A 57671-nucleotide genomic window follows, 5' to 3' on the forward strand; every position below is an offset into this window, starting at 1 on the left:
TTGAAGGTAGGTTGCATACGCGTTACGCACCCGTACGACGGTGACATTGCTGCCCCCTCGCCTTGCATGTATTAAGCCTGCCGCTAGCGTTCATCCTGAGCCAGGATCAAACTCTCCATTGTAAATTTTGTTGTGACCTCTATTCCGAAAAATAGGATCGAATCTTCTTAAACAAATATCTTCTTGCTCTCTTCATCATGTCAAAGAACTCTGCTCTGGTCTTCCAGAACTCGTTGCGCTGATCGTTTTCAGCGCCGTACTACCCGATTGGGAGTGCAAAAGTGCAGCATTTATTTTTAACATGCAAACGCCAAGTGAAAGTATTTACAAAGTTTTTTAACATATTTTTCTAACACACTCAAAGTGAGTAAAATATGCCCCAAACTTTTTTTGAAGTTTTTTTGAAGTGATTCCTTGGCTTTATAAAGTGGTGCGAAAAAGCATATTGGATACTGTAAAGAACTTCGAGATCAAGGCAAACTTTCGTTTCAGCGCGCTTGAAAAGCCGACGGATTGTATCCTTTTATTGAAAAAAGGCATATCACAGTTTGTGAATGCCTCTTTTTGCTGAACTGGATTAAGTTTCGAGCCTTCTGTGGAATCCCTGGCACTTTCTGCCTGGGTAATTCTAAAATTTGTTTTAGAGGTACTACATCTTAAAATACTCAATCACATGCATCTTCAACAGCGCTTCCTGCTTTTCAATGCCTCCTTGTGGTAATGCGCGGTTTAGGATGTAGTGCGGCCAGCCGTCTTTGTCGGTGTGTTCATATATATAATAAGAAGAAAGGCTGAGTACTTTGCATATTCCTATGTGCATGAGATCCTGTTTCTGTTCTTTTGTAAATCGCTTGGCTCCCTGGCCGAGTTCCTGCACACCTATCAGGAAGAGAACGCCGTTTAAATCAGCAGGACGTTTTCCGATGGATTCTTCCAAAAATTGTAATAAATATTCCCACTGTATTTCGAGTGGCTGGTCTTCTACATCTGCTAGATTCATAATTGGCTTTCGGCTTTCGGCTTTTGGCCGTCGGCAATTATTTTAGTTTAATCTTCAATTCTTTCAGCACGATCCCCGATGCTGCCATGCTACTTTACAGTAAACCCCGCGTGAGGGATAGTAGCGGAAAGCCCGGAGTGCCGCTTTTCGCGGAACGAGGACTTGCAGCATAACCGAGTAAGCAACCTGCTTCCCGAAGGTTACGCACGTAGTGCTGCCCGGCCCGCAGGGACACGCCCAAAACTGCTTCCTCAAAACACCGTTTTTACTTCTGTTTTAATGTGTTCATATATATAAGGTAAAAATACAAACCAATAACATGGCCCGGGCGTTCTGATAGTGGCTGTTTAAATTTTTGTAAATTAACAAACATCACAGCATCTTATAGGTATAGAGGGAAAAGCATTTGGCGCTTTTTCCTAACTTTGGCTTTTGCCCCGAACGAATGAAGATTGTAGAAGAGAATAAATCAGAGCGATTGAAAAAGAACGATTATTTGTCGACCCTTAATGAGCCGCAGCGTGAAGCGGTGTTGTACGGAAACGGTCCGTTGATGATTATTGCCGGTGCTGGATCGGGGAAAACACGGGTACTTACCTATAGAATAGCCCATTTGATGGAAAACGGGGTTGATCCTTTCCGGATCTTGTCCCTGACTTTTACCAATAAGGCTTCCGGGGAAATGCGTCATCGGATTGAAGGGGCTGTTGGAACGGAAGCCAGAAATATCTGGATGGGTACGTTTCACTCGGTTTTTGCCAAAATCTTACGGATTGAAGCGCGGTTTCTGGGATATACCAGTGATTTTTCAATTTATGATACGGACGATTCCAAGTCGCTGCTGCGGAGTATTATCAAGGAGTTCAATCTTGACGATAAGATTTACAAAGCCAATGTGGTTTACAATCGTATTTCCGGAGCAAAAAATCGTTTGGTTTCGGCAGATGACTACATTAACAATGCGGTGATACAGGCTGACGATGAGGCGGCGAAAATGAAGGAGATCGGCAGGATTTACAAAACCTATGCAACACGCTGTTTTCAGGCGAATGCAATGGATTTTGACGACCTGCTTTTTAACACCAATGTGCTTTTCCGTGATTTTCCTGACGTGCTGTATAAGTATCAGCACAAGTTTCAGCATGTAATGGTGGATGAGTTTCAGGATACGAACGTTTCACAATATCTCATTACCAGAAAATTGTCTGCAGTTCACCGGAATATTGTGGTTGTTGGCGATGATGCCCAAAGTATTTATGCTTTCAGGGGTGCAAATATTGAGAATATTCTGAATTTCTCAAAGGATTTCCCTGATGTACAGACCATTAAGCTCGAACAGAATTACCGCTCGACGGGAACGATTGTCAGTGCGGCTAATTCGGTGATTGCCAGAAATAAAGCGCAGCTGGAAAAACATACTTTTACGGCTAATGACGAAGGTGCGCTGATAGATGTCATCAAAGCCGGATCGGACAATGAAGAAGGGCGGCTTGTTGCATCTGCGATTCTGGAAGAAAAAATGCAGAAGGCCCTGCGGAATGAGAACTTTGCCATTCTTTACCGTACCAACGCGCAATCCAGATCTTTTGAAGAAGCTCTAAGAAAACTGGGAATCAAGTACCGGATCATTGGCGGGCAGTCTTTTTACCAGAGAAAAGAGATTAAGGACCTTTTGGGATACCTTCGCTTTACGGTAAACCAACGCGACGAAGAAGCCTTTAAACGTATCATTAATCTGCCAAAACGCGGGATTGGTGACACTACCGTGGCGAGAATAACGGTAACGGCTTCGGAAAACAATGTGCCGATATGGGAGGTTGTGGCTAATATCGGAAATTATGCAACCGGCCGGACCATAGCGCCCATTGAGCAGTTCGGAACGCTGATCAAAAGCTTCAAGATTATGCTTGAAGACGGTAAGGATGCTTATGAGGTTGCTTCGCACATTGCCAAAGTCTCCGGAATTCTTCGTGAATTATATGAGGATAAAACGGTTGAAGGGCTCTCCCGCTACGAAAACGTGCAGGAATTACTCAATGGGATCAAGGAGTTTGTTGACAATGAAGAAAACGAAGACAAAACGTTAAGTGCCTTTTTGCAATCCGTTTCTCTGTTGACAAATGCTGATGAACCTGACGATAATGAAGACCACGACCGGGTAACGATGATGACGATTCACTCGGCAAAAGGACTGGAGTTCAGAAACGTATTTATCGTTGGCCTTGAAGAAGACCTGTTCCCGAGCCAGATGATGCTGGAAAGCCGGCAGGATCTGGAAGAAGAAAGACGTTTGTTTTATGTGGCAATTACCAGGGCTGAGAAAAAGCTTTCATTCTCATATGCCGAGAGCCGTTATCAGTGGGGAAGACTTAAAATGTGCGAACCAAGCCGGTTTTTGCTGGAAGTTGATCCCAAGTTTTTAAATATCTCCAATGCACTGCGCAGAGACAGCGAGCAGATCAACTCTCCGATGTCGTTTGTCAGAAACCTTGGGCCCCGAAAAGCTACGGAGCCTAAACCGGTAACTGCTGCCACTGCGCATACGCCAACAGGTGATTTTATACCCAGCGATACGCATGACCTTGCGGAAGGCGACAAAGTGGAACACATGAAATTTGGTTTTGGCACGGTTTTGAAAATGGAAGTGAATGGAACAGACCGGAAAGCAACCGTTAAATTTGACAGTGTTGGAGAAAAAACCCTGCTGCTTAGTTTTGCAAAGCTGAGAATCATAAAATAATTCCTTATTAATAGTTATAGTATGTTTCTCTGCCGCTTTACCTTGTAACTAAAATACAGCCCCGGGACTCCTGGCCTTCCCAGCATTCCCGGGGCTGTGTAATTTCTTATTTTTATAAACAAATTTAATTATGTTTCCTGAAGCAGATCTTACGCAGATAACACAACGCGGAAGCGACCCCACAGTAGTTGAACAACAGGTAAAATACTTTGTAGACGGTTTTCCTTTTCTTCAGTTGTCCAAAGCCGCCACAGTTGGTGATGGTATTATCAGGCTTACTGATGAACAGATTAAAGAAGTTGTAGGTGAGTTTGATAAAAGTACCTCTGATGGAGAAGTTTCTCTGTTGAAATTCGTTCCGGCTTCCGGAGCGGCTACCCGAATGTTTAAATCCCTTTTTAGTTTTTTGCAGGAAGGGAAAAAAGACAAGTCAGTAGAAGAGTTTTTCAGCAGCCTGAGTGAATTTGCTTTCTATGAGGATTTGAAGGTTTCCCTGGCAGCTGACGGAATAGATATTACCACCGCTGATGAAAATACAATTGCGTCTTATTACCTGACCAACAAGGGCTTGGGATATGGAGAACTACCGAAAGGTCTTCTTAAATTTCACAATTATGCCGACCGTTCCCGAACGCCTTTGGAAGAACATTTGGTAGAAGGAGCTAAATATGCCAATGCAGGAAGTCATGTAAAAATTCATTTCACGGTTTCTCCTGAACATCGGGATAAGTTCGAAAAACTGGTTGTTGAGGTACTTCCCGGTTATCAAAGTAAGTTTGGGGTAAAATATTTTGTTTCTTTTTCTGAGCAAAAAAGCTCCACAGACACCATTGCTGTGAACCTGGACAACACTCCTTTTCGTGAAAAGGATGGCAGTGTATTATTCCGCCCGGCAGGACATGGTGCATTACTTGAAAATCTTGGCCAGCTGGATGCTGATGTTATTTTTATAAAAAACATTGACAACGTTGTTCCTGATCACATCAAGGAAGAAACGATTACTTATAAAAAAGCACTGGCGGGCATTGTACTGCAATATCAGAAAAGGATTTTCAATTACCTGAATCATCTCATTGGTTCAACAGATGAAGATTTACTAGAAGAGTTGGATGCGTTTTTTAGAAATGAACTTTGTGTGGTGCCTCCGGCATCCTACGAAAGCTGGCATGCCGATGACAAAAAAGATTATTTCCTTAAAAAACTTGACCGTCCGTTACGTGCCTGCGGAATGGTTAAAAATCAGGGCGAACCTGGCGGCGGACCTTTCTGGGCAGAAAATGCAGACGGATCTTCTTCTTTACAAATTGTAGAATCTGCTCAGGTGGATGTTGATGATGCGCAACAAAACGGTATTTTCAAGAACTCAACACATTTCAACCCGGTAGATCTGGTTTGTGCTGTAAAAAACAGAATGGGTGAACTGTATGATCTTAAAAAATTCCGTGATCCGCTGACAGGATTTATAACCGGAAAATCCAAAGATGGCAAGGAATTGAAAGCACAGGAATTACCCGGATTATGGAATGGTGCGATGGCAGACTGGAACACAATTTTCGTTGAAGTACCGCTGATTACATTTAATCCTGTGAAAACCGTAAATGATTTGCTGCGTGAACAACACCAGTAGGTTTTAGCTATTAGCCGTTAGCTTGTAGCCGCTTTTGCTTAAATCGTAATATAAGAAAAGGTCGGAACCGTGATGGGACCGACCTTTTTGTTTTATTCTTTTTCCGAAATATAAGCCTCAGGGAATTGGCAAAACCTTTGTTTCCTTGAATGTAGAGAGGATAACCATCGTCTGCGTGCTCGCAACTTCTTCAATTTCATTAATTTTTTCCAGCATTAGCTTTTGATAGGTGCTAATGTCTTTGGAAATAACCCGTAGAAGAAAATCTCCAGTGCCGGTAATGTGGTGACATTCGATGATTTCCGGAATAGCATGTACTTTTTCTACAAAAGATTCGGTAACTGCTTTTCTATGACCTACAAGGGAAATCTGCACAAAAGTGCTAACTCCTAACCCTACTTTATCCGGCTCCAGCTGAGCATGGTAACTTTTAATGATGCCTGATTGTTCCAGCTTTTTTACCCTTTCAAGAGTCGGAGCTGGTGACAGTCCTATTTCTTTAGATAGTTGTGCGTTGGTTATTTTGGCATTGGTTTGTAAAATCTCCAGTACTTTACGGTCTATCTGGTCTAATTTTATGATCGACGACATTTTTCTGTGACAAGTTTATAGTATACAGCTTTTAAGGGCGCTGCAAAACTAATATGTTTCCCGAAGATTCTGTTAATAATCTATTGAAATTTTGTCAAAAAAAAGAATTATCGTGGGCGAAAATAGAATTTAGTGTTTAAATATTAGGTTTTCCCGGAATTGTAACTCATTAAGAACAAAAACCTTAAACCGCATAGGTTTCAATTTTCTGTAAAAAATCCTGATAAGTTATCCTGATGCCGTCTTCCAGTTCTGTTTTGTGTTTCCACCCCAAAGCATGTAACTTGCTTACATCCATCAATTTACGGGGAGTTCCGTCCGGTTTGTCAGAATTCCAGTGAATTTGTCCTTCGTAACCCACAATCTGCTGAATCATTTCAGCCAAAGCTTTGATCGTAACATCACTGCCAACACCTACATTGAGGAAATCAGGGCTGCTGTAATTCTGCATCAGGAAATAACAGGCGTCCGCCAGGTCGTCGGCATGCAAGAACTCGCGCAACGGCGAACCACTACCCCAAAGCTCTACAAACGGTTTGTTTTCCTCTTTTGCTTCATGAAACTTCCGGATCATCGCAGGCAACACGTGTGATTTATTAAGATCATAATTGTCATTAGGACCATATAAATTGGTTGGCATCACAGAAATGAAATCGCAGCCGTACTGACTTCTGTAAGCCTCGCACATTTTTATACCTGCAATTTTTGCAATGGCATAAGGCTCATTGGTTGACTCTAATGTACCGGTAAGCAATGAGTCTTCATGAAGAGGCTGAGGAGCAAGTTTCGGATAAATGCAGGACGAACCAAGAAACATCAGTTTTTTAACATCATTACGATATGCCGAATCGATAACGTTGTTCTGTATCTGCAGATTTTCGTATAGGAATTCTGCACGATAAATATTATTAGCCATAATACCGCCTACTTTCGCGGCTGCAAGAAAAACGTACTCGGGCTGCTCGGCTTCAAAAAATGCTCTGACACGATCCTGCTCACGTAAATCCAGTTCTGATGAGGTGCGGAATACAAAATTTGTAAAACCTTCTTTAACCAATTTACGGTGAATTGCAGAGCCTACCATTCCTCTGTGCCCGGCAATGTAAATTTTCGCGTTTTTTTCCACTGTGATTATCTAAATTTGTAGGTTCAAAATCAATAACGTTGAGACGAATTCGTTACAAAAGTAACAATCTTGCGCTTAAGAAAATCTATATACATGCAAAGTGTTATTCTGATCCTGTGCTTTTTAACTGTTTTTTTGCCGGAAACAGTCTTCGGGCAAACCGAACAGAAAGAAACGACCCCGTCCTGGCTGCCGAAAGAAACTGTAAAGAAAGATACAACCGGATCTAAAAAGGGACGCGCTAATGATCTGAAATCTTTTGTATCAGGCCTTGATCCTGTTGTAGGAACTTCACTACCCGGCGGAAATAATAAATCGACCTCACTTTCATCTCTACTCGGTGAAACCATCCCTGACCTTGGTCTTAGGGTAAAGGAATATAAAAACCAGAAAGAAGAGAGGAAACACAAAAAAGAAAAAGCAAAACTGGCGAAGGTACAGTATGAAGGCATTCCTATGGAAAGCATGTCGATCAAATTTGGCAGCGGCGAACGTGCAACTGTTGAATATTTTCATGTTTTAAAGGATACGAAACAGCCCCTGAACCCTTACGTACGCGCAACGGAAACCCGTTATTACGACACAAAAACAAAGAGACTCAGCTCTTCCCTCATTAAAGACAAACAGCAGGCTTTGCTTCTTCATGGTTCTTACAAAAAGTATACAGGCGAGAATCTGATTGAAGAAGGATATTATTACATGGGCGTAAAAGATGGCCGCTGGGTAAAATATGACGCAAAATTTAATCTGGTTGATAAGGCCGTATGGTATCGTGGCTTTCCTGCCGAATCACGTATCGCCTACTACGATTCTGCCCATACACAGGTAAAAGAGGTTGTTCCCGTCACATTTGGTAAGGTGGAAGGAGAATTTCTGCAGTATTACAAAGAAGGCCAGCTGATGGCAAGCGGAAAGTATGAAGATGGGAAAAGAGTAGGCCGCTGGGTTGAATATTACCAGTTTCGCAGACAGCGTAAAAAAGAAATCCAATACCCTAAAACGGGCTGGGACGAGGAATTTGAACCTTTTGTATTAAGAGAATGGGATGATAAAGGCAAGTTGCTTTATGATTATACCAAAGATCCCCGTGCATCTGCAGAAGAAGAAACTGAAACCGAAAAGCCATAAGGTTGAAACCAAAATTTCGACCGTTTACCAGCGTGTCTCCGACCGGCACGAATTATTTTGCTTATGATTTTATCTCTCCTGAATTTTTTTAAAAATAAAACCTGGCTTGACCTACTCTTCTGTATCCTTCCTGTAATCATTTATGCCTGGGCGTTTAAGTCCATTGCACTCAATGTAAATTACGTAGCATTTGACGATATCCTTATTCTAGGTATCATTCCGGGTTTTGAAGATGCATCCTGGGCTGTAAAATGGAAACGACTCACGGAGCTGTTCCCCGAACACCGCCTGGTTTTCTCACGCTCCGTAATCCTGCTTCTACAAACATTTTTTGGAAAGATAAACCTCATCTGGGCCATGTCTATAGCAAATCTTTGCTGGGCAGGCTGTTCATTAATCTTTTACAAGGTTTTTAAAAGAACACAGCTTTCACTTTGGTATTTTGTGCCTTTTATGTGGCTGTGGTTTAATTTTCAGTCATTTGAAAATATATTTTGGGGCGTAAGTTCACTCTGTAATTTTGGTGTACTGCTGTTTGTTTTTACTGCTTTATACTTCGCCGTTTATTATCCAGGAAAAATTGCAATTGCACTTTTTTTCGCAGCAATAGCTACTTTCACTTACGGCAATGGGCTGATGGCTTTTCCGATTATAGCGGTAATTTGCCTTTTTTCCGGCAGAAGAATTTCGTTTTTTATAACCTTCGGTGTTGCGACGGTTATTGCAATAATTTATTTTATCGATTTTACACCGATTACACAAAACCTTGACTTTTCGGATCCTGCGGAAGTGAAGGAGGGTTTCCTCGGTATTTTTGGTTTTCTGGGATCGATCGCTACACTTGCTGCATACACCGCCCAGCCGTTGATGCTGTCACTGGCGGTTGCCACGGGTATGTTTATGACAGCCCTTCTTTTGTTTTTATTCAGAAATCAAGTCAAATATTTGTGGGATGCGGTTTGGGGAAATAAGCCTTATCGTAACAAAGAAGCCTTGTTTGCACTGTCACTGGCCATGTTTGTTGGTATTACTGCACTTGCACTTACCTACAAGCGAATCCCTACTGATCATTTTGAAGGAATGTTTAAAGGGCGTTACAGAATGTATTCAACCATCTGCTGCATTTCGCTTTACCTGTCTTTTCTTTCACTAAGCAGAAGTTCCCATAGAAAAAGCCTTTCTCCAATATTATTTATTGCCGCCATTGGGCTCAACCTGGTTATCTTACACAGTAACTTTGCCGATGCAGTAAACAACCGCCGTGCGGCCGTGGCTCAGGAATTTAATGCCCGCTACAATGCCGACTGGCTTGGAACACGGATGTTCTCCATGGACCGGGCCCATCTGGAAAAAATCAGAGCTTATTACGCCTCTGCCGATCCGCTGGCCGAGCAATGGAGTCCAGCAAATTTGTCTTCTGAAATCGTCTGTGACAGCCTTTATGCTCCTGATGTGTTTGAATTGAGAAACGGCAACATCACAGTTGCTTTTGGCGACGTTTTTTTTTCGTCAAAAAAAGACTACACCGATGGAGCTTATGTCTTGCTTAGATCTGATAAACACGTGTATGCGGCCCAGCCCAATCAACAGACAGTTCCTTTAAAAACAACTTTACGCCGGCAAATGTATTTTGCGAAAGGTATCAGTGCCAGTTTCCACATCGCAACCATCGAACCGGGTTTGTATCGGGTCTATTTACTTGTCAGAGAAAACGGGCGGAATAAAATTTACTGTACCGGAAAGACCTGGAAAGAAGAATAATCAGAAACGCTGATGTATTCCGGTTAAAATGCGCTCTACTTCTTTCCTGACTTCGGAGGTAGGTTTGGCGAAATTGTTATTCATAAAGCTAAAAACCAGCGTTTTACCTTTTTTTGTTACTAAAAAGCCGCTGAGATTATAATTGTTACTCAGGCTTCCTGTTTTTGCAAAAATGAATGGTTCCTCACCTTTGTAGAGATTTTTCAAAGTTCCTGACTTCCCGCCGGTTGCGAGAATCCTGAACAATTTTTCGCGAGGTACTTTCGCATATATTTTTTGAAGAAGCGCCACGATAGATCGCGGCGTGAATAAGTTGTAACGGCTAAGGCCGGATCCGTCTTTCCAGATTGGTTTATCAGGCAAATCACTCAGATGGTGCGATATGGCGTGTTCAATTGCTTTTTCTGTATTTAAAGGAAGGCTATTGGCCGAAGCATACAATAATATCAGTTGCTCCGCAAGCATATTGTCGCTTACCTGCATCATGAGTGTGTACAGCGAGTCGGAAGGAATACTGTAAATTTTCTGTAATTCCACATTAAGCGGAATGTGTATCAGTTTTATTTCTTTTCTCAAAGCATCGCTTAACAGTTTTAAAGTCAGCTCATCGGACATGTGTACCGGAACATCCTGGTTAAGTCCTTCAGGCAAAACAAACTTAGAATGGTGAAAAAAATTTTGAAATTCATCTCTTACAATTCCGGATGTGATCGTATCCTGTACCAGAAATTTCTCCCAGTAACGGGGTGTTACACTAAATCTTTTTGAAGTTTCTCCTTTAAAACGGGCGAAATTGCCATAAACCGGCAGGGCAGTAACCTCCGGCTGATAATAATCATTGTAATCATCCCAGGCCCAGCCCGGCCCAAAACGTTTATTTTCGAAGTTTACAGGCGTATAAAAAATCTGCTCCTTTCTTCCTTTTAGAAAGTCAACCACCTTACTGTGGGGCAGATCCGGATGCAGAAGTGACGGATCTCCCGTTCCGCGTATAATTAATAATTCGCCCCATTCCAAATATTCGAGACCCGGAATTGAATCACCCAGTGCGCATAAACCCGCGTAAAAACTAAAAAGCTTGGTGTTGGAAGCCGGGGTAAAATACTTGCTGTCCTGATAAGAGGCAATTGCTTTTTTACCATTTAAATCATGAATTGAAATACCTGTATGCTGCTGACTTAGAACCGGAGAGTTCTTCATTTCACGTTTCAGATAGTGCGAAACAGAACAGCCGGAAAGTGAGAAAATACCGGCAAGCAATAATAGTGTGCGCATAATTTATTCCGACAATAAGGGTTGTTTTATCTCTGCTTCTAAATTTTCAGATACAAACAGTTAAAAAATAAGAAACTGCTTTTAAAAATCGATTACAAAAGAGCAGTAACAAAGTTAGCAGTTTCAGGTCAAAACAAAGAAAGCGAAAATCCGTTTTGCACAAATGCGAAGCAGATCCGTATTTCACCGATTCGAATTCGTTATTTTACAAATTGATAATTAACAAAAGTAAATGAACGACCTGCATTCCGTTCTCAAACAATATTGGGGTTATGACCATTTTCGTCCTTTTCAGGAAGAGGCGATCAGGTCTGTTATGAACGGAATAGATACCCTCGTATTGTTGCCAACCGGCGGAGGAAAATCCATTTGTTTTCAGGTACCGGTGATGGCTATGGATGGCGTTTGTATCGTAGTTACGCCCCTGATCGCACTCATGAAAGATCAGGTTGAACAGCTAAAAAGACGGCATATTCCCGCCGCAGCTATTCATTCGGGTATGAACCGGCATGAGATTGATGTCACATTGGATAATTGCATTCACGGTATTACCAAATTTCTGTACGTTTCGCCAGAGCGGCTGAGAACCGATATCATGATTGCCAGGGCGAAACAAATGAAAATTTGTCTTCTGGCTGTTGATGAAGCACATTGCATTTCGGCCTGGGGATATGATTTCCGTCCCTCATATCTTCTTATTTCAGATTTCCGGGATTTGCTGCCCGGTGTTCCGGTGATGGCGCTTACAGCAACTGCAACCCGGGAAGTGCGTGCAGATATTCTTGACAAACTTAAAATGAAGTCTGTCAGGGTGTTTACGCAGTCCTTTGCAAGAGCCAATCTGTCCTATTCTGCTTTTATGGAGGAGAATAAAGAACGACAGTTAATCCGGATCCTAAAAAATGTACCCGGAACTGCCATTGTATATGTAAGGACCAGAAAGCGCACCAAAGAACTGGCAGATTCGTTGAGCCGACAGGGAATTCCGACCCAGAGTTATCATGCAGGTTTACCATTTAAGGATAGAGGCGACCGGCAGATGGCCTGGATTAAAAATCAGGTACGGGTTGTGGTGGCAACGAATGCTTTTGGAATGGGAATTGACAAACCGGATGTTCGTGCCGTGATCCATTTTGATTTACCCGAAAATCTGGAAGCTTATTATCAGGAAGCGGGCAGGGCGGGACGGGATGAGAAAAAGGCATATGCGGTGGCACTTTTTAATAAAATTGACCTGGAAGAACTTGCAGAAAACGTTGAACGCAAATACCCTCCGGTTGAATTGATTAAAAGAGTATATCAGGCGCTGGCGAATTATTATAAAATCCCAGTGGGCGGGGCTGAATTTGAAGGTTTTGGCTTTGACATTCAGGATTTTGCAGGAATATTTGGTTTGCCCATAAGTGAAACACATTATGCGTTGAAACTGCTGGAAGAAGAAGGGTTTCTCCAGTTAAGTGAAAATTTTAACGATCCGGCCAAACTCCACTTTTTGGTTGATAACCGCCAATTATACGACTTTCAGATACGCTATCGGGAAATGGATTCGTTTATCAAAGTGCTGCTGAGACTGTATGGCGGAGAAATGTTTACAGAATATGTAAGAATATCGGAAAGCGAACTGGCACAAATCTATTTTGCACCGGTCGCAGAAGTGATTAAAAAACTTAAATTTCTTCAGGAACGGGAAATTTTAGTTTATGAACCCAGAAGAGATAAGCCACAACTCACTTTTCTGACGCCCAGATATGATGCGGCGATGCTTCCTCTCAATATATTTGAAATTGAAAAAAAGAAACAGCGCGACAGACATAAGGCGAAGGCAGTAGTAAATTACGCTTCAAATACCCATCGTTGCCGGACCATACTATTACTTGAATATTTCAATGAGTTTGATGGGAAAGATTGTGGTGTTTGTGATGTCTGCCTGGCTAACAAGAAAAAGGAACCTGTTCGGGATGAGGAACTTGTAAAATCGCTTATGGCGTATATCAATTTACAAACGGCGATTACGCCCAGGGAATTAAGTCAGGCTTTTGAAAATATTCCGGAAGAAAGTCTTTTTGAAATACTGAGAAGCTTACTGGAAGACGAAATTTTGCTTTATAATCAATTTGGACAACTGACTTTAAACAGCCAATACCAGTTTTGAAAAAAATACAACAAATTACCGCACTAATTGTCATCAGTTTCTGTCAGGCAGCAAATGCACAGCAAATTCCTGGTCTGGAAAGCAGCAATTACGGAGGATTGTACCGGGCCACTTACAACCCGTCTGTGGTGGGAGGTTCCAAACAAAAGTGGCAGATTAATATCGGAACAATTGGAGCCAGTATCAATCACAGATATTTTGTTTTTTTAGGTAAAAATTCGCTGTTATACCCGTTATTGGCGCCTCATTCAACCAAAGAATTGTATGGCCGGTCGCGCACGATGGGTTCCTTAACGGAAGATCCGATCCATCTGGTGAGTGAAATCCGCTGGCCTTCTGCCATGATTTCTATTGATAAACATCAGGGAATAGCCATACAATTCAGGACACGCGGTTATGTAAAAGGCTTAAATATCCCGGAACCTGTGAAAAATTTATATTTCCGCCGGCTTGACACGGATAATACACCACCCATAGCAAATCAGTCATTGGGAGAATTTAATTTGGTCCAGCAAAGCTTTTCGGAAATGAGTTTTACCTATGGAGCACAGTTATTGGATCTGGATCAGCATAAATTAAGAGTTGGTTTTACAGGGAAAAGGGTATTTGGGGCAAGAATTGGGTATTTAAATGCCTCAGCTGATCGTTTTTCGATACGCCCCGAAACAGGCAATCCCGAATCAAGTGAACTCGTGCTATCCAATTTTCAATATGAAAGCGGATATAGTCAGGCAACGCAAAAAATGAAAATCGGGAATCTCCTTGATTCTGAAAAATATGGTTCCGGCTGGGGTTATGATCTGGGCATAACATACGAACTAGGCGCTTTCTGGAAAAACAGAGAAGAAAAATTTGACGAAAATCCGCAGTACCTTATACGACTTGGCGCTTCCTTAACGGACGTTGGATCAATCCGGTACAAAACTTCCGGCAGTAAAGTTATCTCAGGCCAACAGGACCAATATGTTTTAGGACAGCAGAATCTTGAAGTTATTAGTGACCAGGGACCAGAAGGTTTTATGAGCCTTCTACCTGCGCAATCAGATACTATTTTTTCCAAAACCGTGAGGCTTCCGCAGGCTTTTCACCTTGAGGCTGACATTCAGCTGGTAAAGGGCTTTTTCCTGAATTTATCTAAAACAAGTCGTTTTAATCCCGGAAAAGCGGAAATACCGGATGTTTATCAGCCAAACAGTTTTACAATAACTCCCCGGTTTGAGGATGAGGACTCCGATTTTGCGTTTCCAATTTCGTTTGTTGAGGGAAATAAACGGCCGTCCATTGGCGCAGTAGGTCATTTCGGACCTGTTTTTCTTGGTTTCAGTAATATCAACGGCCTGATTAAAAAGACACAGCCAAAAGGAAGTATGGTTTATGTAGGCGTGACAGCCTGGAAGTTGAGACGGGAAAAGAGTAAGAAGTGAATTACTTAAAGGTCCTTCCGCTTACCGCCAAACATCCCGCCAATCCTATTAAACATTCTTTTTTCAAATTCCCAAAAAAAGCTAAACTTACCCCAAATCCATCCCCAGACAAGAAGTACGATTTGGTATAGGGGTAGGATAATTACAATATTTACTGTCCAGCGAAGCCAGGACGGTGAGCTTTCATCGAGACCGATGATGCTAAAAAAGCCACGTTTGATATAAAGAATGGAAAAACCTGTACAGGCAAAAACAAGTAAAATGATCAGGACATCCCAACCATTTTTCACGTTCCACCGCTGTTTTAGTTTTTCTATCATCAACAACTATTCGTATAAAAAACCCAGGTTCTCTGGTTTGATTTCTTCTTTATCCAACGTCAGAAATTCTTCCCAGAAAGGATCATTGGGAAGGCCGGCTTTGCAGATAATAGGTTCTTTTTTAACAGGATGCTCGAAAAACAAGCGCCTTGCATGTAAATTGATACTTCCGTCAGGGTTGCCTTTCGGATAACCATATTTTACATCACCACGAATCGGGCAGTTCATAGATGCAAGCTGCACACGTATCTGATGCGGACGACCGGTAACAGGTGTAACTTCTAGCAAATGAAACTTATTGATTTCTCCCATCCACCGGTATGAAAGTTCCGCGCGCTGTGACCCCTGCACTTCGTAATCATGCGCTGTTGTCACATTGCGCTTTTCATCTTTAATCAGCCAGTGAACCAGTTTGCCTTTTTTTTCCGCCGGTTTGTGTTTTACAACCGCCCAATATGTTTTTTGAACATCCCTTTTACGGAAGATCTCATTCATCCGTTCCAGAGCTTTGGAGGTACGTGCAAAAACAACCAGTCCGCTAACAGGACGGTCCAGCCGGTGCACTGTGCCTAAAAACACGGCTCCCGGCTTGTCGTATTCTTCCTTGATGTAGTCTTTCAACATATCAAGCAGACATTTATCCCCTGTTGAATCACCCTGTACCAGTATACCTGGCTCTTTATTAACAATGATCAGGTGATTGTCTTCGTATATAATTTGAAATGGTCTCTTGGCCATATTATTAGTTTTATACTTTTTAAAAGGTCAATAAGATTCTTTCTCATTCGGAAATGAGCTGCTCTTAACGTCCTTGATGTAATTCGTAATAGCATCATTCATGATCGTATTCAGATCTGCATAATGTCTTAAAAACCGTGGTTTAAACTCTTTATTAATGCCTAAAACATCATGTATCACCAGAATCTGGCCATCGGCATGCGGCCCGGCGCCAATACCAACTGTTGGAATGCTGATACTTTCTGATACCAGCTTGGTAAGGCTGGAAGGGATTTTTTCCAATACAACTGAAAAACAACCTACCTCTTCCAGCATACGCGCGTCCTCTAATAATTTCGTCGCTTCGGCTTCTTCCTTTGCACGGACGGTATATGTACCAAACTTGTAAATAGACTGCGGAGTGAGCCCCAAATGGCCCATTACAGGCACTCCGGCACTAAGAATACGTGTTATAGAATCTTTAATTTCCAAACCGCCTTCCAGTTTGACCGCATGCGCGCCGGATTCTTTCATAATGCGAATAGCAGAACTAAGCGCTTCTCTCGAGTTTCCCTGATAAGATCCAAACGGAAGATCCACAACAACCAATGCACGTTTTACCGCCCTTACCACCGATGCAGCATGATAAATCATCTGATCGATCGTAATTGGCAAAGTTGTCTCATGTCCGGCCATCACGTTCGAAGCAGAATCTCCTACCAGGATTAGCTCGACGCCGGCAGCATCTACGATACCCGCCATGGAATAATCGTAGGCTGTGAGACAGGATATTTTTTCACCACGCGTCTTCATTTCCTGAATGACGTGGGTCGTAACTCTTTTTATATCAGTTTTATGTACAGACATGGATTTTTTTTAAAATAATTAAAAATTGTGAATGAAGAATTAAGAATAACTTCACAAATTACTTCTACTCTAAACTCATCACCGCAACGGCGGACAATTCTTAACTCTTAACCGCACCGGCGGCCCGGTCTTAATTTCTACCTCCTGATCAGCCAGTTCTCCGGATTTAACCGGGATGTATTTTTCCAGATCTGGAACTGTAATTCGGAAGTTCCGTCGCTATCGGTTGCCACGCGTCCTATGTTTTCGCGGGCCTTGATCTTTTGTCCCGGACGAACCGAAACTCCGCTCATTTTGGCATAAATCGTCATATAATTACCATGCTGAATGGCAACCACACTTCCCATTCCCGGCATTTGCGTTACATCCAACACCACGCCGTCGTAGACCGAACGTACAGGATCTCCGGCCGAAGTCTGGATATCTACACCCAGGTTATCAACCATCACACCTTTTAATACCGGGTGAGGCCTTTGACCAAAATGTCCTGAAATAAAACCTTTTACGGGCCATGGCAAACGTGCCTGAGAGGCCGTAAACGATGATGCAAGCGTGGTTTCCTCTTCGTTCATACCGCCCGAAGAAACAACGGGCTCTTCTTCTTTCGGTTCGGCAACAACAGCAGCTTCGCCTTTTTTCTCTCTTTCTGCGTTTTCACGTGCAAGTCGTTCGCGCTCCACTTTTCTTCTCGCTTCTCTTTCTTCGCGCTCTTTCTTTTCGCGTTCAAGCCTTTCTCTTCTTTCCCGCTCTGCAATTCTACGAATATTTGCTTCCAGGAAATCGGTGGCTCTTTTATTTTCAGCAATCTGTTTTCTCAGTTCAACCTCTTTTTGAGAAAGCTCCTGAATTACTTCATTTTGCTTTGTTTTAAGACCTTCCAGTTTTGTACTTTCTGTTAAACGTGTATCAAGAACTGTTTTTTGCTGCGTTTTTTTAGATGTAATTCGCCTGCGTTCGGATTGGAGCTGAGCTTCTAAAACTTCCATTTCCTTAACCTGTCCCTGTCTTGCTTCGGTATACTGTTTCAAATATTTGTATCGCAATACAAACTGATTAAACGTACCGGAAGAAAAAAGGAAAACAAGCTGATTTAAATACGCATTTCTTTTTGAAGCCTCATAAATCATCCGTCCGTACTCTTCCTTTACCTTCGCCAGACTGGCGGCCAGTTCCTGCTGCTTTTTTTCAAGAACTTTAAGTTCTTTATCCAGCAAATCCAGATCATCGGAGAGAAGATCTATTTGTTTTTTATATGTGTTAATCTGCTGATTTAACGCTCTCAACTGTCCCAGATTGACATTCTTCTGAGAAGAGGTCTGTTTCAGGATATTCTGAATCTCCTTTATTTTGTTTTGGTTTTCAGACTTTTCCCGTTCCAGTTGTTCCCTGGTTTTTTGGGCAAATACGCTCAGAGAAGCACAGAACGTGAAGATCAGTACTAAAATTAAGCAACGGTAATACGGTTTCTGAAGGGGCATATGTGTTTTTCTTGCGACCTAAAATACCTGAACGGCAGGCAAAGTTAAACAGACTTAACCTTTTGCCCTATTATTAAGACGACAATCTGGATTTACCGCTTACGGGTATAACCGGAAGGAACGCTGAAAGGGAAACCCGGATTCTGATTTAGAATTTCTACTTTGCTATGTTTCAGCGTAATTTTTGTTTCTGAAAGCTGCTGATCCTTCGGCGATTTTACGTTCAATGTGACAAGACTTGAAAACGGAAACAAGAAACTGCTCACTTCCTTAAAGTCACCGTAATTGAGTGAAAACGTATTGCTTGTGCCTTCTTCTGTGGCATTTAGCCTGGCCAGTTTCAGGTTATCTGCTGTGATAAAATTGTCTACTGCAACGCGGGCCTGCTGTTGTTTTAGTACAAAAAATTCATTCTCCTTAGTAAATTTTGAATCCGGCTGCTGCGGAAAGGGGAGGTTACCGATGATAATCGACTGAAGTAAAGGAAAATTGAGATCGAAGTTATATTGCTTACTCAACTGGGCATAACTGAAAACAAAATAATCCTTATGAAATTTATCCATAAAAACGATTGAGTCCGGTGTAATCAGCCCACGGGCAACTTCAAAGCCAACTCCCGTAACCGAAATCCAGATCAGACTGTCCTTTTTGATACGGATGTTTACATTGGTATTGTCAAAATTCTGCTTTTTACTTTCAAAGGAAAATTTGGATTTGGCGGTCAGATAATCAAAAGCAACCTCCTGAATTTTTACCGGAGCCGCCGTTTCCGCAACTGCCGGAGAATCATTAATAATCGAATCCTTTTCAACCGAAATCGCTAATGTATCTTGTTTGTCCGTATTTTTTGAAATGCGGTTTTTGTGACAGGCAGTAAATGATATCATACTGATTGCCAGAAACCACATCGAAATTTTATTGTTCATGAAGTGCACCGGTTGCTATTTTTTTATCGAGAAGTTCTGTTGTTTCTCCCATTTTACGGGCTTTTTTCCACTGTGCTACGGCATTATCTCTTTCTCCGAGCTTAAACAGTACATCTCCGTAGTGTTCAATAATCGTGCCGCTTACAGCTGAGCTGTCGGTCATTGCTTTTTCAAGAAACACTTTGGCTTTTTTGTAATCTTTCATGATATACAAAACCCATGCGTGCGTATCCAGGTAAGTTGGGTTATCCGCGTGCATCTGAACCAGCTTTGCTGACATTTTTAGTGCCAGGTCAAGCTTTTCTTTGCGGAGCGACAGGAAGTAGCTGTAATTGTTCAAAACATGATCGTTATCGGGATTTTCTTTCAAAGCCAGATCATAGGATGCATCAGATTTCACATTATCACCGGTACCGTTGTAAGCATCGCCCAGCTGGGCATATATAAACGGAATCATCGGCTTGTCAGTGATCAGTTTCAGGCTTTCTTCAAGAGACGAAATAGCCTGTTTATAATTTTTTTTCATCAAAAGCGCTGTACCGTTAGAATACCAAAGCATTCCCTGGTTTGGAAAAACTTCCAACGCCTTTTCAGAGTGGACCAGCATGCTGTCAACCTGATTGAGCTCACCATCCAATTGTAATACAGCGCCCCAAACCTCATATACAGAACCATCAAGTCTGGCTGCAATGGCATAATTATCACGTGATTCCGGTGTTTTACCACTTATCCTGAGCAAATCTGCGTACATGACATAGGCTTTGGCAACGTTAGGGTGTGTGTCTACCAATTGTTTAGCCAGTAAAACGGCATCACTGATTTCAGCTTCCGTTTTTAACATGGATTTATATCCTGCCAATACCCTGATCTTTGGTTCAGCGTCCAAATTGGGATTAGCAAAAACGAGCTTTAATTCCTGATTACACTTTTCTATATCACCGTTTCTTCTGTAAATATCAGCGAGTAAAACATGTGCCTGCGCCTCATCAGGATTAATTTTTATAGCCTCTTCGAGTGGTTTTATTGCTTCTGCAAGACGGTCATTGGCAATTAAAATTTCAGCCATTTCTACCCTGTAACTCACTTCATTTGGCTCGGCAGCAATCAGCTTTTTAGATTCTGTCAGGGCTTTTTCAAGATTATTCTGACGTAAATAAAGCTGCTGTTTCTGATGCGTGATTTCTTCCGTTATTCCAATAGATTTTTCAAGAACGTTATAGGTTGCTATCGCTTTGTCAAACTGATCATTAAATACATAAATAGCTGCAAGTTCTACTCCATACTGAATATTCTCAGGGCTCTTTGCCAACAGCACTTCATAAATCTGGGCTGCTTCGGCATACTTACGCTTTTTGGCATAAAGTTCAGCTAACTGCTGAGCGTAAAATATGTTGTTTTTATCAAGATCGTAGGCTTTTTTGGACTCAGCCATGGCATCGTCACCCTTGTCTAGTTTAATCAGTGCAGAGGCGAGCATATAGTGGCTGGCGGCATCCTGCGGAAGCATTTCGGCAAGTTTTTGAAAAATTGGAAGTGCCTTGGCCGGCTCGTCCTTCATCATGAACTTCATTCCCTCAACTGCCTGTGATTCTACGGCAAGATGTAAGCTTGCAGATTCCTCCTTTTCCGGCTCGGTTTCTTTAGCTTTACTACGGCGCTGGGCATTGGAATCCTGTGTGATACCGGTGGCCACAAACAGGGAGATCAGCAGGGTCAATTTTAAGAATTCTGTCCTCATAAGTTATCTTATTGCCAATCAGATAGTCAGACAGATCGGCCGTTTCATAGTAAACAGCAAAGTTATCAATTTTCGTTCTGTTTGATCCGGTACTAAACCTTTAAACAAAAATAGTAACGACAAAAACGGGTTAATCTTATTTGTAATCAGTTATTGAACAGAATAAGCCGCCTTGGCTGATCCTGGCAAACCATTCGGACTTAGCACTTCAACCCGAATATCCATGGGCGCAATTGCATCGCTGTTATAATACTGGAAACGAACCTTGCCATCTTTACCCGTTTTCAGCATGGGCGCCCAGAAAACAGTAGAACGGTAATCGGGTCTGGAGTCTTCCTGGCGCGTCACATCGTATTTTGGCATATAAAATTCTTTGGGAACATTATATCCTGCAATAGACGAAACCAACACGCCGGGTACAATATCCTGAGAATAATCGTATTCTGTATTTCCTCTTTTGGTATAAACCGCAATGACACCGCTTCCGCCACGACTGCCATATATCGCTGCCGAGGCACCCTTCAGTACATCAATGGATTCAACATCGTTGACATTAATAGACGTAATCATATCCTTATCAACCGGCATGCCGTCCAGCACAAACAGTGGCTCTCCCTGATTTCCCCTGATAGACACGGTCGCATTCATACCGGAGCCTGTTACCTGCACACCAGCAACCCTGCCGGCCAACATATCGAGTATGCTAAAAGCCGAAGATGCTATTTGCTGGGTAACTTTTATCGTTGCATCTGCATTGCTGTATATCTTTCTTGTATCACGAACCACCTCTTTTTTCCCCTTAATCGTTACTTCATTTAAAAGGCGCTCCCGGTTAGCCCGAATTTTCCTGACAAAATCCTGGTATTCCTCCGCTCTTTTCAGATAAGCTGCCAGTTGTACCGCGTCGACTGTCAGCGGATAAAATGGCACTTTTAATATTGTTGCTTTGGGTGGCTGAAAAAGATCAAGGACAAAAGATAGATTTTGATTTCCCTTTTTGTTCATTCCCTGTAAACGCACTTTTATTGAATCTGAAAAAACAAGGTTATTGACTGCAAAAATACCGGTTTCACTCGTTTCCGGTGCTAGCATAGCGCTGAGGCTATCACTATACAAAAACAGGGAAAGCATTACTTTTTCTGAAACTTTCCGGTTGTTTCGTTTCACCTGTCCCTCCAGTGTAATTCCCTGTTCTGTAAATCTTTTAGGCGGAACCAGTGAGTCCTTTTGAACATCTTCCCATCTAAACCGGCTCCATCCCTGTGTCATCATCAGACAATCCATATGGATTTTTCGCTCTGACCGTTCCATGTCAAAGTAATAACCCGGCTGTTCCACATATCCTTTCAGATCCGAAGTGAGCATCAAATTCGAAACCAGGTTCTCATCATAAGGCTGCTGAGCAATTTGTCCTGCATCCGTAACCGCAACAGAAAGATTTGTTTCAATCGGTTTTCCCGCAGTATCTGTTACTACAACTTCGATTTCTGTTTTTTCACGGGGTTTGTATGCAGTTTTAGTCGGATTTATCTTCACATTTAAATGTTGTCCCTGGTCGATAAAAACAAGCCGTTCGCAAACCGGTTTATTCTGGTCATCAAAAAGCGTGAGATGGGTAATGCCGTCGGGCAAATCTTTTTTACTAAGGCTGATTCTTAAACTTTTAGAAGAAACTTTTCCTTTGGCAACAAAAGCAACAATTCCTTTTGAGTGTGCAACTACATTCACATTTCTTTCTTTTCCATCCGCGAAATTCTGGTATATCAGAATGCGCATTATTTCAGGATTAGATAAATTGTCGACGATGAGCGCATACCCGTTTTCTGAAATAGCCGGGAAGTTAAAACTTTTATACGGGCCACCTTTTCTCTGTACGGAGGCGGTATATTTTTGTCCTTTTTCAGGTGTAAACTGAATCCTGCCTATTCCCAGATGTTCACTTTTAAAGGCAATAATGGTGTCCCTATTTTGATTAAAAACGAAACCGCTTACATCTTCACCTAAACCTTTTTCATTAATCCCCTTAAAAGCAACCCGGCTGCTGACGCCGGAAATGAGCTGTCCGCCTTCGGGAAAAAACTGTACATCAAAGTTTGCTGCCGGTGCCGGTGATGGGAGTACTTCCTGTCCGAAAACATAAATATCTTTTTCAAAAAAGAAGTCTTCTGAAAAATTGCGCATCCAGTTGGTGTAGGCCCGAATGGTATATGCGCCGTAGGGTAGCGTTTCAGGAAGTACAATATCACCATGTCCAACACCTCCATCCATTCTTACACGCCGCAGTGCGGTATTTTTCCCGGTTCGCTGTTCGATTAAATCTACATATAAAACCTGGCTGGCGCTATCTGCCTGGTGCAGCGAACCTTCTACCAAATAACCTTTAAACCAAAGTGTATCACCAACAGTGTAATAGGGTTTGTCAAGATGCAGATACGCCTTTTCCTGCGGAAAGAGCATCCGGTAATTTTGCAGTTGCCTGGCGATCTGCTGACTAAAATCCTCTTCGGCAAATTGAAATGCAATCAGAAGAATTAATGCAAAAGGTGCAAGCGAATATTTGAGGGCTTTTTTGATACATGGCATATTTACAAAATAATATCTGTTGGATGCAATTTATCGATTTTTGGTTAATGAAAAACAAGATGTAACCAACAGTAGTCTAAAACCTACCTGTTTAATTTTTTAACCAAAAGGTAAACCGGATAACTTATAACTAAAAACAGCAAGGCAAATTTACTGCTGGACAAATCCTGAATAACAGCAATTACGAGGAAGGAAAGAGAAAGAATAAGCATAATAATGGGCAGAACCGGATAGGCAGGAACTTTCCAGGGCCTGGGCAGGAGCGGTTCATTTCTGCGCAAAGCCAGCAGCGAAGCAAACCCGGAGGCATAACCAAGCACAAAGAAAAATGTCGCAATGTCTGAGAGTTTTTCGCAGGCCTCTTTTCCGATTAGAATCAGTGCAATGGCTACTGCTGAAGTAATCGGCATAAGATAGGAGGGGGTACCGCCTTTGTTTACACGCGTTCCGCCTTTCAGGAAAAGCCCGTCACGACTCATCGAATATAAAACCCTGGGATTAAACAAAAGCTGGGCATTGACAATCCCAAGAATGGAGATCATCAGAAACAAGGTTACAATTTTCCCGGAACCCTCACCAAAAATAAGGCGAATGGCATCCGCGGCAGCCAGTTTCGATTGGGATAATTCATTCATCGGCAGCACATATAAAATCGCCAGATTACAAAGAAGATAGATGGCTATAATCAGTAAAACGCCCCCAATCATTGATTTTGGAAGATTTTTGGCAGGATCACGATCTTCTTCGGTAAAATAGGCTGCCGTATGCCAGCCGTCATACGTATAAAAGATAGCCATTAAGGAAAATACCACCGGTGCAATCCAGCTACCACCTTCGATAATGCGGCTGGTTGTCAGCTGCATTTCTTCGGGAGAAATTTCTTTACCATAGATGTAACAGATAGCCACAAACGCAAACAGCCCGACACCTTTCACAACGCTCATTACGTTCTGGAACGTACTGGCCAGTGAAAGGCCCATCCAGTGAATTCCTGATAAAATTAGTAAGATCGCGGCTGCGACATAAGGCTCGTATCCAGTAAAAAAAGGCAAAAGCAAAGCCAGATATTCACTCATCGTATACACACCAAATCCGAGCGCAGAACAGGTGCCGAGCCAGCTGTTGATACCCACTACAAATCCCGCGTAATTGCCAAAAGCCCGCTGCGCATATACATACCATGCTCCGGCCTTGGGTACGGAAGTACCAAGTTCAATAGTACACAGCGTTCCCAGAAAAGCATACAAACTCACCGCGCCCCAAAGTGTCATGATCAGCCAGGGCTCACCGAGCTGCGCCGCAATTGGGCCGGGCTTACGAAGAATTCCTGTACCAATTGTTCCGCCAACGGTGACTGCAATGCCAAAACCAACGCCTAAAATCTTAAATAACTCGTTTTTGGTAGAGGCTTGTGCCATGATAGAAGTGAAAGTTATGCTTTCCGAAAATAGCAAAACTTTTTCTTTAACCAACCGCTATATTCGTAAAGAATTCAGTAACAAAAATGAAGCCACGATCAGCTATGCCGCAAATAAAGAATTTATGGATCATTCACGTTTTGGGGTGGCTTCTGTTTATGGTCCTGCCGCTTACAATCATGTCCCGTGAATCGGACGTTTATGCACAGTTTAAATTACTTCAATCAGGGTCACTCTGGCTTTTCTTCCTGATCTATTTTGCCATTTTTTATCTAAATATTTTTGTCCTGATACCCGGGTTATTTTTAAAGCAGCAATACATTCTCTATTCAATCATTTTTGTAGCCGGCCTCTCTCTGATTTTTTATACACAGCCTTTTGAAAAACTTATATTTCAAAAATTTCATGAGTCAGAACAGATCGGCAGAACAGGAAGAGAAGAAAGATTTCGCCTGCCCCCGCCGGAAATGCGCATGGACACCGACAGGCCACCTCCAGGGGAAATTCGCCCGGAAAACCCTTTGCGTGTTGACTTTGTAAGTTTGGTGCTTTTTGTGGTTGTTTGGGTTGTAGGCATGGCCACCAAAATTTCGGAACAATGGCGGCTGTCTGAAAAAAAAGTGATTCTCTCCGAAGCAGACAAGGCGCAGGCCGAACTATCGTTTTTTAAAGCTCAAATCAACCCACATTTTTTATTTAATACACTCAATAACATCTATTCCCTTGCCATAACAAAAAGTGATCACACAGCACCCAGCATTCTGAAATTATCAAAAATGATGCGATACATCACCGAGGAGGCGACGCAGGACTTCGTGCCCTTGCATGATGAAATCACCTGTCTGGAAAGTTACATCGACCTTCAAAAACTACGTCTGAATGACAAAACGCGCGTAAATTTTAAAATAGATGGCGAAATCAAAAACAAACAGATCGCCCCGCTTATCCTGATGACTTTTGTAGAAAACGCTTTCAAATATGGAGTGAGCAACCGGTTTGAAAACGAAATCGATATCAGGCTTGAAAGCACAGCCACATCTGTTTACTTTTTTTGCAGGAATGAAATTTTTGAAGCGAATGAAGCAGGCGAGCGTCAGGGAATAGGTATCGCAAATACCAGAAAACGTCTGGATTTTCTGTATCCTGACCGATATGATTTAAAAATTTCAAAAGAAGAAAAAACCTTTGAAGTAAGTCTTACCGTCCATTAAAATCATATCAAACAACTAACAAAACTTAAATGCTCTAAAATGACCAAGGTGTTTAATTAAAATAAAACACTTAGCAGTTTCCCTCTTAACCTAAAATTTTCAACGCCATGAACTGCATCGCCATTGACGACGAACCGCTGGCACTGGATATTCTGAAAAACTATATAAAGCAAATTCCAAATCTGGCGCTCATACGAACTTTTGACGATGCCATCGAGGGTGCCGCTTATTTAAAGGAACATAAAGTTGATCTGCTTTTCGTAGATATCAACATGCCGGACCTATCCGGACTGGAACTGGTAGCTGCACTGGATCCTAAACCGATAATCATTTTCACAACCGCTCACAAAAAATTTGCACTGGAAGGTTTTGAACTCGAAGCACTTGATTATTTACTCAAACCGACCCCGTTTGAACGTTTCGAAAAAGCAGTAAATCGCGCCTTTGAACAGTTAACTTTTAAGAAAATAATACTGCCTGCTGTTTCTGAATCGATAATTGTAAGATCTGAATACAAAATGGTGAAAATAGAGCTTGCCGATGTTGACTATATCGAAGCCATGGAAGATTATATCAAAATTCACCTGATCAGTTCAGCCCATCCTGTTCTCACACTGAGGTCGTTAAAAGGAATTTTTGAACAGCTTCCCAAAACACAGTTTAGTCGTATCCACAGAAGTTACATCGTACCCGATGCGCAGGTTCGTTCTATTCAGAATAAAAAAGTCAGGCTAGCTTCCGGCAAAGAATTACCTGTAAGTGACAGTTATCTGGATTTTATAGAAAAATGGAAAACGCGGAAGGATAATCCAAATTAACGACCGATTCACCGAGAGAATCACACCATTCACCGACACAAACTTTCCATCCTGCAACAAATTGGGCCAACAGTTCGATAATGTATTTATACTACACAGAACTGTCAATCACATGGAACGTAAAGATTTTTTAAAGAAGGGTTTCTCTGCACTAGGTTTTGCTGCAATTGTACCCATGATCAGCTGCTCTAACAACTCCGTAGACCCGGAAACAACAACCGAAACAACGACAGGCGGCACGACCACAGGAACCTGTACCACAACGGCATCAGAAACCGAAGGTCCTTTTCCTACAAAATCTCCTGCCAGTTATGTTTTAAACGACATTACTTCGGATCGGACAGGGAATAAGTTAACGGTAAAAATCACGATTCAGAACAAAAACAACAGCTGTGCAGCGCTAGCCGGTGCTTTGGTGGATATCTGGCACTGCGATGCAGCCGGTAATTATTCGGAGTACGGGGGAACAGGGATGCAGTCGACCAATTACACTTCTGTTCACTTTTTGAGAGGAAGGCAAACGACGGATGCCAATGGATTGGTCACATTCACCAGCATTTATCCAGGTTGGTATTCCGGACGCGCACCGCATATTCATGTTCACGTATACAACGCAAGCGGAAAATCCCTTCTGGTAACTCAAATTGCCTTTCCCGAAGCCACAAGTGCCTTGGTTTATGCCCAGGGCGTTTATAAAAGTCACGGACAAGCAGATACAAAAAACGCAAACGACAATGTTTTCAGCGATGGTGTAACCACAGAACTTGCATCGGTAACAGGAAGTGTTTCAACCTCGTTTGAGCTAACACATACAGTTGTAGTAAGTGCATAGGGCAATCTGCTGTCGGCGGTCCGCTATCAGCCATCCCATAATTCGTCGTATTGTTAAAACAGCGCCGTCGAGAGCCGACTGCCGAAAGCTGATAGCCAATGAAACTATTTCGTCTCTGTTACCGCAAAATCATTGATATCCAGTCCCGGAAAGCCTGGGACAAGATGGTTTTTGACGATACACATCTTGAATTTTACATGCAGGCACAGCGCATGGATCCGGATGGTAAATATTCCACTTTTCAGGAATTATCTGATAATGTCCCCGGCGCTGACCAGTTGCATTATTTGGCCAGTACGGCGGCAGTAGCCTACATCAGACAACTAAAAGATGTGGTCCCGGACATTGCCAATGCCTATGGAAAATTGTGTCTTCCTTTTAAAAATTTCCGTTTTGAGATCGTTGAATCGCATATTACGGATAAAATGAAACACAAAATCGCAATCTGGTTTTACAGCGATCCTCTAACCTGGATTGATACAGTGAATAACCAGCTATTAGTTGCTTACGGCGACCAGCGAGAAGCTTTCCGGAATGGAAAAGAAGTTGAAACGGACATGATTTCGTTGTCTCCCTTTTTGAGTATTTCACATATCACAAGCATTGCAGTTCCTAATTTTCAGTCAGTATGTTAGTTCAGACAGAAGCCCAAATTTACCTGGCAAACCAGAGGGGAAATAGTTACTCCGATGGTTTCCGGAGCTTTCATACACTCAATTTCGGAAACTATCTGGCAGAAGGAAGAGCATCGTTTGGAAGGCTGCTTGCCTTTAACGATGAAGCACTGGCGGCGGGTAAACGCACGGTTATCACCTCATCTAAGCCTGTTGAAATTATTCTGTTACCCATCACCGGCGGACTGGAACTGATTGATCGTTACGGAGAATCAATATTTGTAAGTTCCGGAGAAGCATTTCGTTTCCTTGCTTTTCCGGAAAGTAGTTTTACTGTTTTTAATCCATATCCAAAGGAAACAATCAATTATCTGCAAATCCAGCTAATTCCGGACTTGTCTTCTGATGCGATTGATAACCATTTTGACGAAACCCCTCACGTTCAGTTTTCTTTGGAAGGAAAAAACAATCTCGTACCGGTTTTCTCCGGAATCGGCCAAAAAGTTAGCGGATTTATGGGCAAATACGGCGGCCGGGAAGAAGAAGAATTTAAACCATCAAACCCGTACGCGGGCATTTTCACCTACATCATACAAGGCGCCTTCGAAGTACAAAACAGACTTCTCGAAAAAGGCGATGCACTTTCACTTACGAATGTAGAAACGCTTGAATTTGAGGCTCTTTCGGAGGATGGGATTATTTTGGTGATGGAGGTTGGCCACACGCTTTAAGGTTCGTAACGGACAAAAGTTAAATCTTCTATCCCTTCAAAATGTTTGTCAGCCGATAAAAGGGGGATGCCAAGAAAAATCGCTGTTGCCGCAACGATTGCATCAGGTAATTTTAATTTGTGCTTACGGCGAAGTTGTTTGGTAATTTCTTTAATCCCGGCATTGATGTCAATGATGGCGCATTCCTCCAGAAAAAACATAATGGATTGTTCTTCCGATTTTGTTATGTCCTTATAACCAAGAAGTTCAAGTTCATTTATAAAGGATACGTATCAAGTTCATTTATAAAGGATACGTATAACGACTTCCCCTGCAAATAGTGTTGCAGAACTGTATCCCCATTTAACAAATAAAGTACAATATTGGTATCCAGCAAGATGTTAATCCCATTCATCACGCATGGATTTTTGAATTTTCAAAGGATCCTCTTTTAATTTTAGAGTACCAAAATATTTCGCAAGGTCTGGTTTTTTATTTCCGTGTTTACTTGCTTTGATTTGCCGGTCTATTTGCTCATTCGAGACCCCCTTTTTCAGTACGATCGTCATAATCTTTCAGTTTGTTAAATGCAATATACAAAATCAGAAATTGATTTTAAATAAGCACCCCGGCAAACTAGCGTTTCGAAATAGACTTTCTGGTCAAATCAAAATCCCTGGAATGGATTTCCTCAGTCAGTCGTTATCTTCGTAAAGAAACCAATGCCCAAACACTGTGATTTACCTCGACAACAACGCCACAACCCGCATCGATCCTCGTGTGCTGGAAACGATGATGCCCTATCTGACAGACAATTTCGCCAACGCGGCATCGACACATGCTTTTGGGTTGGGTGCGAATGATGCGGTAAAACTGGCCAGGCAGCAGGTTTCAGAATTGATCGGTTCTGAAATGCATGAAGTTGTGTTTACGTCAGGCGCTACGGAAGCCATTAATCTGGCTATTAAGGGCGTGGCTGAAAACTATCAAAATAAAGGAAAACACATCATCACGGTACAGACTGAACATACCGCCGTTTTGGATGTGTGCCGGTATCTGGAAAACAAAGGTTTTGAGGTAACCTATCTTCCGGTACAGCCCGATGGTTTGCTTGATCTGGAAGTGCTGAAATCGGCGTTGCGGCCTGATACTATTTTGGTTTCTGTCATGCTGGTCAATAACGAAACAGGTGTGATCCAGCCTATCAAAGAGATTGCAGCACTTTCTCACCAGGCCGGTGCACTGTTTATGACGGACGGCACACAAGCCATTGGAAAATTGCAGGTGAATGTTGATGATTTAGGTATTGACCTGATGCCTTTATCTGCACATAAATTCTATGGTCCAAAAGGTGTGGGTGCGTTGTTTATTCGCCAGCGGAGACCGTGGAGGATAAAACTAGAAGCCTTGTTGCATGGGGGAGGCCACGAAGGCGGAAAACGCTCAGGAACGCTGAATGTAGCAGGAATTGCAGGATTGGGAAAAGCGGCCGAACTGGCTCAAAAAGAAATGAAGCAGGACTCTCAGCGCATTGGTAACATCCGCGATGAACTTGAAAAAGAACTTTTAAAAATAGAAGGAACCCGCATCAACGGAAATGCCAAAAGCCGACTGTACAACGTAACCAACATCCTCTTCGAAGGCTGCGATTCCGACGCCCTCATCATGGGCCTCAACGACATCGCCATCTCCAACGGCTCCGCCTGCACCTCCGCTTCTATTGAACCTTCACATGTTCTCATTGCGCATGGGCTTTCGGAGACGGAAGCATTTTCGTGTTTAAGGTTTAGTTTGGGAAGATTTAATTCGGTTGAGGAAGTTGCGGGTGTGGTGGGGAAGGTGAAGTTGGTGGTGGAGGGATTGCGGGCGATGGTGTTTTAGGATTGTTTGTCTACACCAAACAAAGTCAAAATCTCCAGAGCTTCTTCTATTTTGGCTAATCTATCTTTTATTCTTTCATGGGCATCATTTACAATGTTCATAAAAAGAAGATTATCAACGATAAGTTGTCTGTCCCTTTTAATGTGTTCTTTGTGTTTTTCAATTCGAAGATTTATACTATTGGCCAGTCGCGGAAGAGTTGGCTCAACAGAGGGGTTAAGCCATTCTAAATCGGATTGATGGATATTGGTATTCACACTGTTCTTTATTTTGAGATGAAGTTGCAAATGTCTAGTAAATTAAAGTTTGAAAACGTTCCCTTTGTGCCAAGTGAGATTTTGAATACCAGGCCAAAAACTTCGATTACTAGGTAAATTTATCCTTTTTCGATCAAACTTCCTGATCGAATAATCACTCTTCCCCTCAGTAAACTTGTCAGACACAATTACCCGATAATCTTCATCGATGGAAATCAAACCACGATCGAAGGCCCGATGTAAATTGGGGCACAATGCAATTCCATTGGAAATCGTGTCATTGTAACTTTCCGAGAATGGCACGATATGACAAGCATCGATCAGTGAAACCTGGACTGTTGCATCTATCCTCATGCCAGAAATACAGCAGGTATAATTATAAATCTTAGGAATTTCCCGTTTAAAAATACCTCCCCGAATGAAGATTTCTTCCTCATCCTGTTGTTTTATAAGCGTTTGAATCTCACTTCTGTACTCTTCTGCGGGCTCGTGCAAAATTTTGTTCTCAATCTCAGAATACTTATCATTCAGATATTCCCTTTCTTCTAAAAGATGTGTTTTAGTCCCTGGAAAATATTCGTCTAACAGAAGGTTTTTAAAAATAGCGTTGCTTACGGGATTCTTCATCAAAAGAAATAACTCTTCGTCAATCAATGCATAATCAACAGCAGCATTTAGGGCGGAGAAGCTCTGAATACCCGATTTCAAAGAAAGTAAACTTTCGTATCCCTGTTTTGGGATCAGTTTCCAGAATGGAGCAGAAGAAAGATGAAAAAACGGGAGAAAAAAACGGCATTGATGATTACTTAATACCAGAGAACTCCAATTTGCAGTAAATAACGAGACAATTTCCGGAGTTATATAAATTCGAGTCTGCTCAATCAGTGAATTTTGAACAGCTTGTAAAATCGAAAGTAACAGAATGGGCTTATGAGGTGCTGGCCCATGTGACCTGTCAATTCTTAATTTCTTAAACGCAAGAAGATAGCTTTGAAGTTGTGAGGTCAATTTAACGGAGAGTAGAAGTTTTCCTTGTAATATTATGCGATCATGCAACAGCCTGGTGCTTGTTCAGCAATTCTTTGTGATCCAAATAATCGTCCAGAAGTTTTTCAATATCGTTCTGCATTCCCCGCTTCTTAATCATAATTGATTTGCTTTTTACCAATTTAACCGCATTTTGGATTAGGTCAAATTGATCAGGGCTATCTGAGCAAACTTCTCTTAATAGCTGTTCTTCTTCGCGCATCTTCAACACGCGTTTGCTCATATCGATATGTGTATTGGATATGCTGTTATAAATATCTACAACACTGTTTCTGAAAAGCCCTTCCCGGTACCAAGTTACTTGTATGGCTATAAGTTCCTGATGCGAAATGAGTTACAGCGTTTCGCCTTGTTCCTGTTGAATTTCATATTGCGCATTCAAAAGTTTTCTCAACATGGTTGCCCGAACATCCTCAACATAAGGCCCCCAGGTATCCTCATCCTCAACATTTTTTGCTTCAAAACGGCGGCGTTTTTCACGGTTTTCACGGATATCTCTGGATTCCAGCAAGTAATCCCGGAATTCTACTAATGGAAGCATCCATTCTTCTCCATTACCAATGAGTCCTTCCATCGATTTGTCACGCTTCACCACGGTACATACCCAACATCCAAAACGGCTGTTCCCGCAGCTCGGCGTGCTTTCATCGATTACCAATGGGCAGTCTCCCGAATTTGCATTTTTGTACAGGGTAACCAGCTCTTTGTGTGTTCCGCCCCACGGAGGAGAAACCTGCATCATATACTGCCACAACTCTCCGGTTTCTATGTCACTGATCGGTGCATACACAAATGCGTTAGGCAACATATGTTTCCTTAAACGTTGCCCTTTAAGTGCATGTTTTTTCATGGAGCGGGAGCGGGTAGAGCTTTCATCCGTTCTTGTCCCCAGGAGAATGATCACTTCGCCGCGCTCGTCAATTTTGCTTTTAATAAATTGCGTTGTCGGGCTGATTTTCAATCGTTCGGTACACCACCGGAAAGAATTATTCGGCGCCGGATACCCTTTTCCAATGAGGTTTACCCAGAATGTATCTTCCAGCCTTGGCGTGGTGCGCTGTACGCGAATAGGCAGGCTCTGCTCAACGGCTGAAACCTCAATTTTCTTTAAGGTCGATTCGATAAACTTAACAATCCTTGGATTTTCAACCAATGTATCATTACAAACAACATATATTTCCCGTGTCCTCGTTTGTTCTGGTATTTTCTTTAACGCGTTCCAGATCAGTTGTAAAAGAAGCGTAGAATCCTTTCCTCCGCTAAACCCTATAACCCAGGGACGGGGATTTTAATCATATAAATATTGATCTATGATTTCACTTTCAATAAATGGAATTTTGATGGACATGCGCAAAAATGGTAAATAACTTAACTACGTCATAGTTTAAGGCAATTTAGTCAATAATAGTTTATCAAAAAATGGAGGAAAACCTAAGTCGTTGCTGATCAGACGCATGAACTAAATGCTTTTTTGATAAATCACTGAGTTGTATTCTTCGTCCCTTCGCACTTCTTCTTTCTTACGCTCCCCCTCACTCCACCTCCCCAACATTATCATCCGGAATCCTGTCAATAAGCTTATTATAGGGGTCTATTCCGGCTTTTACGGGTTTTCCTTTGACGCGGATGGTGATGGTTTGTTTTCCGGGTTTGAGTTTGAATTTTTTGATATAAAGCGGATTAATCTGCTTTTGCCCGGTTTTGTTTGTCGTTTCTGCGGCAAAAACACCAATGTCGATATAGTCATTCATAGGTGCAGCAGTCTCTTTTCCGGAGCTGTCGGCATAAAATTTCCTGCTTGAAAAAGTTAAGGCTACATCATAAAAACCTTTACCTGCGGGCTTTGACGTAACTTTTTCAAACTTATTTTCATAAAGCGTGATTTTCTCCCAGGTATCTGTCAGGTAATATTTCAGAGAGTCAGGAGTATGTCTTTTGAAATACGCATACAGGTCGTTGCTTCCCGCAAACGGTGGGTTTTCCCGCAGGGCGTATTCATCCCTGAACTCCCGTAAAGCGTGATTCACCGCCGTATCTCCGATCAGGTCACGCAGCCCGTAAATAATCAGACTTCCTTTGTTATACCATTCATAAGGGCGGTTGCAGTTGATAAACGTATTTTCCTTTTTTGCCTCATTGGCTCTGCCGCGTAGATATCTGTCAAGTTCATCTTTCAAAAAACGCTTCATATTGTCACGCCCATATTTCCTTTCAGTCAGAATCAGCGCGGTGTATTCTGCCAAAGCCTCAGAAATCAGGTTAGCGCCTCTTGTTTTATTCGGAGCGACCTGGTGGCCCCACCATTGGTGCGCAAGCTCGTGAGCCGTTACAAAATAGGTGTAATCAAAGTCATCGGGACTCTTAAAATCCGCCACCCAGCCAAAATCCTCTGAATAGGGAACCGTGTTCGGAAAACTCTGTGCAAAACCTGCATATCTTGGAAATTCCATCAGGCGCATTTGCCTGAACTGAAACGGGCCGTATACTGCGGAAAAATATTTTAATCCGTCAACATAAGCCGCCTTAAACCGATCCAGATTGAATGGGTGGTGTTTATCGTAAAAAATTTCAATGTTAACCGGAGTGCCATCTGCCTGTTTAACCTGCTCGCGTTGCACTTCATAACGTGCTGATACGATGCTTGCAAACAGCTGAACAGGCGAATCCTGAATATATTGAAAATATTTCCTGCCTTTTTCTTTCCAGGTTTTTTGAAGATAACCGGGCGCGATCGCAGTCTGGTCGGGTGTGGTGCTTACTGTCGCTTCAAAATGAATCAGATCGGCATCATCATTAAACAGCAGCGTGCTGCGCCCAACCGGATCACTTTGAGGTGGCAAATCGTCTTTTTTCTCTCTTAAACCAAGCTTTTTACGATACTCATCGCTTTCCAGCTCGTAGTTTGCGTCGTAACCAAAGGCGGGTATGCCACCGCTGTAAAACGTTCCGTTGTGTAGCACATCCCTGCTGAATCCGCTATTCTCAAATCCTTTATTGTCCTTTACGGAGCGTATTTCAACCAAAGCGGAATCACCCGGCTGCATGACCTTGTTTAGCTTATAAATACGGTAACTGAATGCTTTTTCTCCTTTTTTGAATAAGCTAAACTTCGAATAAGGATGATGAAACGGTTCGGAAAAATTAAGACTTTCTCCGTTATAGAGCATTTTATATTCGAGATCTTCGGCATCCATCAAATGAAGCGCACTGATGGGTTTACCAGATTTATTTTTCACCATCATTCTGGAATACATATTTATCTTTCTCTCTTCAGGATAAATATCTGCTTCCACAATCAGGCTGGTCACCTTCGGCTGAGGCAATCCCTCGTATTTTTTTAACGTTTTTTCATACAGTGCTTTATTGTTTCTTTCTTCCGAAGCACTGTAATAATCATTCAGATAGCTGACGTTGTAATAAATGTAACTTCCGCTGGCCAGCCATCCGATAAAAAACAAACAGATCAGCAGCCTTGGAACACCCTCAAAACGCTGCAAGGCAACACGCCACCTTTCTTTAAAACCACCTACAACGCCGCGCTGAAAAAACAGATACGACAAAGTGGCCAGCAGAGAACCCAGTAAGAGCCAATAGAAATTAAACCAGAATAACGGTTTCACAAAGTGTCCGATCCCGTTCATCTCCGACCATTTAAAGTCGGGGGTAAAAAAGTAAAAGAACAGATTGTAGTTCATTTCGGCGAAAGCACGGAGCAAAAACAGCGCAATCCAGATCAGCATCGCGACTCCATGCCCTGAGAATTTGTTATTGACAATGATATGTACCGTAAACGAAAGCAATATCATCTGCACAAAACCGGGAAGGGTAAGCAGATACAAATCAATAAAGTATATATCAAGCTGATAATCAGTAAAACCTTTAATCGTCTGAATCGCCACACCTACAACAATCGGGATGGTTGCCATGATAACGGCAATTCCCAACAACCCAAATAATTTGGATAAATAAAGGATGGTATTCGGTACAGGAAGGGCGTCATTCAAAATGTTGTAACGGGTGGCTTTTTCCCGGTGTACCGCTTCTCCGGTGTAAAAAAGCAGAATAATGAAAACAAAAAGGTTATAGTCGTATCCCTTATAATCCATGATAAAGATCGTAAGGGGTTTATTGCTGACACTGAAAATTGTATCGCCAATCCAGATATCCAGCACAAGGAAAATCAATCCGCCCATCAAAATGGCTCGGAAATAATTATCTCTTACGATGTTCAGAAACTCAATTTTGGTCAGGTTCCACAGAATTGTTCTTTTATAAAAATTCCCAAACTGCTGATGAACCTGTTTAAGCAGGGGAGGCGTTTTTACTCCGTCGTCCTTCGACTTTTTTTCAGATGATCTTTCAGGCTGCAGGAACTTCTGAAAACTGAAACTGTAATAGGTAAAAAGGATCAGGACAAGCGATAATCCAATCCATATTAGCCTGTTGAGCAGAAATGTGTTTGTAATAGGAGCAATGATGGTATTTTTTTCATAGGGCGTCAAAAAGCGGGTTTCCAGGCCATAGGCATTCACCAGGAAAGGGTCGAGAAGTTTTATAAGATTGTGATTTTCGATGTCACGAATCAAAAAGTTACCCAGCAAATACGCGATAAACAGTAAAATACTGGCCGAATAAATTACCCTTACATTCCGCGTGAAGGACACCAGCGCAAAAAATATTGTCGAGGAAATCAGCAGATTTCCGGTGGCGTAAGTGAAATAAGGATAAAAATAATTCCAGAGGCCGTAAGATCCGATTCTTTCCTCTGGAACCCAATCAAACACAGGGCCAACAAAAGAACCAAAAAATGCTCCCCAGCTGAAACCTGTACCGATAAGCAAAACAAAGACAAAGGATCCGAAAAACCGTCCCCAGAAATAGCCGGCTTTTGTGATGGGAACTGCGTACAGATAGTTTCGTGTACTGTATTCGATATCCCGGTAAAGCGGAACACCCATCACCGCGGAACAAACAAGAATCATGGCAAAACTGAAAAGGATATTTCCTTCCGCCATGGTCCATGGGGCGTTGTGCATCACTTTTTCGGATGCTGGCGACCAGCCGGTTGCTGTTGTAAGAAAACCGATCAGTACAAAAATAAAGAGGTAAATCCAGGTTGCAGGACGTGCAATTCGGTATTTTATTTCAAATGAAAATATTTGCCGGAACATAGGAATGTCTTTTAGATGGAGGTTTAAAATCAAAGAATGCGCAAGATAAAACAGCTTACAGCGTTATTACGTCCATTTTGCTTGCAATCTGATGAAAGTAAATATCCTCTAAAATTGGCTCAGCAGAAATAAAGCCGGCTCCGGGATGTGTCTCTGAAAATATCCGTATTCCCAGCTTTCCGCTTTTCATTTGTGCCGAAATTACCTGGTATTTTTCTTTGTATTCGGCTATGTCTGATTTCTCAATCATAGTCGAATAAATGTATCCGTTTAATTCCCTGACAGCTTCATCCGGATTCCCGTTTCGTAAAACTTCTCCCTTGCAGATAATAGCAAAGTCGCTGCAAAGCGTTCTGACATCCTCAACAATATGCGTAGACAGGATCACAATCGTATTTTCACCCAGTTCACTCAGCAGGTTGTAAAACCGGTTGCGTTCTGCCGGATCAAGGCCCGCTGTGGGTTCATCTACGATGATTAGCTTTGGATTGGCTAACAATGCCTGAGCAATTCCAAAGCGTTGTTTCATCCCGCCGGAGAAGGTTCCCAGATGTTTTTTCCTGTCGTTGTAGAGATTGACACGGTCGAGCAGGGCGGCGACGGTCTGTTTTCTCTCTTTTGTATCTAAAATTCCTTTTAACTGCGCAATATGATCCAGCATCAGCTCAGAGCTGATTTTGGGATAAACACCAAATTCCTGAGGCAAATAACCCAGAATCTTTCGCACCTCCGCTTTATCTTTCAAAACATCAAGATCATCCAGAAAAATACTGCCGGCGTCTGCCTCCTGCAAAGTAGCAATTGTACGCATCAAAGAAGATTTTCCAGCACCGTTTGGTCCAAGTAAACCAAACATGCCGGTTTCAATTGTAAGATTCACCCCTTTCAGGGCCTGTACACCATTGGGATAAGTTTTTTGGAGGTTTTTGATAAAGAGTTTCACAGACGATGAGGATTAAAGGTTTGGGTGTAAGGATAACGGCTTACAATTTATATAAACCGTTCAATAATAATCAATTGTGTGGACAAAACAAACACCGTATAGCCTGCAAATCTATACAGGAAAACTTCGCAGACAGAACCGTTTAATCAATCACACAGTATGGATCACCTAAAACAAAAAAAGCAGAAGCCGTTTGCACAGCTTCTGCTTTCAAATTAAAATCTATTATTCCTACAAAATAGCCTCAGCCAAAACTAAAACCCTGTTGTTCAACACTTCAACAACGCCACCGTCGATAACATAAGTTTGCTTTACGCCACTTACATCAACAACTACGTTTCCTTTGCCTAACGTGCTTACCAACGGTGCATGGCGGTTCAAAACCTGAAACTGTCCTTCGGTACCCGGTAATGTCACAGCATCTGCCTCTCCGGCAAACACTTTTTTATCTGGGGTAATTATTTCTAAATGCATATTAGTTAGCTTTTAGCTGTCAGCTAATAGCTGTTAGCTAAACGCTAACTGCTAACTGTCAACTGTTACTTAAAACTATGATCTGTTGCTGGCTTCTGCAAGCATTTTCTCACCTTTTGCCTGCGCATCTTCGATGGTTCCAACCAGATTGAAAGCCATTTCAGGAAGGTGGTCATAATCTCCGTCCATGATCAGGTTAAAGCCTTTGATGGTATCGTTGATATCTACCAACACACCTTTAAGACCTGTAAACTGCTCAGCAACAAAGAAAGGCTGTGACAAGAAACGTTCAACCCGGCGGGCACGTGATACGATCAGCTTATCTTCATCAGAAAGCTCTTCCATACCAAGGATCGCAATGATATCCTGTAATTCTTTGTAACGCTGCAGAATGTTTTTTACACGCTGAGCACAATCATAATGAGCAGCTCCAAGTGTTTCTGCATTCAGGATACGAGAAACTGAATCTAGTGGATCCACGGCAGGATAAATACCTTTTTCAGCAACTTTACGTGAAAGCGTAGTTGTTGCGTCCAAGTGGGTAAATGTTGTTGCCGGTGCCGGATCCGTCAAGTCATCCGCAGGTACGTAAACAGCCTGCACAGATGTGATAGAACCACGTTTTGTAGATGTGATACGTTCCTGCATCTGACCCATTTCAGTAGCCAGGGTAGGTTGGTAACCCACCGCAGAAGGCATACGTCCCAAAAGGGCTGATACCTCAGAACCTGCCTGTGTAAAACGGAAAATGTTATCGATAAAGAAAAGGATATCACGTCCCTGCCCTTCGCCATCTCCGTCACGGAAATATTCAGCAACTGTAAGACCTGTCAAAGCAACACGGGCACGTGCGCCGGGAGGTTCGTTCATTTGTCCGAAAACAAAAGTTGCCTGCGAGTCTTTCAAAGTTTCGTAATCCACTTTTGAAATATCCCAGCCGCCTTCTTCCATGCTATGTTTGAAAGCATCACCATATTTAATGATACCCGCTTCGATCATCTCACGCATCAGGTCATTTCCTTCACGTGTACGCTCTCCAACACCTGCAAACACTGAAAGACCAGCATAAGCTTTCGCGATGTTGTTGATCAGCTCCTGGATCAATACGGTTTTACCAACACCCGCACCACCAAACAAACCAATTTTACCACCTTTTACATAAGGAGCGATCAAATCGATTACTTTGATACCTGTAAAAAGTACCTCAGTTGCTGTTGCAAGATCTTCGTATTTTGGAGCTGCACGGTGAATGGAAATACCATTTCCGGCAGAATCGATTGGCGTAAGACCATCGATCGCTTCTCCGATTACATTAAACAAGCGGCCTTTGATCGCCTCGCCTGTTGGTATTTTGATCGGTGAACCAAGCGGAGTTACCGTCATACCGCGCTGCATACCTTCGGTACTGTCCATCGCGATGGTACGAACTCTGTCTTCACCCAAGTGTTGCTGACACTCAAGAATTACTCTTTGACCGTTTGTTTTGATGACTTCTAACGCATCAAGAATAGCAGGGATGCGTCCGCTGTCTTCAAACGATACGTCTACAACTGGTCCAATTACCTGGGTAATTTTTCCTGTATTTGTTGCGTTTGCCATTAATATGATTTAGATTATCTTCGATGAGGTTATTTTCAGACCGCAAAAGTATGAGATAATTTGGTCAGTACCAATAGATGCCCCACTGATTTATAGGATATTTTTTAGAAAAATGCCGGATTTTATCGAAAACAGTAGGCAGATTTTCAGAAAAGGGATTAGAAGCAGTTAAGAAATACAGTTTTGCCGGTGTTTTTTATTCTATGATTTTTCTTACTCAAACAAAAACCAGCGGTAGAAGCGGTTTGAAAAACGCAGACAAAACATTAAATTTGATTTATCACATCAGGAATCGCTCATGAATGTCCAGCTTTTAGAACGTATTACATTCAATCCCGAACAATGCGGTGGCAAACCATGTATTCGTGGAATGCGGATTCGGGTAACCGATGTTCTTGAGTTGCTGGCCGCAGGCTTAACGCCTGAACAAATCGTTACAGAGGAGTTGCCCGATCTCGAAGCAGATGACATCACTGCCTGTCTGCTGTATGCTGTAACCAAAGTAAATCATCCGGTTCTTCAGGCCGCCTGATGTTAATGCTGATTCTCGACGCTCATATTCCGCCAGGGTTGGCACTATGGATTACCAGTACATTTAACCTTGAATGTTATTCCGCGGTTTATTTGAATTTACGGGATTCCAATGACCGTGAAAATTTTTTTGCTGCCCGTGAAAAAAATGCCATTGTCATAACAAAAGATGATGACTTTGTATCCTTATTAAACAGGCATGGAGCTCCTCCCAAAGTAATCTGGCTTACCTGCGGCAACACTTCAAAAAACAGATTAAGGGAGATTTTTGAAAAAAACTTATTTCGGGCTATTCAACTCCTTGAAACAACTGATTTGGTAGAAATTACAGGACATTAATGTTTAAAACCCGAACATTATAGAAAAACGCTGTATTCTTGCGTTAAGTAATTTTTAAATCCGGTTTTAAACAAACTATGAAGGAACTCTTTTTCTGGAAAGTATGGTCACCCTCCGAGCGTCGTACTACCGTGGCTGCGCTTATCATCCTATTTTTATCCATATTATTTTTCGTTTTTAAAAGTCTGGACCCGCTGGCCAATGTGATTCGCTGGAATGTACTCAGCGAAGTAGCCGAAATTTCCACGGTTATCGATTTTCTCAGGATTGATCAGTGGCAATACGGCGTTACTGTTCCGTCGCAGCTGGTTACCGAAAACTTCATTGCATCCGTGATGGAAACGGATATACTCACTGTGCAGATTTTCTGGTTTTTTGCATTGATCGGGTTGTCTTTTCTTTTGGCTGCACTTACTACTTTATCCAGGTTTTGGTATCTGGCCGGAATGATAATCTTCATTTTACTTCTTGCATTTGCACGTCCGGAAGCATTGGGTGTTTTTGGTGAGGGAAGCCGTACTTTATTTTTACTGACCGTAATTTTTTATGGCGGCCTGAGTTATTATTTTCATGCGTTCCGGCCCGATCTGGGTGTAAGCATCAGGATAACCGGTATGCTTGGCGTGTCGGCGGTACTGGCTATTTTGGTATCTGTCGCTTCACCTCTGCCTTTTCCCGCACTTGCCGCTATTTCATATTCTTTGCCTTTCTGGCTGTTACTTACCGTTTTATTCCTGCTTGTTGTTTCTACCGAAATTATGGCATTGCTGGTCTGGATAAGCACAACCGGTTCTGGTAAAACCGGCAAATCAGGATTGGTAAATTTTTTGGTGATCAGTATTTTATACCTGCTGCTTTTAACTTTAATCTACCTCAGAAATACAAAACAGATCGACTGGAACCTTACCTTGATCGGTCCGGCGTACCTTGCGCTTACCGCAGCAATTATCGGTTTATGGGGTTTCAGAAAACGGGCAGATTCCACCGGAGGGCTTATCCCTTTCCGTACAACAGGTTTTTGGCTTTATCTCGGTTTGTTTATGATTGCCATCGCCTTTGCAGCTTTTGTTTCAGGATCAGCCAATGACCCTTTGATGGAAGTTCTGGAGGATGTTGTTGTGCAGGGACAGCTCGGTATGAGCCTTTTGTTTTTGTTTTATATTCTGGTCAATTTTTATCCATTGTTCAAACAGGGGTTGGCGGTTCATAAAGTGTTGTACAAACCCCTTCGTTTTGGTCTGACACAAACAAGGTTATTTGGATTTGCAGCCGTCATTATCCTCTTTTCCATGCAGCGGCTTTTGCCGTTAAATCAGGGGATTGCAGGTTATTTTAATGGTCTGGGCGATTTATACAGCAAAACCGGTGAATTCACACTGGCAGAACAATATTACAAACTGGCTTTGCAGCAGGAATTTCAAAACCATAAGTCAAACTATGCGCTGGCTTCCCTCGCGTTAAAACAGGGAGATAACAATGCAGCCGCTTACTATTTCCGGCAGTCGCTGCTAAAACAGCCTTCTGCTCAGGCCTATGCTGGTCTGGGATCCATTTTGGTACAGGAAAATCTGTTTTTTGACGCCGTCGCCAGTTTGCAGGAAGGAATCAGGGCGTTTCCGGAAAGCGGTGAACTTCTCAATAACCTGGGAATGCTTTATGCAAAAACCAATGTTGCAGACTCTGCCTATTACTATCTTGAAAGAGCTGAAAAAGCAACAAAACGGGAGGAGGTTCCTGCAACAAACCTGCTGGCCATACTGGCTAAAAGTGCAGACAGCCGTCTTCTTGATTCACTGGCATCGAAAATTGAAGAAAAAAGCTACATTTCATGGCAGGCCAACTGGTTGGCTGTACAAAATTTAAGACAAAACTTTTCAAAACGTGATTTCCAGTCAACCGTTATTCCGGCGGATTCTTTACTGAGCGTTTCTGCTTTTGCCTATTTGCAGAATTACACGACGAATCAGGCCAGGCAAGACAGTCTTCCTGCTACATTTCTTCCGAAACTCGCTGCAAAAAATCCTCTCCTGTCACAGGATCTTTCCTTTGCTTCCCTTTATCCTGAGTTTTACAGCGGTAACAAGTTAAGAGCAATTGATATTCTTTCGGCATGGTCGGAGGAGGACGGAGACAAAAAACAGCAGTATCGTAAAGTTTTAGGAAACTGGTTTTTACAGCTGGGTTTATATGAACAGGCTATTCAGCAGCTTTCTCTTGTGGATGGCATTGAAGGAACTTTGGGAACGGCCGTTGCCAATGCGCTGTCCGACAAACAGGCAGTAGCAGTTATACTTTTGGAAAAAATCCAGGGAAAAGAATCAGCGGCGGCGATTGACCAATTAAAGAAAACATTGTTTTCGGGAATTAAACCGAAAATGAAATCGGACAGCCTGCTTGCTATTACTATCAAATCGCCGTCAGACAAAAATTTCGATCAGGCAGTTAGAGACAACCCTTTTGATGCAAAAATTGTAGCCGGAGCTTCGGAATGGTACCGCAGAAAAAAGCAGACTAAAAAAGCTTATGACATGGTGCTGACAGCACTTCGTTTCAATGAATACGCACCAGAACTTTGGGAGCAATATACCTTTTTAAGCCTTGAACAGGGACTGACCGAGCAAGCCGCAAACGGAGAAGCCAAAGTGAAACAGTATGCCCTGCCTGCCGGTTATCAGCAATTTATGAATCGCTATCAACCCATGCGCGCTCTTATCGAAAAACAGCGGGCAGAGTTTCAATGATTTAATATTTTTATGAAATAATCAGTAACACTTCATATAATTCAAATGACGTTAACCTGGAAATCTTCGTGGATCGGAAATGAGTGCCGCATTTTCAGGGGAAAAGTCATTGTAGGACTTTTAAAAACCAGTGCCTGGAAGACCGATGCCTATGGCGAACTTAACGGTCATCTGCTTACTTTTAAACCAAAAGGATTTTGGAATTCTGAAACAAAAATTCTTGATATTGAAGGGAAAAATGAATTGGGCAAAATTGAATACAACTTTTGGAAAAGCACGGCATTGATTACCTATCAACAGATCAGCTACGAATGGAAATTCAATTCATGGAAACGGATGGATTGGGATATAAAAGGCCCGGAAGACACTGCTCATTTTGTGAAGAAAAGCATGTGGAACAATGAAGGCACGATTGAATATGACAGCATGCCTGCACCAATTATTCTGGCAGCCATGTATGTGCAGATTCATTTTATCAGAATGACCGCTGCTGCTTCCTGAGGTTATTATAAAAGCCAATATTAAGATACAGATGGGAACAAAATTACATTGGATTAAAGAAGCATTCAGCCGGAAAATTGTGATTCTGGATGGAGAAATACCTGTCGGTGAAATGTGGCAGGATGCCATGTTCTCCTACGATGTGCAGGCAAAGCTCAATAGTATTCATCTTTTTTACGATGTAAAAGGTTTTTTAAAACGCACCGTAAATATTCATGATCTAAAAAATGACAATAAAATCATTGGCGTTGTCCAATTTCATTCAGGTAAAAAGGCGGAACTGCTTCTCCCATCAGGCGAAAAATATATCTGGAGGCGGCAAAACTTTTTCATGAAAGAATGGATGTTACTTCGTCAAAACCACGAAGAAACTCAGGAAGTGTTTCACTATGAACAGCTACAAACCTTTTTTCAAGATACAGGCGACATTACCGGCTCATTCGCCGGAGAAAATGCCGGAGTGCTGATCCTAACAGGTTTATTTTTAGGTAATTATTTCAAAAGAAGAAGGAGGAGAGGTGCGGCGACAGGCGCAGCAACAGCTTCCTGAACATCATTTTATCAGACATCAGCTATTCCAAAAAGTGAATATGAAAATTATAGAAACCTCCGATATCTCCAAGCGTTACGTCATGGGCAGTGAAGTGATTCAGGCGCTCAAATCCGTTACTATTTCTGTCAACAAGGGAGAATACGTGGCATTTATGGGTCCTTCCGGTTCGGGAAAATCGACACTGATGAATATTATCGGTTGCCTTGATACGCCTTCAACCGGAAGGTATGTCCTCAATAACAAGGATGTGAGTGATATGACTGAAAGTGAGCTTGCCGAAATTCGTAACAAGGAAATCGGGTTCGTTTTTCAGACATTTAACCTGTTACCCCGCATGTCTTCTCTGGATAATGTTGCGCTTCCGCTGATTTATGCAGGTTTAAGCAAATCCGACCGTACCGAAAAAGCCATGCTTTCACTTAAAAACGTGGGCTTGGAAAACAGGGCAGGACACAGGCCCAACGAGCTTTCGGGTGGTCAGCGCCAGCGTGTAGCCATTGCCAGAGCGCTTGTGAATGACCCGAGTATTTTGCTGGCAGATGAGCCTACCGGTAACCTTGACTCCAAGACCTCCTACGAAATCATGGATCTTTTCGACCAGCTTTACAGCAAAGGAAATACGATTGTAATGGTTACCCACGAGGAAGATATTGCGCATTACGCCCACCGGATCGTGAGGCTTCGGGATGGATTGGTAGAATCCGACACCATCAATCCGAACCCTACCAAAGTGAGTGCATTGGTGTAATAATCACGCTTCCCGAAACAAATAACTACCTTTGTCCTAACACGACAATCAGGGAATAAAATATATCAAGTCGAAATAATCCGGATAAATTGCTGATGTCAGGTAATTTATCCGGATTATTTTTAGTTTAACATTTATGAAAATCAATTTTAAGGACATCATATTATTTGAGGATAACGACTTTTTACTTGTTAACAAGCCGCCTCATCTTGCCACACTGGACGAAAGAACTGCCGACAGAGGAGGAAGTTTGCTAAGACTTGCAAAAGAACACAATCCTGAACTTCAGGCTGCACACCGTCTTGATAAGGAAACTTCTGGCGTACTCGCCTTTGCCAAAAATCCGGCAGCATACCGCCATTTAGCGATGCAGTTTGAGCATCGTGAAGTGACAAAACGCTATCATGCAGTTGCCAACGGCATTCATAATCTGGATAGTATTTCTGTTTATTTGCCTATTCTCGCCCTGAAAAACGGTACTGCTGTCAAAATTGACCGGGCAGAAGGAAAGGTTGCGGAAACCATTTTTAATACTTTGAAAGTATATCGCGGTTATACGCTGGTTGAGTGCATCCCGATCACCGGTCGCATGCACCAGATACGAATTCACCTTTCGTGTCTGAAAGCCCCGATTGTGTGTGATCCGCAGTATGGAGGAGAACCCATTTTTCTTTCGAGCCTGAAAAAGAAATTTAACCTGAAAAAAGAAACAGAAGAACAACCCCTGATCCAGCGGGTTGCCTTACATGCTTATTCTCTGTCATTTGCGTTGATGAATGGTGAGCCTGTCCGTGTTGAAGCGCCTTATCCCAAGGACTTTGAGGTATTGGTGAAGCAGTTAAATAAATTCGGGGTTTAATTTTATTTTTTTCAATATTTACTTCTGAAATTGCCGGCTGTTAGAGTTCTAAATCATCTGCTAGCCTAATGAAAAATTTTCCATTTAAACTGAGTGCTTCGCTGCTCAGCCTGTTTCTTGTTGTAGCCTCATTCTGCCAGGCGCAAACCGCCCGAAAAAACGATATTATTATTCTGCGGGATAATACAAAACTTGAAGTCATTATTCAGGAAGTGCAGGATCAAAGTATTAAATACAGGAAAATAACGGATCCGGAAGGACCGGTGTTTTTTGTTCAGAAATCGGACATTGTTTCAATTCATTATGGAAATGGTGAAACCAAAAATTATGAAGAAAAACCAGAAGTATATTATGATGAGATAACCGCACCAGCTCCGGTTACACCCTATGGAAAGACTGCTCCAAAGCCCAGTTTATCGATGCAGACGATAAGTAACTGGGATGCAAACCAGCTTAGGGCAAACTATAAATTCTACCTTAAAAAGGCAGATAATTATAGAAAAATGGGCACCGTGGGGTTAGTAGGGGGTGCTGCACTAACAGGAGCCGGGATAGGTGTTATGGCAAGTGCTGATAATATCAATGGGTACAACGGTTTTGGGCAATTTCTGGGGGGCTACATGATGTTTATAGCTGGCCTGGGTTCGGGCATCCCATTGACCATTATCGGGTTTGTAAAAAAGAAAAGGTACACACAAAAGGCACTTCTCGTAAAAGATGAGCTGCGTCGCAGAAAGGAAGCGTTTGCCTTCAATTTTAGCCCGTCCTATAATCCTGCAACACAGTCTGCAGGGCTTTCAATAAAAATGAGTTTCTGAAATTTGGCATAAAAAAACGGCTGGGGACTCTCCCAGCCGTTTTTTTATGCCTTTTATTTTCTTAGAATTTGAAGGAAAGACCCACTTTCGCAGGAATTACATTTGATCCCCCTGAAAATTCAGCAAAAGCTCCCATAGCTGGTTTGAAGTAATATCTTGCGCCAGCCTGAACACCAATAACTATGGAAGTTCCGCTATAATATTCGTTACCATCGATACTAAAACCCAAAACAGGTCCTGCATAAAGGTCTAATTTATCAATTGTAAGAAAATGCTTTCCGTAGTGGTAAGATCCTCTTGCAGCAATTGGCACAGAGATGTAATTGCTCTTAGCATATCCAAACCCGTAGCTGTAATTGTAAAAATTCAGATCGGCCTGAGCACCAACACTTATAAACTCGTGAACGCCAACCTCAAATGATCCGCCAACGGCAAAGCCACCGCCATAAAAGCCATAACCACCGCCGCCGATACCTACATTTAAAATTTTATCTCCTTTTTCAAATTGAGCAAAAGCTTTTTCAGAGGCAAGGCTCAGTATAGTAGCAACACAAAGCATTAATAGAGTCTTTTTCATCGTAATAGATTGGTTATTTAAATTAATAATGGCACAAATTAAAGGCATTATTTCAATGTCTCAAAACTTGTGCCATCTCAACTTATTATACGGAGAAAGTTTGTGATAAACGGACGAAGCCGGATATCCGCGCATATTAAAATCAGATCTCTTTTTTAAGCTTCTCTTTAAAAACCTTTTTAAACTTATCCAGTTTCGGAGCGATTACAAATGCACAATATCCCTGATCCGGATTGTTGGCAAAATAATTTTGGTGGTAATCCTCAGCAACATAGAACTTTACAGCCTTGGTAATTTCCGTAACAATCGGTTTGTTGTATGCACCAGACTTATCCAGCTCTGTTTTTGCTTCTTCTGCAAGTTTCTTTTGCTCATCATTATGATAAAAAATCACCGAACGATATTGTGTTCCCACGTCATTTCCCTGGCGGTTTAGTGAAGTCGGATCGTGACTGCGGAAAAATGCTTCAAGCAGCTCCGCGTAAGTAATCACTTTGGGGTCGTAAGTCACCTCCACACATTCCGCATGGCCGGTTTCTCCTGTACAAACAGCTTTATAAGACGGATTGGCAACCTGCCCACCTGAATAACCGGACACCACTTTTTTCACGCCATCGAGCGATTCCAGCACCGCTTCGGTACACCAGAAACAGCCTGTACCAAAAGTTGCCATTTCAGTACCAGCAGTATTTACATTTGCTTCATCCAATGCAGCAGATTCCTTATTCATTTTGTTCTTTTGCTTTTTATCCGATTGTGCACATGACATCGCAACCATGCAGCACAAAAACAGGAAAGTGAAAAGCGAGACGGTTGTTTTCATTGTTGATCTATGAATTTTATTAAAAGATAACACAGGGTGACAGAAGAAAGTTTATTCCGTTTCCTTGTGAATAATTTACGAAATTTACCACCTAATAGATTGCTTTAGATTTGACAGCCGTCGGATCTGCCAACGATTTTTAACCAACATGGACTACCTTCATTTCAAAGCGCTTCATATCATTTTTGTGGTCAGCTGGTTTGCCGGCCTTTTCTACATGCCCCGGCTTTTTATTTATCATACAGAGGCCAACGACAAACCGGAAGTTGAAAGACTGATTCTTTTTGCTCAGTTTATCAAAATGGAAAAGCTCTTATGGAATGCGATCATGACACCAGCCTGTTGGCTCACTCTGATTTTTGGCAGTACACTTTTGTATATCACACCTGAATTTTTGCAGCAGGGGTGGATGCAGCTAAAACTGATGTTCGTGCTTGGCCTGGTCGCTTATCATTTTTATATCAAAAAAATTCTTCTGGAATTGAGAGAAGGAAAATTTCGCTTTACTTCCTTTCAGCTCAGGCTGTTTAATGAGGTAGCAACCATCTTTTTATTTTCCATCGTTTTTCTGGTTGTGCTCAAAAATACGGTTGACTGGCTTTGGGGTGTTTTGGGACTGATCATCTTTGCCGTGCTGATGATGACCGCCGTGAGAATTGTAAAACGAATCAGGGAAAAGAAAACAAGAGATGCTGCACCCTAACGTCAGGCAAAAAACAGTGCTTTCACAATTCTCTATTCGGGCCAGATTGCGGGGAAAATTGGTTTAGAGAAACCTCAGCGCACTGATTTGAGGCACCCGCAAACTTAAAAGACTCGTTATCAGAACGGAACAGATTAAATTCAGGATTGTCAAAATTGCCTGGTTAAATTCAGATTTGTCTCCTTTTTGCTCTTTTAAACCGCGGGCAACCAAAAATTTTAATTGGTGGTATAAATAATTAAAAAGTGTACCAATTTTTGAAATTCTTAAATCTCTTTTTATATATTTGTGTATTAAACAAATATCCTCTCAGAAGGACATTTTAATCAGAATTATGAAATACGCATGTAATACAATTGGTTGGTGGCGCGCACGTCTTAACAGGATGGACGAGTAAACGCTATTGCATAGTATAACATGAAAATATACTTTCCTTACGGCTCGCTGTCCTTCCGACAGCGGGCCTTTTTTTGTTATTGTTAACCTAATATTCCTGATGAAAACTTTGACCAAAACTTATTCCATATCTACAAAGCATAAAACCTTGCTGGCAGATACGCTCACACCGGTATCTATTTATTTAAAGCTTCGTGACCGTTTTGTAAATACCATCCTGCTGGAAAGCTCGGATTACCATGGTAATGAAAACTCGTTTACCTACATCTGCTGCGATCCGGTTGCTTCTTTTAAACTGAATAACAGTGTGGTAACAACATTGTTCCCGGATGGTGAAAAGGAAAGTTTCGCACTGGAAAATCCGAAAGATGCAGTGCAGGCGCTTTATGGTTTTGCTCAAAGTTTTGTTTCCGAAAAAAGTAAATTCCCGTTTATAACCAACGGACTTTTTGGCCACATGACTTACGATGCAGTATCTTATTTTGAAGATATTACCATTCAACCTTCCAGCCCGGAAACAGAAATAGACCAGATTTTTTATCAGGTTTACAGATACGTTATTGCCATAAATCACTTTAAAAACGAACTGTATATCTTTGAACATCAGTATGGTGGGAATACAGAAGAAAGTGGTTTGGAGCAGATTGAAATCCTGATTAAAAACAGAAATTTTCCTAAATACGATTTTAAGATTACTTCCGGAGAAACTTCAAATGTGACGGATGATGAAATGCGGGTTGTAATCCAAAAAGGTATAGATTACTGTTTGCGGGGTGACGTTTTCCAGATCGTACCTTCCCGACGTTTCAGCAGGGATTTTCAGGGTGATGAATTTAATGTATACAGAGCGCTGCGGTCGATTAATCCTTCTCCGTATTTGTTTTATTTCGATTACGGCAACTATAAGATTTTTGGCTCATCTCCTGAAAAACAAATATTTATAAAAAACGGACAGGCAGAAATTCATCCGATTGCGGGTACTTTCCGAAGAACAGGTGACGATCAGGCGGATGCAGAAGCAGCTCAGGATTTGTTAAACGATCCAAAAGAAACGGCCGAGCATGTGATGCTTGTAGATCTGGCCCGTAACGACCTCAGCAGAAGCTGTGATGCCGTGAAGGTTACCAATTACAAGGAAGTGCAATATTACTCGCATGTAATCCATTTGGTTTCCAAAGTGGTTGGTCAAATGAAAGAAGACGTAAATCCGTTACAGTTGGTTGCAGATACTTTCCCGGCCGGAACACTCACCGGAGCACCAAAACACAATGCGATGAAACTCATCGACCAGATGGAAACAACCAACCGGAGTATTTATGGCGGGGCCATTGGGTTTATGGATTTCAACGGTGATTTTAATCATGCGATCGCGATACGGACATTTTTGAGTAAGGATAATACTTTATTTTATCGGGCCGGGATGGGTGTTGTGGCAAAATCTGTGGTTGAAAGTGAATTACAGGAAATCAACAGCAAACTGGCGGCGCTCAGAAAAGCGATCGATTTTGCGGAAGGAATTTAAGAAATCTTATGTCACAGATCAAAATATATGGTTTACGGACACACCTGATGCCGCTAAGAGAAAAACTCTCCGACACATTGCATTCTTGTGTCGTTGAAGCTTTCAGGTATCCGGAAAATAAAAGAGCCCATCGCTTTTTTTATCTTGACAAAGAGGAATTTTACTATCCCGAAGGAAGAAGTGAACAATATACCATTCTGGAAATTGCTCTTTTTGAAGGCCGGTCGGCGGAAACTAAAAAGCTTTTATACCAGCTGATATTTGAACGCTTTGAAAAAGAACTTGGCATTTCTCCAAATGATATAGAAATTACTTTAACAGAAACTCCATTGGTCAATTGGGGAATTCGCGGAAAGCCGGGAGATGAACTTGTTCTTGATTATAAAGTGATTGTGTAAATAGCAAAATCCGGATCAAAGTGATCTTTTGCAAAGTAAGTAACGAAAAACAGAGCTGAAAGCTAGTCGCTGAACGCTGATAGCCAACCAAATATGAAAATTCTTGTTATTGACAATTACGATTCTTTTACCTACAACCTGGTATATATCCTGCGTGAGTTAAATGACCAGGTAGACATTTTCCGGAATGATAAAATCTCACTGGAAGACGTAGGAAAGTATGATAAAATACTTCTCTCTCCGGGTCCCGGGATACCTTCTGAAGCTGGGATTTTACAGGACGTTGTTCGTGAATATGGTCCCACGAAAAGCATTCTGGGAATATGTCTGGGTCATCAGGGCATTGGTGAAGTTTATGGCGCAGATCTTGAAAATATGACAGATGTATTACACGGAATCAGTGATACTGCATTTGTAACAGATCCGGACGAACGTATCTTCAAAGGGCTGCCGAGGGAAATTAAAGTCGGACGGTATCATTCATGGACTGTAATGCCGGAGACTTTTACCGATGATATCACAATTACTGCCCTGGATGACAAAGGACGGGTGATGGGTCTTTCACATAAAAAGTATGATGTAAAAGGCCTTCAATTTCATCCTGAATCTGTTTTGACAGAACACGGAAAAGAAATGCTGCAAAACTGGCTGAGTATTTAATTGAGATTTCAATTCCCGTATTTTGTTTCAAAATTTAAAAATAATGCCTTCCTGTAAAACTGGTACCTGCATTAAGGCAGCCAATTTTTCGCTCACAATACCCATTAATTTGTAATGAAAGCCATTCTTAGCCATCTTTTTGAATATAAAGTTTTAACCAAACAGCAGTCAAAAGAAATACTGATCGGAATCAGTTCAGGAAAGTATTCCAATTCGGAAATTGCCGCTTTCCTGACCATTTATGCCATGCGCAGCATTACGGTAGAAGAACTGGAAGGTTTTCGTGATGCCATGCTGGAAATGTGCCTCGCCGTTGATCTGTCAGCCTACGATCCGATTGATGTTTGCGGGACCGGCGGTGACGGAAAGGATACCTTTAACATATCAACGCTTTCCTGTTTTGTAGTGGCAGGAGCAGGGCAGCATGTTGCCAAACATGGTAACCACGGCGTTTCCTCCCTTTGCGGCTCATCTACCGTTTTAGAATATCTGGGCGCAAAGTTTACCAACGATAAAAGTATTCTTGAAAAACAGATCGCAGAGGCCGGTGTATGTTTTCTTCATGCTCCGCTGTTTCACCCGGCAATGAAAAATGTGGCTCCGGTCAGAAGGGAATTAGGTGTAAAAACCTTTTTCAATATGCTCGGTCCGATGACCAATCCGGTGTCTCCCAAAAAACAGCTTGTAGGGGTTTTTAGTCTTGAATTAGCACGGCTTTTTGCTTATCTTTACCAACAAACCGATAAGCAGTTTTTAGTTCTTCACGCATTAGACGGCTACGACGAAGTGTCATTAACAGGTGCTTTTAAAATCATAACCGCTCACACTGAGCAAGTTCTGACTCCATCACATTTGGGGCTTAATACACTGCGCGCTGAGGAACTTTCGGGGGGCGAAACAGTGCAAGCTTCTGCTCAGATTTTCATGAACGTGCTAAACAACGAAGCTACACCCGCACAAATGCAGGCTGTACTCGCCAATGCCGGACTTGCCCTCCACTGCGCCAATCCTTCCATGTCTTTATTGGATTCAGTTGCAATGGCAAGGGAATCTATCGAAAACAAAAAGGCTTTGGCCAGCTTTAAAAAACTGGTATCGATATAAAATCACCAGCCTGAGTTTAATTTAAAAGTTGCAGATATTTTCAAGGTTTGATTAATGAATATATTAGAAAAAATTGTTGCACGGAAGCAGGAAGAGGTGGCAGTAGCCAAAAAGTTAAAATCCATTTCTGATCTTGAAAAAGAACCGCTCTTTTCGCGTGTTACAGTTTCCTTGTCTGCTGCCTTGAAAGCCGCAACTTCACCTCAGATCATTTCCGAATTCAAACGTAAATCTCCTTCAAAAGGAGTTATAAATGGTGATGTTTTTCCTGAAATAGTCACAGCTGATTATGTAAAAGAAGGAGCCGCAGCGCTCTCTGTGCTGACAGATATTGATTTTTTCGGAGGATCATTTGAGGATTTTTCAAAGGCTCGTGAAGCAAATCCCGGCATCCCGATGCTGAGAAAGGATTTTATGGTTGATGAATACCAGCTTTACGAAGCAAAATCGATAGGAGCGGACATTATTCTGCTCATCGCTGCCTGCTTATCACCGGAACAGGTCAGAACGCTGAGCCAAAAAGCACATGAGCTGGGAATGGAGGTTTTACTTGAGGTACATAACGCAGAGGAGCTTCATGAAAGTCTGTGTGAAAGCGTTGACATCGTGGGAGTTAATAACCGGAACCTGAAAACCTTTGAAACCTCCATTGAAACTTCCATAGAACTTAGTGAACAGATCCCTGATTCTTTTGTTAAGATATCAGAAAGCGGGTTAAAAGATGCCGAAACGATCCAGCGTTTATACAAACATGGATATAAAGGTTTTTTAATAGGCGAAACATTTATGAAAACTGCAAATCCGGGGGCCGCACTTGGCGATTTGCAAAATGATTTATCACAATTTAATAATTCAAATCCTCTGGTATTATGAAAATTAAAGTTTGCGGAATGCGCCAGCAAGACAACATTGAAGAATTGGTTAAATTGAATCCTAATTTTATCGGGTTTATTTTTTATGAAAAATCACCCCGTTTTGCAGGAGAAGAGTTAAATGAAGAGTACGTTAAAACGATTCCTAAAAGCATTAAAAAAGTAGGTGTATTTGTTAATGCCAATCCGGGTTACATTCTTGACATGGTCAAAAAATACGATTTGCAGTATGCACAGCTTCATGGAAATGAAATGCCGGATATCTGCAGAAGCCTTCGCCAGAAAGGAGTGAATATTATCAAGGCGTTTTCAATTGATGAAAATTTCAATTTCGCCATGCTGAACAATTACAAATCTTTCTGTGATCTGTTTTTGTTTGATACCAAAGGAGATCAGCCGGGAGGAAATGGCGTACCGTTTGACTGGAAGCTGCTGAAGAAATATGACAATGAAAAACCATTTTTCCTGAGCGGTGGCATAAGTCTTGATAACATTGAAACCATTATTGATTTATCAAAAACACATCCTGTTTATGGTATTGATGTGAACAGTATGTTTGAAACGGAACCAGGAATTAAAGATATCTCCAAACTTGAAGAGTTATTTAATCTGGTGAGGGTACAAGAGCAGGAAGAAGCAGAAGCTTAAAAATATATCATGGAAGCAGTAGCAGAGAAAAATTCGTTTCAGGTTAATAATAAGGGATATTACGGAACTTTCGGTGGTGCATTCATTCCCGAAATGTTATACCCAAACGTAGAAGAGCTACGCGAAAATTATCTGCAGATCATTGCAGAGCCTGCTTTTCAAAAGGAATATAACGACCTCTTACGCGATTACGTTGGAAGGCCAACGCCGTTATACCGTGCAAACCGGCTTTCAGAAAAATACCAGACCAACATTTTTCTGAAAAGAGAAGACCTTTGCCACACGGGAGCACATAAGATCAATAACACGATCGGACAAATTCTCCTGGCAAAACGTCTGGGAAAACAGCGTGTAGTGGCTGAAACCGGGGCAGGACAGCACGGTGTTGCCACTGCGACCGTTTGTGCATTGATGAATATCGAATGCATTGTGTACATGGGCGAACTGGATATCGAACGCCAGGCTCCTAACGTTGCCCGTATGAAAATGCTCGGTGCAGAGGTTCGTTCGGCAACCTGCGGTTCCAAAACATTAAAAGATGCCACCAATGAAGCAATGCGACACTGGATCAACAATCCCGTCGATACCCATTACATCATAGGTTCCGTTGTGGGTCCGCATCCTTATCCCGACATGGTCGCGCGTTTCCAATCTATCATTTCAGAAGAAATGAGATGGCAGCTAAAAGAGCAAACCGGCAGCGAAACGCCTGATTACGTGGTTGCCTGCGTAGGAGGAGGCAGCAATGCAGCAGGTGCATTTTATCATTTTCTGGATGATGAAAATGTAAAACTGGTTGCCGTTGAGGCAGCTGGGCAGGGAGTGAATACAGGGCATTCAGCCGCAACTACGGCTTTGGGCAAACCAGGTGTTTTACACGGAAGCCGGACTATCCTGATGCAAACCGAGGATGGACAGGTTACGGAACCTTATTCCATTTCTGCCGGTCTGGATTATCCGGGAATCGGTCCTCAGCATGCTTATCTGTATGACAGCGGACGGGGTACTTTTCTTTCTGCAACAGATGAAGAGGCTGTTCAGGCCGCTTTTGAGCTTACACGTTTGGAAGGAATTATTCCTGCGCTTGAATCTTCGCATGCACTGGCCGTTTTAGGGCGTCTGGGCGCTTCTCTGAACGATACGGTTGTCGTGAATCTTTCCGGTCGCGGAGACAAGGATATGGCTACCTACATGAAATATATCGATTGATCACACCTAAATAATAAAACATGGCTACACTAACATTGCCCGAAGTTTTTGACGTTCGTTTGAAAATTCAGGAATTGGAAGCAAAAGTAAATTCTGGTGAACTGTCTCTTTTCGAAAGATGTGATACAGAGGATGAAATCCTGGAACTGAAAGAAAAACTGGGCGAATTTGACCGCCTGAAATTCAGTGATGAAGGAGAATGCCTGAACTGCTCAGCTTAGTCTGCATAGTAATTTTAATCTTTTACCAATATATCTAAACCGCCGCATGAAGTTAAAACTGCTTTTCCTGGCCACCATATTGTTATTTGGCTCTATGGCCTTTGTTTCACCTAAAAATACCCCGCCTAAAAAAATGCTTCGTCACGTTGTTCTGTTCAAATTCAAAGATTCTGCTTCTCCGGCGCAAGTGAAAGAAGTAGAGGATGCATTCCGGAAACTTCCTTCACAGATCAAAGAAATCAAATCTTTGGAATGGGGTACAAACAATAGTCCGGAGAACCTTGCACAGGGTTTTACGCATGCTTTTTTTGTAACTTTTGAAAGTGAGGCGGCACGTGAAGTTTATTTACCGCATCCTGCTCATAAAGCATTTGGTAAAGTATTAGGACCATATTTGGATAAAGTTTTGGTTATAGATTACTGGACACAGGAATGAACCGGATTGTAAATCTTTTTCAAAATAAAACAGAACAGGACAAGGAAGGATTGCTGAATGTTTATTTCACAGCAGGCTTTCCTCAGCTGGACGATACCCTGAAAGTGCTTAAAGCATTACAGGAAGGTGGTGCTGATCTGGTAGAAATCGGGATGCCTTATTCTGATCCGGTTGCTGACGGAGAAACCATCCAGAAAAGCAATGACCAGGCGCTGGAAAACGGAATGACGGTACGTATTCTTTTTGATCAGTTAAAAGATATGCGTCAAACCATAACTGTTCCGGTGCTGCTGATGGGTTATGTAAATCCCGTTCTTCAGTTTGGTATCGAAAATTTCTGTAAAAAATGTGCTGAAGTAGGTATCGACGGTCTCATTTTACCCGATATGCCAATGGATGTGTACCAGAATGAATACAAACCTATATTTGATGCATATGGTATTCTGAACATTTTCCTGGTAACGCCTCAGACATCCGAAAAACGCATCAGGCAAATTGACGAAATCAGCGAAGGTTTTATTTATACAGTTTCGTCTGCGAGCGTTACCGGATCAAGCACGGGTGTCAGCGACGATATGGAAACC

56 protein-coding genes and 1 rRNA gene (1 of these 57 running past the window's edge) are annotated in these 57671 nt (G+C 42.1%); 32 read left to right on the forward strand and 25 right to left on the reverse strand.

Annotated features, from left to right (window positions below):
• Together E0F88_RS31655 and E0F88_RS31660 are read right to left on the reverse strand one after the other, a co-directional pair.
• Nucleotides 1-122: ribosomal RNA gene (locus E0F88_RS31655) — 16S ribosomal RNA — on the reverse strand; the annotation flags it as partial.
• A gap of 527 nt (nt 123-649) precedes the next feature.
• Nucleotides 650-1000, reverse strand: a complete 351-nt coding sequence (locus tag E0F88_RS31660; RefSeq protein ID WP_131962494.1) for a hypothetical protein — start codon at nt 998-1000, stop codon at nt 650-652.
• A gap of 445 nt (nt 1001-1445) precedes the next feature.
• Between E0F88_RS31660 and E0F88_RS31665 the strand changes: the two genes are divergently transcribed.
• Both E0F88_RS31665 and E0F88_RS31670 read left to right on the forward strand, forming a co-directional pair.
• A complete protein-coding gene (locus E0F88_RS31665; RefSeq protein ID WP_131962496.1) occupies nt 1446-3740 on the forward strand; it encodes an ATP-dependent helicase in 2295 nt (764 codons plus the stop codon).
• A gap of 130 nt (nt 3741-3870) precedes the next feature.
• Nucleotides 3871-5367, forward strand: a complete 1497-nt coding sequence (locus E0F88_RS31670; RefSeq protein WP_131962498.1) for a DUF4301 family protein — start codon at nt 3871-3873, stop codon at nt 5365-5367.
• A 117-nt stretch (nt 5368-5484) separates the two neighbouring features.
• On the opposite strand, the gene E0F88_RS31675 is transcribed toward E0F88_RS31670, so the two are convergent.
• On the reverse strand, nt 5485-5958 hold the full coding sequence (locus E0F88_RS31675; protein ID WP_115834344.1) for an Lrp/AsnC family transcriptional regulator: 474 nt from the start codon (nt 5956-5958) through the stop codon (nt 5485-5487).
• Between the two features lie 184 nt (nt 5959-6142).
• Entirely contained in the window at nt 6143-7084 is a 942-nt protein-coding gene (fcl, locus tag E0F88_RS31680) for a GDP-L-fucose synthase (RefSeq protein ID WP_131962500.1), read from the reverse strand.
• 93 nt (nt 7085-7177) lie between these two features.
• Here fcl and E0F88_RS31685 point away from each other — a divergent pair, with 93 nt between their 5' ends.
• Together E0F88_RS31685 and E0F88_RS31690 are read left to right on the forward strand one after the other, a co-directional pair.
• Complete coding sequence (locus E0F88_RS31685) at nt 7178-8212, forward strand: toxin-antitoxin system YwqK family antitoxin (RefSeq protein ID WP_131962502.1); 1035 nt, start codon at nt 7178-7180, stop codon at nt 8210-8212.
• A 63-nt stretch (nt 8213-8275) separates the two neighbouring features.
• Nucleotides 8276-9973, forward strand: coding sequence for a hypothetical protein (locus E0F88_RS31690; protein ID WP_131962504.1), 1698 nt, complete (start codon nt 8276-8278; stop codon nt 9971-9973).
• On the opposite strand, the gene E0F88_RS31695 is transcribed toward E0F88_RS31690, so the two are convergent.
• The gene (locus tag E0F88_RS31695; RefSeq protein WP_131962506.1) at nt 9974-11248 is read right to left on the reverse strand and encodes a D-alanyl-D-alanine carboxypeptidase/D-alanyl-D-alanine-endopeptidase; all 1275 of its coding nucleotides are present in this window, start codon (nt 11246-11248) and stop codon (nt 9974-9976) included. It lies immediately after the preceding gene.
• A 232-nt stretch (nt 11249-11480) separates the two neighbouring features.
• On the opposite strand from E0F88_RS31695, the gene E0F88_RS31700 reads away from it, so the two are divergent.
• Nucleotides 11481-13400 (forward strand): RecQ family ATP-dependent DNA helicase, encoded by a 1920-nt coding sequence (locus tag E0F88_RS31700; protein WP_131962508.1) that lies wholly within the window; start codon nt 11481-11483, stop codon nt 13398-13400.
• Nucleotides 13397-14824, forward strand: a complete 1428-nt coding sequence (locus E0F88_RS31705; RefSeq protein WP_229213973.1) for a DUF5723 family protein — start codon at nt 13397-13399, stop codon at nt 14822-14824. Before E0F88_RS31700 ends, E0F88_RS31705 begins: the two co-directional genes overlap by 4 nt.
• Nucleotides 14825-14829: 5 nt before the next feature.
• Here the strand turns inward: E0F88_RS31705 and E0F88_RS31710 are convergent, their stop codons facing one another.
• From E0F88_RS31710 to E0F88_RS31745, 8 genes are all read right to left on the reverse strand, one after another.
• Nucleotides 14830-15144, reverse strand: a complete 315-nt coding sequence (locus tag E0F88_RS31710; RefSeq protein WP_131962510.1) for a DUF6787 family protein — start codon at nt 15142-15144, stop codon at nt 14830-14832.
• 6 nt (nt 15145-15150) lie between these two features.
• Nucleotides 15151-15882 carry an RluA family pseudouridine synthase gene (locus tag E0F88_RS31715; protein WP_131962512.1) on the reverse strand — a complete coding sequence of 244 codons (732 nt, stop codon included), beginning with the start codon at nt 15880-15882 and terminating at the stop codon, nt 15151-15153.
• Between the two features lie 27 nt (nt 15883-15909).
• Nucleotides 15910-16728: a 3-methyl-2-oxobutanoate hydroxymethyltransferase gene (gene panB, locus E0F88_RS31720; RefSeq protein WP_131962514.1), complete on the reverse strand. Its 819-nt coding sequence runs from the start codon at nt 16726-16728 to the stop codon at nt 15910-15912.
• A 137-nt stretch (nt 16729-16865) separates the two neighbouring features.
• Nucleotides 16866-18206 carry a murein hydrolase activator EnvC family protein gene (locus E0F88_RS31725; RefSeq protein WP_131962516.1) on the reverse strand — a complete coding sequence of 447 codons (1341 nt, stop codon included), beginning with the start codon at nt 18204-18206 and terminating at the stop codon, nt 16866-16868.
• A gap of 92 nt (nt 18207-18298) precedes the next feature.
• Nucleotides 18299-19132: a lipoprotein insertase outer membrane protein LolB1 gene (gene lolB1, locus E0F88_RS31730; RefSeq protein WP_131962518.1), complete on the reverse strand. Its 834-nt coding sequence runs from the start codon at nt 19130-19132 to the stop codon at nt 18299-18301.
• The gene (locus E0F88_RS31735) at nt 19122-20870 is read right to left on the reverse strand and encodes a tetratricopeptide repeat protein (RefSeq protein ID WP_131962520.1); all 1749 of its coding nucleotides are present in this window, start codon (nt 20868-20870) and stop codon (nt 19122-19124) included. The genes lolB1 and E0F88_RS31735 overlap by 11 nt, the downstream gene beginning before the upstream one ends.
• Before the next feature lie 150 nt (nt 20871-21020).
• Nucleotides 21021-23453, reverse strand: a complete 2433-nt coding sequence (locus tag E0F88_RS31740; RefSeq protein ID WP_131962522.1) for a TonB-dependent receptor plug domain-containing protein — start codon at nt 23451-23453, stop codon at nt 21021-21023.
• Nucleotides 23454-23536: 83 nt separating this feature from the next.
• The gene (locus E0F88_RS31745; RefSeq protein WP_131962524.1) at nt 23537-24871 is read right to left on the reverse strand and encodes an APC family permease; all 1335 of its coding nucleotides are present in this window, start codon (nt 24869-24871) and stop codon (nt 23537-23539) included.
• Between the two features lie 16 nt (nt 24872-24887).
• Between E0F88_RS31745 and E0F88_RS33880 the strand changes: the two genes are divergently transcribed.
• The 6 genes from E0F88_RS33880 to E0F88_RS31770 all read left to right on the forward strand — a co-directional run bounded on the left by E0F88_RS33880 (nt 24888) and on the right by E0F88_RS31770 (nt 29077).
• The gene (locus tag E0F88_RS33880; RefSeq protein ID WP_165940214.1) at nt 24888-25061 is read left to right on the forward strand and encodes a hypothetical protein; all 174 of its coding nucleotides are present in this window, start codon (nt 24888-24890) and stop codon (nt 25059-25061) included.
• The gene (locus tag E0F88_RS31750; protein WP_165940215.1) at nt 25051-26082 is read left to right on the forward strand and encodes a sensor histidine kinase; all 1032 of its coding nucleotides are present in this window, start codon (nt 25051-25053) and stop codon (nt 26080-26082) included. The genes E0F88_RS33880 and E0F88_RS31750 overlap by 11 nt, the downstream gene beginning before the upstream one ends.
• A gap of 107 nt (nt 26083-26189) precedes the next feature.
• Nucleotides 26190-26900, forward strand: a complete 711-nt coding sequence (locus E0F88_RS31755) for a LytR/AlgR family response regulator transcription factor (protein ID WP_131962528.1) — start codon at nt 26190-26192, stop codon at nt 26898-26900.
• A gap of 112 nt (nt 26901-27012) precedes the next feature.
• Complete coding sequence (locus E0F88_RS31760; RefSeq protein WP_131962530.1) at nt 27013-27732, forward strand: dioxygenase family protein; 720 nt, start codon at nt 27013-27015, stop codon at nt 27730-27732.
• Between the two features lie 98 nt (nt 27733-27830).
• On the forward strand, nt 27831-28367 hold the full coding sequence (locus E0F88_RS31765) for a hypothetical protein (RefSeq protein ID WP_131962532.1): 537 nt from the start codon (nt 27831-27833) through the stop codon (nt 28365-28367).
• Nucleotides 28361-29077 carry a pirin family protein gene (locus E0F88_RS31770; RefSeq protein ID WP_131962534.1) on the forward strand — a complete coding sequence of 239 codons (717 nt, stop codon included), beginning with the start codon at nt 28361-28363 and terminating at the stop codon, nt 29075-29077. Before E0F88_RS31765 ends, E0F88_RS31770 begins: the two co-directional genes overlap by 7 nt.
• Here E0F88_RS31770 and E0F88_RS34460 read toward each other — a convergent pair.
• Both E0F88_RS34460 and E0F88_RS33885 read right to left on the reverse strand, forming a co-directional pair.
• Complete coding sequence (locus tag E0F88_RS34460) at nt 29074-29277, reverse strand: PIN domain-containing protein (RefSeq protein WP_229213974.1); 204 nt, start codon at nt 29275-29277, stop codon at nt 29074-29076. The two genes, E0F88_RS31770 and E0F88_RS34460, sit on opposite strands and share 4 nt — an antisense overlap.
• 180 nt (nt 29278-29457) lie before the next feature.
• Nucleotides 29458-29625, reverse strand: a complete 168-nt coding sequence (locus E0F88_RS33885; protein ID WP_165940216.1) for a hypothetical protein — start codon at nt 29623-29625, stop codon at nt 29458-29460.
• A 166-nt stretch (nt 29626-29791) separates the two neighbouring features.
• Here E0F88_RS33885 and E0F88_RS31780 point away from each other — a divergent pair, with 166 nt between their 5' ends.
• Complete coding sequence (locus E0F88_RS31780) at nt 29792-30937, forward strand: cysteine desulfurase family protein (RefSeq protein ID WP_131962536.1); 1146 nt, start codon at nt 29792-29794, stop codon at nt 30935-30937.
• Here the strand turns inward: E0F88_RS31780 and E0F88_RS31785 are convergent.
• The 8 genes from E0F88_RS31785 to atpD form a co-directional block, all read right to left on the reverse strand.
• Complete coding sequence (locus E0F88_RS31785) at nt 30934-31194, reverse strand: hypothetical protein (protein ID WP_131962538.1); 261 nt, start codon at nt 31192-31194, stop codon at nt 30934-30936. The genes E0F88_RS31780 and E0F88_RS31785 overlap by 4 nt on opposite strands.
• Before the next feature lie 42 nt (nt 31195-31236).
• A complete protein-coding gene (locus E0F88_RS31790) occupies nt 31237-32202 on the reverse strand; it encodes an HNH endonuclease (RefSeq protein WP_131962540.1) in 966 nt (321 codons plus the stop codon).
• Between the two features lie 40 nt (nt 32203-32242).
• Nucleotides 32243-32464 carry a hypothetical protein gene (locus E0F88_RS34465; protein ID WP_229213975.1) on the reverse strand — a complete coding sequence of 74 codons (222 nt, stop codon included), beginning with the start codon at nt 32462-32464 and terminating at the stop codon, nt 32243-32245.
• Between the two features lie 111 nt (nt 32465-32575).
• Nucleotides 32576-33511, reverse strand: coding sequence for a DNA phosphorothioation system sulfurtransferase DndC (dndC, locus tag E0F88_RS31795; RefSeq protein WP_262709915.1), 936 nt, complete (start codon nt 33509-33511; stop codon nt 32576-32578).
• A gap of 262 nt (nt 33512-33773) precedes the next feature.
• The gene (locus tag E0F88_RS31800; RefSeq protein WP_131962542.1) at nt 33774-37412 is read right to left on the reverse strand and encodes an ABC transporter permease/M1 family aminopeptidase; all 3639 of its coding nucleotides are present in this window, start codon (nt 37410-37412) and stop codon (nt 33774-33776) included.
• A gap of 55 nt (nt 37413-37467) precedes the next feature.
• Entirely contained in the window at nt 37468-38355 is an 888-nt protein-coding gene (locus E0F88_RS31805; protein WP_131962544.1) for an ABC transporter ATP-binding protein, read from the reverse strand.
• Nucleotides 38356-38586: 231 nt separating this feature from the next.
• Nucleotides 38587-38829, reverse strand: coding sequence for an ATP synthase F1 subunit epsilon (atpC, locus tag E0F88_RS31810; RefSeq protein WP_131962546.1), 243 nt, complete (start codon nt 38827-38829; stop codon nt 38587-38589).
• Nucleotides 38830-38904: 75 nt separating this feature from the next.
• Nucleotides 38905-40428, reverse strand: coding sequence for a F0F1 ATP synthase subunit beta (gene atpD / locus E0F88_RS31815; RefSeq protein ID WP_131962548.1), 1524 nt, complete (start codon nt 40426-40428; stop codon nt 38905-38907).
• Between the two features lie 298 nt (nt 40429-40726).
• Here atpD and E0F88_RS31820 point away from each other — a divergent pair, with 298 nt between their 5' ends.
• The 8 genes from E0F88_RS31820 to E0F88_RS31855 all read left to right on the forward strand — a co-directional run bounded on the left by E0F88_RS31820 (nt 40727) and on the right by E0F88_RS31855 (nt 47518).
• Complete coding sequence (locus tag E0F88_RS31820; protein ID WP_131962549.1) at nt 40727-40960, forward strand: DUF433 domain-containing protein; 234 nt, start codon at nt 40727-40729, stop codon at nt 40958-40960.
• Nucleotides 40960-41298, forward strand: a complete 339-nt coding sequence (locus E0F88_RS31825) for a DUF5615 family PIN-like protein (protein ID WP_131962551.1) — start codon at nt 40960-40962, stop codon at nt 41296-41298. Before E0F88_RS31820 ends, E0F88_RS31825 begins: the two co-directional genes overlap by 1 nt.
• 77 nt (nt 41299-41375) lie before the next feature.
• Nucleotides 41376-44039: a hypothetical protein gene (locus tag E0F88_RS31830; protein ID WP_131962553.1), complete on the forward strand. Its 2664-nt coding sequence runs from the start codon at nt 41376-41378 to the stop codon at nt 44037-44039.
• A gap of 45 nt (nt 44040-44084) precedes the next feature.
• Nucleotides 44085-44540, forward strand: coding sequence for a hypothetical protein (locus E0F88_RS31835; protein ID WP_131962555.1), 456 nt, complete (start codon nt 44085-44087; stop codon nt 44538-44540).
• 31 nt (nt 44541-44571) lie between these two features.
• On the forward strand, nt 44572-45090 hold the full coding sequence (locus E0F88_RS31840; RefSeq protein WP_131962557.1) for a hypothetical protein: 519 nt from the start codon (nt 44572-44574) through the stop codon (nt 45088-45090).
• A gap of 40 nt (nt 45091-45130) precedes the next feature.
• Entirely contained in the window at nt 45131-45841 is a 711-nt protein-coding gene (locus E0F88_RS31845) for an ABC transporter ATP-binding protein (protein ID WP_131962559.1), read from the forward strand.
• Nucleotides 45842-45977: 136 nt separating this feature from the next.
• Nucleotides 45978-46700 carry an RluA family pseudouridine synthase gene (locus tag E0F88_RS31850; protein WP_131962561.1) on the forward strand — a complete coding sequence of 241 codons (723 nt, stop codon included), beginning with the start codon at nt 45978-45980 and terminating at the stop codon, nt 46698-46700.
• A gap of 68 nt (nt 46701-46768) precedes the next feature.
• Entirely contained in the window at nt 46769-47518 is a 750-nt protein-coding gene (locus E0F88_RS31855; RefSeq protein ID WP_131962563.1) for a hypothetical protein, read from the forward strand.
• Between the two features lie 61 nt (nt 47519-47579).
• Here E0F88_RS31855 and E0F88_RS31860 read toward each other — a convergent pair whose 3' ends face one another.
• Nucleotides 47580-48095 (reverse strand): hypothetical protein, encoded by a 516-nt coding sequence (locus E0F88_RS31860; RefSeq protein WP_131962565.1) that lies wholly within the window; start codon nt 48093-48095, stop codon nt 47580-47582.
• A gap of 142 nt (nt 48096-48237) precedes the next feature.
• Entirely contained in the window at nt 48238-48918 is a 681-nt protein-coding gene (gene msrA / locus E0F88_RS31865) for a peptide-methionine (S)-S-oxide reductase MsrA (RefSeq protein ID WP_220466417.1), read from the reverse strand.
• A gap of 148 nt (nt 48919-49066) precedes the next feature.
• Here msrA and E0F88_RS31870 point away from each other — a divergent pair, with 148 nt between their 5' ends.
• The 11 genes from E0F88_RS31870 to trpA form a co-directional block, all read left to right on the forward strand.
• Nucleotides 49067-49621: a CopD family protein gene (locus E0F88_RS31870; RefSeq protein ID WP_131962567.1), complete on the forward strand. Its 555-nt coding sequence runs from the start codon at nt 49067-49069 to the stop codon at nt 49619-49621.
• A 496-nt stretch (nt 49622-50117) separates the two neighbouring features.
• A complete protein-coding gene (locus E0F88_RS31875) occupies nt 50118-51539 on the forward strand; it encodes an anthranilate synthase component I family protein (RefSeq protein WP_131962569.1) in 1422 nt (473 codons plus the stop codon).
• 8 nt (nt 51540-51547) lie between these two features.
• Nucleotides 51548-51937, forward strand: a complete 390-nt coding sequence (locus E0F88_RS31880; RefSeq protein WP_131962571.1) for a tautomerase family protein — start codon at nt 51548-51550, stop codon at nt 51935-51937.
• 93 nt (nt 51938-52030) lie between these two features.
• Nucleotides 52031-52597, forward strand: coding sequence for an anthranilate synthase component II (locus E0F88_RS31885; RefSeq protein ID WP_131962573.1), 567 nt, complete (start codon nt 52031-52033; stop codon nt 52595-52597).
• A gap of 114 nt (nt 52598-52711) precedes the next feature.
• Nucleotides 52712-53701 (forward strand): anthranilate phosphoribosyltransferase, encoded by a 990-nt coding sequence (gene trpD / locus E0F88_RS31890; RefSeq protein WP_131962575.1) that lies wholly within the window; start codon nt 52712-52714, stop codon nt 53699-53701.
• A gap of 54 nt (nt 53702-53755) precedes the next feature.
• On the forward strand, nt 53756-54574 hold the full coding sequence (gene trpC, locus E0F88_RS31895) for an indole-3-glycerol phosphate synthase TrpC (protein ID WP_131962577.1): 819 nt from the start codon (nt 53756-53758) through the stop codon (nt 54572-54574).
• Nucleotides 54571-55221 carry a phosphoribosylanthranilate isomerase gene (locus E0F88_RS31900; RefSeq protein WP_131962579.1) on the forward strand — a complete coding sequence of 217 codons (651 nt, stop codon included), beginning with the start codon at nt 54571-54573 and terminating at the stop codon, nt 55219-55221. Before trpC ends, E0F88_RS31900 begins: the two co-directional genes overlap by 4 nt.
• A gap of 9 nt (nt 55222-55230) precedes the next feature.
• A complete protein-coding gene (gene trpB / locus E0F88_RS31905) occupies nt 55231-56430 on the forward strand; it encodes a tryptophan synthase subunit beta (RefSeq protein WP_131962582.1) in 1200 nt (399 codons plus the stop codon).
• Nucleotides 56431-56450: 20 nt separating this feature from the next.
• Nucleotides 56451-56651, forward strand: coding sequence for a hypothetical protein (locus E0F88_RS31910; protein WP_131962584.1), 201 nt, complete (start codon nt 56451-56453; stop codon nt 56649-56651).
• A gap of 46 nt (nt 56652-56697) precedes the next feature.
• Complete coding sequence (locus E0F88_RS31915) at nt 56698-57087, forward strand: Dabb family protein (protein WP_131962586.1); 390 nt, start codon at nt 56698-56700, stop codon at nt 57085-57087.
• Nucleotides 57084-57671 carry the 5' portion of a tryptophan synthase subunit alpha gene (trpA, locus tag E0F88_RS31920; protein WP_131962588.1) on the forward strand. Its footprint extends 222 nt past the window's final position, so the window shows 588 of its 810 coding nt (coding positions 1-588); it begins with the start codon at nt 57084-57086; the stop codon falls past the right edge of the window. The genes E0F88_RS31915 and trpA overlap by 4 nt, the downstream gene beginning before the upstream one ends.

Source organism: Dyadobacter psychrotolerans (assembly GCF_004349265.1).
Lineage (GTDB): Bacteria > Bacteroidota > Bacteroidia > Cytophagales > Spirosomataceae > Dyadobacter > Dyadobacter psychrotolerans.

What these genes read in the sequence shown, in the direction of transcription:
- E0F88_RS31660 (WP_131962494.1), bottom strand. Translation starts at nt 1,000, where the DNA reads ATGAATCTAGCAGATGTAGAAGACCAGCCACTCGAAATACAGTGGGAA.
- E0F88_RS31665 (WP_131962496.1), top strand. Translation starts at nt 1,446, where the DNA reads ATGAAGATTGTAGAAGAGAATAAATCAGAGCGATTGAAAAAGAACGAT.
- E0F88_RS31670 (WP_131962498.1), top strand. Translation starts at nt 3,871, where the DNA reads ATGTTTCCTGAAGCAGATCTTACGCAGATAACACAACGCGGAAGCGAC.
- E0F88_RS31675 (WP_115834344.1), bottom strand. Translation starts at nt 5,958, where the DNA reads ATGTCGTCGATCATAAAATTAGACCAGATAGACCGTAAAGTACTGGAG.
- E0F88_RS31685 (WP_131962502.1), top strand. Translation starts at nt 7,178, where the DNA reads ATGCAAAGTGTTATTCTGATCCTGTGCTTTTTAACTGTTTTTTTGCCG.
- E0F88_RS31690 (WP_131962504.1), top strand. Translation starts at nt 8,276, where the DNA reads ATGATTTTATCTCTCCTGAATTTTTTTAAAAATAAAACCTGGCTTGAC.
- E0F88_RS31695 (WP_131962506.1), bottom strand. Translation starts at nt 11,248, where the DNA reads ATGCGCACACTATTATTGCTTGCCGGTATTTTCTCACTTTCCGGCTGT.
- E0F88_RS31700 (WP_131962508.1), top strand. Translation starts at nt 11,481, where the DNA reads ATGAACGACCTGCATTCCGTTCTCAAACAATATTGGGGTTATGACCAT.
- E0F88_RS31710 (WP_131962510.1), bottom strand. Translation starts at nt 15,144, where the DNA reads ATGATAGAAAAACTAAAACAGCGGTGGAACGTGAAAAATGGTTGGGAT.
- E0F88_RS31715 (WP_131962512.1), bottom strand. Translation starts at nt 15,882, where the DNA reads ATGGCCAAGAGACCATTTCAAATTATATACGAAGACAATCACCTGATC.
- panB (WP_131962514.1), bottom strand. Translation starts at nt 16,728, where the DNA reads ATGTCTGTACATAAAACTGATATAAAAAGAGTTACGACCCACGTCATT.
- E0F88_RS31725 (WP_131962516.1), bottom strand. Translation starts at nt 18,206, where the DNA reads ATGCCCCTTCAGAAACCGTATTACCGTTGCTTAATTTTAGTACTGATC.
- lolB1 (WP_131962518.1), bottom strand. Translation starts at nt 19,132, where the DNA reads ATGAACAATAAAATTTCGATGTGGTTTCTGGCAATCAGTATGATATCA.
- E0F88_RS31735 (WP_131962520.1), bottom strand. Translation starts at nt 20,870, where the DNA reads ATGAGGACAGAATTCTTAAAATTGACCCTGCTGATCTCCCTGTTTGTG.
- E0F88_RS31740 (WP_131962522.1), bottom strand. Translation starts at nt 23,453, where the DNA reads ATGCCATGTATCAAAAAAGCCCTCAAATATTCGCTTGCACCTTTTGCA.
- E0F88_RS31745 (WP_131962524.1), bottom strand. Translation starts at nt 24,871, where the DNA reads ATGGCACAAGCCTCTACCAAAAACGAGTTATTTAAGATTTTAGGCGTT.
- E0F88_RS33880 (WP_165940214.1), top strand. Translation starts at nt 24,888, where the DNA reads ATGCTTTCCGAAAATAGCAAAACTTTTTCTTTAACCAACCGCTATATT.
- E0F88_RS31750 (WP_165940215.1), top strand. Translation starts at nt 25,051, where the DNA reads ATGTCCCGTGAATCGGACGTTTATGCACAGTTTAAATTACTTCAATCA.
- E0F88_RS31755 (WP_131962528.1), top strand. Translation starts at nt 26,190, where the DNA reads ATGAACTGCATCGCCATTGACGACGAACCGCTGGCACTGGATATTCTG.
- E0F88_RS31760 (WP_131962530.1), top strand. Translation starts at nt 27,013, where the DNA reads ATGGAACGTAAAGATTTTTTAAAGAAGGGTTTCTCTGCACTAGGTTTT.
- E0F88_RS31765 (WP_131962532.1), top strand. Translation starts at nt 27,831, where the DNA reads ATGAAACTATTTCGTCTCTGTTACCGCAAAATCATTGATATCCAGTCC.
- E0F88_RS31770 (WP_131962534.1), top strand. Translation starts at nt 28,361, where the DNA reads ATGTTAGTTCAGACAGAAGCCCAAATTTACCTGGCAAACCAGAGGGGA.
- E0F88_RS34460 (WP_229213974.1), bottom strand. Translation starts at nt 29,277, where the DNA reads ATGTTTTTTCTGGAGGAATGCGCCATCATTGACATCAATGCCGGGATT.
- E0F88_RS33885 (WP_165940216.1), bottom strand. Translation starts at nt 29,625, where the DNA reads ATGACGATCGTACTGAAAAAGGGGGTCTCGAATGAGCAAATAGACCGG.
- E0F88_RS34465 (WP_229213975.1), bottom strand. Translation starts at nt 32,464, where the DNA reads ATGAGCAAACGCGTGTTGAAGATGCGCGAAGAAGAACAGCTATTAAGA.
- E0F88_RS31800 (WP_131962542.1), bottom strand. Translation starts at nt 37,412, where the DNA reads ATGTTCCGGCAAATATTTTCATTTGAAATAAAATACCGAATTGCACGT.
- atpC (WP_131962546.1), bottom strand. Translation starts at nt 38,829, where the DNA reads ATGCATTTAGAAATAATTACCCCAGATAAAAAAGTGTTTGCCGGAGAG.
- atpD (WP_131962548.1), bottom strand. Translation starts at nt 40,428, where the DNA reads ATGGCAAACGCAACAAATACAGGAAAAATTACCCAGGTAATTGGACCA.
- E0F88_RS31820 (WP_131962549.1), top strand. Translation starts at nt 40,727, where the DNA reads ATGAATGTCCAGCTTTTAGAACGTATTACATTCAATCCCGAACAATGC.
- E0F88_RS31825 (WP_131962551.1), top strand. Translation starts at nt 40,960, where the DNA reads ATGTTAATGCTGATTCTCGACGCTCATATTCCGCCAGGGTTGGCACTA.
- E0F88_RS31830 (WP_131962553.1), top strand. Translation starts at nt 41,376, where the DNA reads ATGAAGGAACTCTTTTTCTGGAAAGTATGGTCACCCTCCGAGCGTCGT.
- E0F88_RS31835 (WP_131962555.1), top strand. Translation starts at nt 44,085, where the DNA reads ATGACGTTAACCTGGAAATCTTCGTGGATCGGAAATGAGTGCCGCATT.
- E0F88_RS31840 (WP_131962557.1), top strand. Translation starts at nt 44,572, where the DNA reads ATGGGAACAAAATTACATTGGATTAAAGAAGCATTCAGCCGGAAAATT.
- E0F88_RS31845 (WP_131962559.1), top strand. Translation starts at nt 45,131, where the DNA reads ATGAAAATTATAGAAACCTCCGATATCTCCAAGCGTTACGTCATGGGC.
- E0F88_RS31850 (WP_131962561.1), top strand. Translation starts at nt 45,978, where the DNA reads ATGAAAATCAATTTTAAGGACATCATATTATTTGAGGATAACGACTTT.
- E0F88_RS31855 (WP_131962563.1), top strand. Translation starts at nt 46,769, where the DNA reads ATGAAAAATTTTCCATTTAAACTGAGTGCTTCGCTGCTCAGCCTGTTT.
- E0F88_RS31860 (WP_131962565.1), bottom strand. Translation starts at nt 48,095, where the DNA reads ATGAAAAAGACTCTATTAATGCTTTGTGTTGCTACTATACTGAGCCTT.
- msrA (WP_220466417.1), bottom strand. Translation starts at nt 48,918, where the DNA reads ATGAAAACAACCGTCTCGCTTTTCACTTTCCTGTTTTTGTGCTGCATG.
- E0F88_RS31870 (WP_131962567.1), top strand. Translation starts at nt 49,067, where the DNA reads ATGGACTACCTTCATTTCAAAGCGCTTCATATCATTTTTGTGGTCAGC.
- E0F88_RS31875 (WP_131962569.1), top strand. Translation starts at nt 50,118, where the DNA reads ATGAAAACTTTGACCAAAACTTATTCCATATCTACAAAGCATAAAACC.
- E0F88_RS31880 (WP_131962571.1), top strand. Translation starts at nt 51,548, where the DNA reads ATGTCACAGATCAAAATATATGGTTTACGGACACACCTGATGCCGCTA.
- E0F88_RS31885 (WP_131962573.1), top strand. Translation starts at nt 52,031, where the DNA reads ATGAAAATTCTTGTTATTGACAATTACGATTCTTTTACCTACAACCTG.
- trpD (WP_131962575.1), top strand. Translation starts at nt 52,712, where the DNA reads ATGAAAGCCATTCTTAGCCATCTTTTTGAATATAAAGTTTTAACCAAA.
- trpC (WP_131962577.1), top strand. Translation starts at nt 53,756, where the DNA reads ATGAATATATTAGAAAAAATTGTTGCACGGAAGCAGGAAGAGGTGGCA.
- E0F88_RS31900 (WP_131962579.1), top strand. Translation starts at nt 54,571, where the DNA reads ATGAAAATTAAAGTTTGCGGAATGCGCCAGCAAGACAACATTGAAGAA.
- trpB (WP_131962582.1), top strand. Translation starts at nt 55,231, where the DNA reads ATGGAAGCAGTAGCAGAGAAAAATTCGTTTCAGGTTAATAATAAGGGA.
- E0F88_RS31910 (WP_131962584.1), top strand. Translation starts at nt 56,451, where the DNA reads ATGGCTACACTAACATTGCCCGAAGTTTTTGACGTTCGTTTGAAAATT.
- E0F88_RS31915 (WP_131962586.1), top strand. Translation starts at nt 56,698, where the DNA reads ATGAAGTTAAAACTGCTTTTCCTGGCCACCATATTGTTATTTGGCTCT.